45 protein-coding genes (2 of these 45 cut by a window edge) are annotated in these 57,671 nt (G+C 55.8%); 21 read left to right on the forward strand and 24 right to left on the reverse strand.

Features of this window, described 5'->3' with window-relative positions; translation table 11 throughout:
- Positions 1-630, reverse strand: partial view of a serine hydrolase domain-containing protein gene (locus tag J3U88_RS19255; protein WP_207860573.1) — the 5' portion only. It extends 414 nt beyond the left edge of the window; 630 of the gene's 1,044 nt are visible here — the first part of the coding sequence; the start codon lies at positions 628-630; its stop codon lies beyond the left edge, outside the window.
- A gap of 1,156 nt (positions 631-1,786) precedes the next feature.
- Between J3U88_RS19255 and J3U88_RS19260 the strand changes: the two genes are divergently transcribed.
- The gene (locus J3U88_RS19260) at positions 1,787-3,028 is read left to right on the forward strand and encodes a protein kinase domain-containing protein (protein ID WP_207860574.1); all 1,242 of its coding nucleotides are present in this window, start codon (positions 1,787-1,789) and stop codon (positions 3,026-3,028) included.
- A 530-nt stretch (positions 3,029-3,558) separates the two neighbouring features.
- Here the strand turns inward: J3U88_RS19260 and J3U88_RS19265 are convergent.
- The gene (locus J3U88_RS19265) at positions 3,559-5,043 is read right to left on the reverse strand and encodes a leucine-rich repeat domain-containing protein (protein ID WP_207860575.1); all 1,485 of its coding nucleotides are present in this window, start codon (positions 5,041-5,043) and stop codon (positions 3,559-3,561) included.
- Between the two features lie 725 nt (positions 5,044-5,768).
- Between J3U88_RS19265 and J3U88_RS19270 the strand changes: the two genes are divergently transcribed.
- The gene (locus J3U88_RS19270) at positions 5,769-6,623 is read left to right on the forward strand and encodes a formate dehydrogenase accessory sulfurtransferase FdhD (RefSeq protein ID WP_207860576.1); all 855 of its coding nucleotides are present in this window, start codon (positions 5,769-5,771) and stop codon (positions 6,621-6,623) included.
- 37 nt (positions 6,624-6,660) lie between these two features.
- Here J3U88_RS19270 and J3U88_RS19275 read toward each other — a convergent pair whose 3' ends face one another.
- The 6 genes from J3U88_RS19275 to J3U88_RS19300 all read right to left on the reverse strand — a co-directional run bounded on the left by J3U88_RS19275 (position 6,661) and on the right by J3U88_RS19300 (position 15,068).
- On the reverse strand, positions 6,661-8,517 hold the full coding sequence (locus J3U88_RS19275) for a pyridoxal phosphate-dependent decarboxylase family protein (protein ID WP_207860577.1): 1,857 nt from the start codon (positions 8,515-8,517) through the stop codon (positions 6,661-6,663).
- Positions 8,518-8,964: 447 nt separating this feature from the next.
- Positions 8,965-10,056 (reverse strand): alpha/beta hydrolase, encoded by a 1,092-nt coding sequence (locus J3U88_RS19280; RefSeq protein ID WP_207860578.1) that lies wholly within the window; start codon positions 10,054-10,056, stop codon positions 8,965-8,967.
- Positions 10,057-10,318: 262 nt separating this feature from the next.
- Positions 10,319-11,221 (reverse strand): pyruvate, water dikinase regulatory protein, encoded by a 903-nt coding sequence (locus J3U88_RS19285; protein WP_207860579.1) that lies wholly within the window; start codon positions 11,219-11,221, stop codon positions 10,319-10,321.
- A gap of 24 nt (positions 11,222-11,245) precedes the next feature.
- Positions 11,246-13,144 (reverse strand): bifunctional homocysteine S-methyltransferase/methylenetetrahydrofolate reductase, encoded by a 1,899-nt coding sequence (locus J3U88_RS19290; RefSeq protein WP_207860580.1) that lies wholly within the window; start codon positions 13,142-13,144, stop codon positions 11,246-11,248.
- 318 nt (positions 13,145-13,462) lie between these two features.
- A complete protein-coding gene (locus tag J3U88_RS19295; protein WP_207860581.1) occupies positions 13,463-14,008 on the reverse strand; it encodes a hypothetical protein in 546 nt (181 codons plus the stop codon).
- Between the two features lie 151 nt (positions 14,009-14,159).
- The gene (locus J3U88_RS19300) at positions 14,160-15,068 is read right to left on the reverse strand and encodes an NTP transferase domain-containing protein (RefSeq protein WP_207860582.1); all 909 of its coding nucleotides are present in this window, start codon (positions 15,066-15,068) and stop codon (positions 14,160-14,162) included.
- A 578-nt stretch (positions 15,069-15,646) separates the two neighbouring features.
- Between J3U88_RS19300 and J3U88_RS19305 the strand changes: the two genes are divergently transcribed.
- From J3U88_RS19305 to J3U88_RS19370, 14 genes are all read left to right on the forward strand, one after another.
- Positions 15,647-17,473 (forward strand): serine/threonine-protein kinase, encoded by a 1,827-nt coding sequence (locus tag J3U88_RS19305; RefSeq protein ID WP_207860583.1) that lies wholly within the window; start codon positions 15,647-15,649, stop codon positions 17,471-17,473.
- Positions 17,474-17,886: 413 nt separating this feature from the next.
- The gene (locus tag J3U88_RS19310) at positions 17,887-19,053 is read left to right on the forward strand and encodes an NAD(P)/FAD-dependent oxidoreductase (protein ID WP_207860584.1); all 1,167 of its coding nucleotides are present in this window, start codon (positions 17,887-17,889) and stop codon (positions 19,051-19,053) included.
- A gap of 383 nt (positions 19,054-19,436) precedes the next feature.
- Positions 19,437-19,973, forward strand: coding sequence for an oligoribonuclease (orn, locus tag J3U88_RS19315; protein WP_423842067.1), 537 nt, complete (start codon positions 19,437-19,439; stop codon positions 19,971-19,973).
- A gap of 286 nt (positions 19,974-20,259) precedes the next feature.
- Positions 20,260-22,842, forward strand: a complete 2,583-nt coding sequence (locus tag J3U88_RS19320; RefSeq protein WP_207860586.1) for a 1-acyl-sn-glycerol-3-phosphate acyltransferase — start codon at positions 20,260-20,262, stop codon at positions 22,840-22,842.
- Complete coding sequence (locus tag J3U88_RS19325) at positions 22,839-23,858, forward strand: zinc-dependent alcohol dehydrogenase family protein (RefSeq protein ID WP_207860587.1); 1,020 nt, start codon at positions 22,839-22,841, stop codon at positions 23,856-23,858. Before J3U88_RS19320 ends, J3U88_RS19325 begins: the two co-directional genes overlap by 4 nt.
- A 30-nt stretch (positions 23,859-23,888) precedes the next feature.
- On the forward strand, positions 23,889-24,584 hold the full coding sequence (locus J3U88_RS19330) for an SDR family oxidoreductase (protein ID WP_207860588.1): 696 nt from the start codon (positions 23,889-23,891) through the stop codon (positions 24,582-24,584).
- 29 nt (positions 24,585-24,613) lie between these two features.
- Positions 24,614-25,513, forward strand: a complete 900-nt coding sequence (locus tag J3U88_RS19335; protein ID WP_207860589.1) for an NAD(P)-dependent oxidoreductase — start codon at positions 24,614-24,616, stop codon at positions 25,511-25,513.
- Between the two features lie 565 nt (positions 25,514-26,078).
- The gene (mmsA, locus tag J3U88_RS19340) at positions 26,079-27,566 is read left to right on the forward strand and encodes a CoA-acylating methylmalonate-semialdehyde dehydrogenase (RefSeq protein WP_207860590.1); all 1,488 of its coding nucleotides are present in this window, start codon (positions 26,079-26,081) and stop codon (positions 27,564-27,566) included.
- An 18-nt stretch (positions 27,567-27,584) separates the two neighbouring features.
- Positions 27,585-28,832, forward strand: a complete 1,248-nt coding sequence (locus J3U88_RS19345; protein ID WP_207860591.1) for a GTP cyclohydrolase II — start codon at positions 27,585-27,587, stop codon at positions 28,830-28,832.
- Positions 28,825-30,069 carry a DUF1688 family protein gene (locus J3U88_RS19350; RefSeq protein WP_207860592.1) on the forward strand — a complete coding sequence of 415 codons (1,245 nt, stop codon included), beginning with the start codon at positions 28,825-28,827 and terminating at the stop codon, positions 30,067-30,069. The genes J3U88_RS19345 and J3U88_RS19350 overlap by 8 nt, the downstream gene beginning before the upstream one ends.
- Positions 30,070-30,142: 73 nt before the next feature.
- Positions 30,143-30,772, forward strand: a complete 630-nt coding sequence (gene upp, locus J3U88_RS19355) for a uracil phosphoribosyltransferase (RefSeq protein ID WP_207860593.1) — start codon at positions 30,143-30,145, stop codon at positions 30,770-30,772.
- A gap of 9 nt (positions 30,773-30,781) precedes the next feature.
- The gene (gene udk, locus J3U88_RS19360) at positions 30,782-31,396 is read left to right on the forward strand and encodes a uridine kinase (RefSeq protein WP_207860594.1); all 615 of its coding nucleotides are present in this window, start codon (positions 30,782-30,784) and stop codon (positions 31,394-31,396) included.
- Between the two features lie 434 nt (positions 31,397-31,830).
- Positions 31,831-32,241, forward strand: coding sequence for a hypothetical protein (locus tag J3U88_RS19365; RefSeq protein WP_207860595.1), 411 nt, complete (start codon positions 31,831-31,833; stop codon positions 32,239-32,241).
- Between the two features lie 150 nt (positions 32,242-32,391).
- Positions 32,392-33,162, forward strand: a complete 771-nt coding sequence (locus J3U88_RS19370) for an enoyl-CoA hydratase/isomerase family protein (RefSeq protein WP_207860596.1) — start codon at positions 32,392-32,394, stop codon at positions 33,160-33,162.
- 384 nt (positions 33,163-33,546) lie between these two features.
- Here J3U88_RS19370 and J3U88_RS19375 read toward each other — a convergent pair whose 3' ends face one another.
- On the reverse strand, positions 33,547-34,401 hold the full coding sequence (locus tag J3U88_RS19375) for a DUF481 domain-containing protein (protein ID WP_207860597.1): 855 nt from the start codon (positions 34,399-34,401) through the stop codon (positions 33,547-33,549).
- Positions 34,402-35,157: 756 nt separating this feature from the next.
- Here J3U88_RS19375 and J3U88_RS19380 point away from each other — a divergent pair.
- Positions 35,158-36,804 carry a cyclic peptide export ABC transporter gene (locus tag J3U88_RS19380; RefSeq protein WP_207860598.1) on the forward strand — a complete coding sequence of 549 codons (1,647 nt, stop codon included), beginning with the start codon at positions 35,158-35,160 and terminating at the stop codon, positions 36,802-36,804.
- 77 nt (positions 36,805-36,881) lie between these two features.
- On the forward strand, positions 36,882-37,487 hold the full coding sequence (locus J3U88_RS19385) for a YcjF family protein (RefSeq protein WP_207860599.1): 606 nt from the start codon (positions 36,882-36,884) through the stop codon (positions 37,485-37,487).
- 47 nt (positions 37,488-37,534) lie between these two features.
- Here J3U88_RS19385 and J3U88_RS19390 read toward each other — a convergent pair whose 3' ends face one another.
- The 5 genes from J3U88_RS19390 to J3U88_RS19410 all read right to left on the reverse strand — a co-directional run bounded on the left by J3U88_RS19390 (position 37,535) and on the right by J3U88_RS19410 (position 46,462).
- On the reverse strand, positions 37,535-38,884 hold the full coding sequence (locus J3U88_RS19390; protein WP_207860600.1) for a DUF1501 domain-containing protein: 1,350 nt from the start codon (positions 38,882-38,884) through the stop codon (positions 37,535-37,537).
- 11 nt (positions 38,885-38,895) lie between these two features.
- Positions 38,896-40,812 (reverse strand): DUF1549 domain-containing protein, encoded by a 1,917-nt coding sequence (locus J3U88_RS19395; RefSeq protein WP_207860601.1) that lies wholly within the window; start codon positions 40,810-40,812, stop codon positions 38,896-38,898.
- Between the two features lie 476 nt (positions 40,813-41,288).
- Positions 41,289-42,191 (reverse strand): ADP-ribosylglycohydrolase family protein, encoded by a 903-nt coding sequence (locus tag J3U88_RS19400; RefSeq protein ID WP_243436036.1) that lies wholly within the window; start codon positions 42,189-42,191, stop codon positions 41,289-41,291.
- A gap of 108 nt (positions 42,192-42,299) precedes the next feature.
- Positions 42,300-43,469, reverse strand: coding sequence for an MFS transporter (locus tag J3U88_RS19405; protein ID WP_207860603.1), 1,170 nt, complete (start codon positions 43,467-43,469; stop codon positions 42,300-42,302).
- Between the two features lie 272 nt (positions 43,470-43,741).
- Positions 43,742-46,462 (reverse strand): FAD-binding oxidoreductase, encoded by a 2,721-nt coding sequence (locus J3U88_RS19410; protein ID WP_207860604.1) that lies wholly within the window; start codon positions 46,460-46,462, stop codon positions 43,742-43,744.
- A gap of 317 nt (positions 46,463-46,779) precedes the next feature.
- Here J3U88_RS19410 and J3U88_RS19415 point away from each other — a divergent pair, with 317 nt between their 5' ends.
- Positions 46,780-47,361: a hypothetical protein gene (locus tag J3U88_RS19415; protein ID WP_207860605.1), complete on the forward strand. Its 582-nt coding sequence runs from the start codon at positions 46,780-46,782 to the stop codon at positions 47,359-47,361.
- Here the strand turns inward: J3U88_RS19415 and J3U88_RS19420 are convergent.
- The 10 genes from J3U88_RS19420 to J3U88_RS19465 form a co-directional block, all read right to left on the reverse strand.
- Positions 47,324-48,556 carry a beta-ketoacyl-ACP synthase gene (locus tag J3U88_RS19420; protein WP_207860606.1) on the reverse strand — a complete coding sequence of 411 codons (1,233 nt, stop codon included), beginning with the start codon at positions 48,554-48,556 and terminating at the stop codon, positions 47,324-47,326. The genes J3U88_RS19415 and J3U88_RS19420 overlap by 38 nt on opposite strands.
- A complete protein-coding gene (locus J3U88_RS19425; RefSeq protein WP_207860607.1) occupies positions 48,553-49,026 on the reverse strand; it encodes a hotdog family protein in 474 nt (157 codons plus the stop codon). Before J3U88_RS19425 ends, J3U88_RS19420 begins: the two co-directional genes overlap by 4 nt.
- Positions 49,014-49,790, reverse strand: a complete 777-nt coding sequence (locus J3U88_RS19430) for a beta-ketoacyl synthase chain length factor (protein WP_207860608.1) — start codon at positions 49,788-49,790, stop codon at positions 49,014-49,016. Before J3U88_RS19430 ends, J3U88_RS19425 begins: the two co-directional genes overlap by 13 nt.
- Before the next feature lie 297 nt (positions 49,791-50,087).
- A complete protein-coding gene (locus J3U88_RS19435; RefSeq protein ID WP_207860609.1) occupies positions 50,088-51,281 on the reverse strand; it encodes a beta-ketoacyl-ACP synthase in 1,194 nt (397 codons plus the stop codon).
- A 92-nt stretch (positions 51,282-51,373) separates the two neighbouring features.
- Positions 51,374-52,321 carry an LpxL/LpxP family acyltransferase gene (locus J3U88_RS19440; RefSeq protein WP_207860610.1) on the reverse strand — a complete coding sequence of 316 codons (948 nt, stop codon included), beginning with the start codon at positions 52,319-52,321 and terminating at the stop codon, positions 51,374-51,376.
- Positions 52,318-53,049: a glycosyltransferase family 2 protein gene (locus tag J3U88_RS19445; RefSeq protein WP_207860611.1), complete on the reverse strand. Its 732-nt coding sequence runs from the start codon at positions 53,047-53,049 to the stop codon at positions 52,318-52,320. The genes J3U88_RS19440 and J3U88_RS19445 overlap by 4 nt, the downstream gene beginning before the upstream one ends.
- 37 nt (positions 53,050-53,086) lie before the next feature.
- Positions 53,087-53,347, reverse strand: coding sequence for an acyl carrier protein (locus J3U88_RS19450; RefSeq protein ID WP_207860612.1), 261 nt, complete (start codon positions 53,345-53,347; stop codon positions 53,087-53,089).
- Positions 53,347-53,628, reverse strand: a complete 282-nt coding sequence (locus J3U88_RS19455) for a phosphopantetheine-binding protein (protein WP_207860613.1) — start codon at positions 53,626-53,628, stop codon at positions 53,347-53,349. Before J3U88_RS19455 ends, J3U88_RS19450 begins: the two co-directional genes overlap by 1 nt.
- Before the next feature lie 209 nt (positions 53,629-53,837).
- A complete protein-coding gene (locus tag J3U88_RS19460) occupies positions 53,838-54,959 on the reverse strand; it encodes a glycosyltransferase family protein (protein WP_207860614.1) in 1,122 nt (373 codons plus the stop codon).
- Between the two features lie 406 nt (positions 54,960-55,365).
- Positions 55,366-56,157, reverse strand: coding sequence for a class I SAM-dependent methyltransferase (locus tag J3U88_RS19465; protein WP_207860615.1), 792 nt, complete (start codon positions 56,155-56,157; stop codon positions 55,366-55,368).
- Between the two features lie 242 nt (positions 56,158-56,399).
- On the opposite strand from J3U88_RS19465, the gene pyrR reads away from it, so the two are divergent.
- Together pyrR and J3U88_RS19475 are read left to right on the forward strand one after the other, a co-directional pair.
- Entirely contained in the window at positions 56,400-56,948 is a 549-nt protein-coding gene (gene pyrR / locus J3U88_RS19470; RefSeq protein ID WP_207860616.1) for a bifunctional pyr operon transcriptional regulator/uracil phosphoribosyltransferase PyrR, read from the forward strand.
- Between the two features lie 246 nt (positions 56,949-57,194).
- Positions 57,195-57,671: the 5' portion of a transcriptional repressor gene (locus J3U88_RS19475; RefSeq protein WP_207860617.1), read on the forward strand. 6 nt of this gene lie beyond the right edge of the window; only the first 477 of its 483 coding nucleotides appear in the window; the start codon lies at positions 57,195-57,197; its stop codon lies off the right edge, out of view.

The following is a 57,671-nucleotide window of genomic DNA, read 5'->3' on the forward strand; positions in this document are numbered from 1 at the left end:
CCAACCCTGTTCCGCTTCACGATACTCGGTACACTTCATTTCCAAAGTTTCGATGATCTCACGCTGAATAAAGGCCTGTGCTGTCTCACCAGATGCAGCTTCGATTAAACGCAGTACCAAGGCGTCATTGATGGGTGCATATTGATTTACGGTTCCCGGTGGGTGTTCGGGTGGGTTACCCGCATCTAAAGTACCTGTCAATCCTGAGGTTTGTGAAAGCAGATGCTCTAGGGTAATGCCCTCAAACGTTGGCGGCACATCCGTGAGCGTGTCAGTAATCGGCGCCTCGAGGCTGAGTTGCTCGCGATCCACCAGAATCAACGCGGCCTGTGTACGGAAAACCCCGGCCAACTGCTTCATGGGAAACATTAACGGACCTTCTTGATTCTGGGTAGACCACTCCCGTTGGTAAATGATCTTGGCGAATTTGTTTTGCGGGAATCGCGCCACCGCGATGGCCAAATCACCTTTTGGCCCAAGACGTTCTATCCGCGCATCAAGATCCTGGTCTGGTCGGTAATAGAGATTATTGCGACCCTCCCACACGAACAGGACCGTGGAGCCCACTAAGCCGAAAATAAACAAAAAACCAAAAATGTATACGCCGACTTTCTGAAGTGTCTCAACCAAAAGGCCACCCTTCCCTGTTTACCGGCCAAAATGGCGATAGTGCTACCATCGCCGGCAAACCCGTTTTCCATCGTTTTCCCCGCATCACACCGGCCGGCGTCAAAAAACGCCATAGGGTCACGGTATCTTAGCCCGCATTGCTCACAAGGGTTCGCCGCGAGAAGCGAAACATGGTTGAATACGATTTTCGCAACCGAGCATACAGGCCGCCGGTCTTACCATTTAGCACAATAGCTCTAGGTTACGGCCACCTTCACCGGGGCACAAGCACGGTAGGGGTTTAAACCTAAGAGGCGCTGAAGCGCGGGATTTTGGCAAAAGATCTGGAGGGAAATGGTCTGGAAAAAGCGAGCCGGATTGGATGCGGTGAGCCTATTTGCAGACGGTTGTAGCCCAGAGCGTTAGCTAAAATCGCCGAGAATCGCACGTCTTAGGTTATGAGGTATCGCATGTGCTTCATGCATAGAACGCCTAGTGAGAACAGAGGGTGAACAACCCCACACCGAAGCGGTCCGGTGTGAAGCTGCATTCTACCTCAGCCAGGGGTTCAGGTGAACCATCACCCCAATATTTCCCCACCCTTCCAAGAAGAACCTTTTTCGAAAGCTGTTTGCGGCCCAACCTGATCTTCATTTCCCATCCTAGAAGGAATCAAGATTCCAGTTCTGGAAACCCCACGAGATGGTTTCCTAACCCCTTCCCCAAAAAACGAGGCTTTCTTTTCAACCCCCTGCTCGTGCACTTCAAGAACAGGCACCTTATTTACAAACACTTAAACACAAGAAGACAGGACAACCCACCATGTTGGGGCCGAAATTCCCCATGAGGGGTTTTAAGGAAAAGGGCTGTTGGTTTTTGGAATCCTCGATTGATTATTCCGCGGATATGTCGTTTAATCTTAGAAAGATTGATTCCTTTCCCGATTTTCTCGCCAAAATCCGTCGACACCTTTTAACATCGCTTTTCGATGACAGGCTGTCCGGCGTTTGTTCATGACATCCAACTTGGTTTTTTTGTCCCTAACTCGGTCGGAAACACGAAGTTGCAAGCATCGGAACAGGGCTGGAGAACAGGAAGGAACCGATCAGGTCAAACCAATGATGCTGCCGCCCAACATCTGGGACCCATCGTTGGGTTTTTTAACTGCGGGTTTTAAGTGAAAGAACAACTCAGTGGGAAGATATTGGTCGTGGACGACAATCCCGGCAACCTAGATGTTCTCTCGCGACGCCTTAATCGCAAGGGCCTGGAAACGGTTTGCGTGAATAACGGTCGCGATGCCATTGATCACATCTACCATTCGGATTTCGACCTCGTTCTGCGGGACATCATGATGCCTGAAGTCGACGGCCTGGATGTCTTGGTTGAAGCGCGCCGTAAATACTCCAAGAACGAACTGCCGATCATCATGGTGACCTCAAAAAGCGACAGCCAAGACATTGTTGAAGCGCTTGGTCTGGGCGCCAATGACTATATTGTCAAACCCGTTGATTTCCCCGTCGCGCTTGCCCGCATCCGCGCACAGCTCAGCCAAAAAGATGAATTCTCCAGTGCCTCCAGCGCAAAAATTACTTACTCCTTTAATCCCGACGAGAAGTTCCGCCACTACGAAATCCAAGAGAAAATTGGACAAGGCGGCATGGGCGCCGTGTACAAAGCCTACGACACCTTGCTTGACCGCATTGTCGCCCTCAAAGTCGTACTCCCCGGTAATGAATTGACCAGCAACCAAATCGAACGGTTCACCAGGGAAGCTCGCTCCATCGCCAAAATCAAACACCCCAACATTCTTAATGTTTATGAAATTGGCCAAACCCCGCAGAATTATTACGCCATGGACTACATCGAAGGCCGCAACCTCTCCGAATGGTTTGGCGAAGTCGGCCACCAAGATAAGGAGACCGCGCTCATTTGCGCAAAGGTCGCCTCGGCGCTTTATGCAACCCACTGCAAAGGCATCATTCACCGCGACCTCAAACCTTCTAATATCATGGTCGACAGCGAGGACGAACCCCACCTGATGGATTTTGGTTTAGCCAAACTTGAAGGCGAAGAAGAGAAACTGACCCGAACGGGGGACATTCTCGGTACGCCCGAATACATGGCACCCGAACAGGTTGATCCTGGCTACGGCACCATCGACAACCGCAGTGATATCTATTCACTGGGTGTCATACTCTACGAGGCGCTAACCGCGGTCGCCCCCTTCAATGGAACGCCGATTCGGGTGCTCTGGCAAAAACTGAATCAAGAACCCCGTGCACCCCGATTAATCCGGGACACCATCCCCGAGGAACTTGAACAAATCTGTTTAAAAGCCATGGCACGCCAACAAAATGATCGTTTTCAGTCCGCCCTGGAACTATCTGAAGCGCTTCACACGTTAGCCAAAGCCTGAGCGGTAGTTCTTCCTCAAGGATTCAGCGCGGAACCTAACCCGACGCGTACCCCCTCCCCGCGAGGCAAACCTCGACACGACCTTTTCGCGACGGCCGGTCACGGGAGCCCTCCCCACCGCGCGCACCTCGATTCGCGGCAAATTGGGAATTCGGTCATGTCACCGCGGCGGCTGGATACCGTGAAATCGGGGTACCTTTCACTTGTTAGCCCGCATTTCTCACCAGAATTCGTCGCGAGCCCCTGAAATCGCGCTGAGGACACGGGTTACGACCGAGGGCAAACGGGTGTGGGGCCGACCAATCGCGGGGTCGACCAATCGGCGTAACAGCGCTACGTCGAGGCTGTCCCACCGTTGCTTTGCAACGGTGCAACCACGCGACCAAAAAAATCGCAGCTATTTCGACGCCGGAGCAGAACTTCTAGTGAGAAATGCGGGCTAGACATGCAGTTACCGCCCTGTCACACCGAACCACCAAACCAGAAACGGCCGCCCAAAGGCGGCCGTTTCCATTAAGCGCATTTGATTGCTTAGTTGTTACAAGGTGGCAAAGCTCGGTTGGAAAGCATACCGCTAAACTCCAGAACCGTGTGCTCCGGCCAGTTCACAAAACGAACAGGAACCAGGGTCGGCGCGGGACAGTTATCGGTTTGATCTTGGAAACTCAAGAAAACCGGTCCACGAGACTGAATCACACCGACATCTTCAAGACTCTGCTGGGAAACTAAGTGGTTCCCTTCCAGGTGGATGGTATCGCCTTCGCCCACGCTGGGGTTGGCGGCCAAACTGCCGATTTCGCAAATCCGGTTATTGCGCAAGGACAAAAACGACAGATTGGGAAGCGTCGACAAAGCACTCATCCCTTGGATTTGGTTGTCACTCAGATCAAGGTGGGCCAACATGGTTAACCCATCCAGGGGACTCGCATCATCCAGATCGGTTACGGTATTGCCACTCATATTGAGGTACTGAAGCTGGGTCAGACCCGAGAGGGGTCGGACATCGGAAATGAAGTTGCTTGAAAGGTTGAGGTATTGAAGCGAAGTAAAGAACTGAATGCCCGTTAAATCGAAAATCCCATTGTCAGGCGCGGTCGTTGATTCGCGGCAGAAACAGTCCAAACGGGTAAGGCCGTTAACCAGATCCGCGGTGATGGGCTGAGAACCAACCAGACCAAGGGTTTCACGAATGCAGTTCAACAAGCTGGCATCGGGAATGAAACCGGAGAAATCCGACGTCTGAGAGGGACACGATGGATCGTTGGGATCCTCGGCACAATCAACACCGGCATCGGCGGGAAGGATAAAAATGATCACCGTTTGCGTTATATCAGTGGGGCAGGAACCCGTGGTGTTCCCGGTGTTATCGGCGTAACCCGACAGCGTCAGGTCAACCCGGGTAATCGTCGTGGTATCAACGAAGTTTCGCAACGGGCGGATCACTTCAACCTGACCAAGCTGCGAATCCGTATCAATCGTGAAGGCAGAGCTCAGATCACCACCATTTCCCGTTACAACTTGGGCGCTGTCGATCCAGATGGCATTAATACCCGGCATATAAATCGGATCACCAACATCGTTCGGGGGGTTGGCGGCGGCGGAAACAAAGCGCACCTGGTTGGGAGGAATGTGGGGACACCGGGTCACGTCGAAACGAGAAATGTTCACAACGACATCGGTAGGATTACTTGCGCCGGCCTCATTGTAAGCCGTTACTTGAACGGTAATGCTGACCACATCGCGAGTAGGAAGCCCCGTGTCGAGCCAACGAACGGTCAACATTTGGCCCGTGTTGTTAATGTCGAACAGACCCAGTTCGTTGCCACCCGTAATCGCCCAGTTACTGGTTCCGGTGGAGGCATGAAGGGGCGAACCGAAACCGGTTCCCGGCGCAACATCAATCGCGACATTGCGTGTCTGCCCCTCGGCGATCACCGGCACATTGTGACGGATAAATACCTGAATCGATCCGTCGGTAAAACCGTCCTGGTTGTAAGCTCGAAGGTTAAGGGTCACCGAAACTTCTGTCGCGGTGGAACCAGCGGGGAAAAAATCCCTCAAATTGCGGGATATCCGAAGAACGGCCCCGGTCAGATCGAAGTAGCGGTCATTCACACCAATTCCGGGAATGGCAGGGTTAATCTGCTGAAGAACCGTCATACTGTCAACATCACCGACCGTGTGAATCGGCGCACCGATCGCGGTATTGAACGCAAGATTGGTATTAGCAACACGGATCTGGCCCGGAGAAATAACCGGCTGGGCAAAAGCAAGCCCACCTAGTAGAAAAAGACAAAGAACAATCCAAGCTTTACGCATAAACGGCTCCTTCAAAGGCAAAACAGGAAATTCAAATTTTAGGCTTTAAGATGCTCATAAGTTAGCACATCGGCACATCATTTCCAAACTAAATAACAAATTTCACAACCCATCAAACCCAGAACCCCACACAACACATCTCATTAACTCACAAGCGCTTCACAAAAATCCCCCACCACAACCCCGCTTGTTTTACAAGCATCTATCGGCCCATCGCGATATCGTCAAATTCAACCGGGAATCAAGCTTCCGCGCGCCCACCAAACCGCGAAAAGAACCAACCGTCGCACGGGGGCACACCTTGGGCTATGATTCGTTAAGCATCCCGGTTCGGCCTCGCCGAGGCGACCGAAGACGGCTCCCGACGGGTTTCAACTCAAAAACGAACCGCAAAAAAACCAATGCTTTATGTGAGGCACAGGGTGAATTCAACCAACTCAAAACCAACCGGCGTTGTCCCGGTCGTGCTAACCAAAACAACCCCGGAATACAGGGCGTCCGAGAACGACGTGATGGCGGTGGAGGAACCCCTCGATATTCGTATCACGACACAGGACTCGAATGTTGCGGTCACCCACAACGTTGCGGTCACCATGCGTACCCCGGGCCAAGATCTTGAGTTGGCCCTTGGCTTTTTATTTAGCGAAAGCCTGATTACCGGCAAGGCCGACGTCGACTGGGAGCAAACCCGCCGAGCCGCCGACGATGCCGATTGCAATCGCATCACGGTCGCCCTTCAGCCCGAAATTGCCTTTGATCCCGAACACCTCAGTCGCCATGTTTTCACCAGTTCGAGCTGCGGGGTATGCGGGAAAATTAGCAGAGAAAACATTGTTGCCAAATGCCCTCGAGCCACGTCGGAACCGCCCATTTTTTCTGCATCCATTTTTGGCGATCTGCCTCATCGCTTGCGGGAGAACCAGGCGGGGTTCAAGCAGACAGGTGGCCTCCACGCGGCCGCATCCTTTGACAGATCCGGTTCGGTTGGACCGATATATGAAGATGTCGGTCGCCACAACGCGCTAGACAAACTGGTCGGGGATTTTCTGCGTCGCGGGTCCCTTTCCCACACCACCGGGTTGCTCCTAAGCGGTCGCATCTCCTTTGAGCTGGTCCAAAAGGCGGGGTTGGCCGGTTTCAAAGTCATTGCCGCCATAGGCGCACCCAGCAGTTTGGCGGTTGAGCTGGCACGTGATTTAGATATCACGCTGATTGGTTTCCTAAAAACGACATCCATGAATATCTACCACGGCGCGGACCGCATTCGTTCCGCGTAAATCGTCAAAGGTCGGAAAGCTCGCGGGAACCGTGCTGCTACTCGGATTCCGCGGGTGAAGTCCCCTTCTTCTTTTGCTGCATCGGTTTGGCTTTGGACAGCTTAAGCAGCTCAGCTTCAATCAGTTCTTTTAGATAATCGATATAGCGATCAATGTAATTTTTATTTTCCCAGCGATGAAGCAGCCAGGGACTCATCAACGAATGCCGAAACAGGAAGATGTGATCGGCTTGCGACTGGGAATCCGTAACATCAGAAACAAAGGTCTGGGTATCGATCTCAAGGTCGCACAACACTTCATGGGCCAGCTCATCATCAATTTTTCCGTGAACCAGACTGGTATAGGAACCAACAAATTCCTTCATTTGAAGCGGCTCGAAGCGGTTAATCTTCAACCGCTCAAACACACGCCTTCCAAAAAAATTCATCAAAGCCAGTTTATCGTTTCCTTTTACATTAACCGCAAAGCAGATAATATTCGTCTCTGGAAAAAACGGTATTTTTATCAACACTTTCTTATCAAGCTCATTGGCGAGCGTGGTAATTTTTTTATAAAAGTATTCGCATTGTTTAATGGTGACCTTAACGAGCCGTCCAAAATGGTGCTTGTTCAACGGTACCACGCGATGCGTAACATACGCAGCCGCCGCGGCCGCACCGGGTTTGGAACCCTCAAGTATAAATTGCCCCAAGTTGATCAGTTTTTCGACCTGACTTTTATGGCTCCGGTCATCCTTTATGTCGTAAAGGTAACTTGCTTTTTGACTGATAAAATCGATGACCCCCATATTCCGCGCAACAAAGGCCCCGCAAGGATAAGGAAGGTAACCCAACTTGTGGGGATCAACCGTAATACTGTCGGAATCAGCAACAGCCTTAAACGCGTCGTAAATCTCCTGAGAAGGAAAATAGCTCAAGTCTTCATGAACCTCTTCCCGCTCACAAAATTGGTTGGTTTCCTCGCGGCGGAAGAGCGAACACATGTAACCGCCCCAGGCCGCGTCAATATGAAGCCCAAAGTAAAACCCTCGATCATAAGCGTCCTCGCGGATCTCCAACATTTCATCAATTGGATCAATGGTGCTGAATTCGGTTGAGCCAAGGACACCCACGGCTCCCAAAACGGGGATCTGCTCGTTCTCGAAGGTGTCAATGAGTTCTTCAAAATGATCGATGCGAAGGCACATTTTTTTGTCGGTTTTCACCAAAACCAGGTTATTGAGCCCAAGACCCAAAACCTTGAGCGATTTATCCCAAGAATAGTGCGCGGTGATAGGAACAATCACCTTGGGCGGTTTAATTTCGCGGTGTTTGCCAAAAAAGTCGGCGGCACCTAAACCAACCAAGGTTTCGCGGTCAATGATGCCTTTAAACTGTTTCACTTCCTTGGGCTTCATGCCACTGGCCGATATTTGTCGCTTAACCGACGCCAAAAGATCAACGGTATCGGCAATGGAAAAGTTAACCAAGGCCCATTTGCTGTACTCAGACAGTTTGCGTTGTTCGGGTCCAACGGCCTCAAAATCAATCCCCATCACCCCGGCCGCCTCGGCCAAGGCAATCGGGTAAAATTTGACTTCACGGAAGTTCCATATTCCCTCATAGTTGGCGATGGTGCCGCCCGAGGTCAAGTGACCCCAAGCGGTGGTTCCTTTTTCCGGGTCGGTGTTGTACCCGAACATACGCGCCAACTGCCAACCGACTTCTAATTCGCGCGGCACGGTGGCCGGGCCCGCTTCGGCGGCCACATTGTTGGGGTTGTACATCATGGTCATAAATTCAGCGATAACCCCGGGAAGCAACAAATCCGAATTCATGTGCCCGATGTAGCGAGGACTATAAAAAGGGGCGGCATTTTTTAATTCGGCGCTAAGTTCCTGTAATTCCTGACGCATGGCCGCGATAAATTGCAGGTAATGATCGCGGTAAGGCGCCGATGTGGGAACCACGTTGCCGTCGGCCGGATGAAAATTTTTGCGCCAATAGGCATGGTCGCGGAGGAATTCGAGCAAAAATTGCTCAAAGAACTCTTGATTCTCCGCCTTGGGCCCCAAAAAAAAGGGGTGTAAAAAGCCTAGATCTATCATGTCCGACCCAACCACATGTAACTTGAACTTTTTTTGAGGCGATGTTTAAAGCTTAACATGAGTTTAACAGCTCTACCGCACGAGCGGTGCATAAAGCACGGGTGAAAGCCGAAACCACGGCGAACAGAAACGGGGATCGCAAGCCATTTCTCCGAGCGAAACCAAGGCTGAAACAAGCAACCCCAACCGGTGTTTTTCCATCGCAAGGCAGGATCAAGAGGCATCGAAAAACAACTCATTAGGAAGGTACGCGGGTCAGCTTGCCGATTCGACGGTTTCTTCCATGGCGACAGCGTCAAAAGGAGGCTCAGGGGCGTGGGTACTCCAAGCAGGGAACAAAAGGCGCAACGGCAAGTGAACACGCGCACCCCAAAAAGCTTCACTATGAGCATGTTGCTGTGCGACAAAGTAAAACAAATCAGTACCCGGTCGGTAACCCAGTTGAATGAGCGCCTGATACATGGCCCGCGTCTCAGGAAGGCCGTCATTTTGCGTGCCGACATCGAGATAAATTTTAAGCGGAACGTATTTATTGGAGCGAACCACGTCCTGCAGTAGATTGCGGTTGTTCCACCAAAAAGAACTCGACAAGCTGGCAACTTTCGAAAAGACAAAAGGCCAGCGTCGCGCCATGTAAAGTGAAACCAAGCCGCCCAACGAAGCGCCCATTAAACCGGTGTGCCGGGGCTGAGGTAGGGTCCGATAATGGGTGTCAATAAAGGGTTTGATTTCATTAATCAAAAAATCGGCGTATTGGCCGGCGCCACCGCCCGCCCCTACCCCGAGAAAGTTGGGATCGTAGGATGGCGTGTAATCGTTCAGGCGGCCCGCGCCGCGGTTAAACACCCCGACCGCAATCACCTCGTCCATCAACCCCTCACCCAGCATACGGTTAAGCGCCTGATCCACACTCCAGGTTTGACCGCGGAATGCAAACTCGGGATCGAAGAGGTTTTGGCCGTCATGGATGTAAATGACCGGGTAGGCTTTGTCGTAATTCTCCTCATAACTGGGCGGTTTGTAGATGTGAATGGGCGTATCGAAGTGATGAACATGATCGATGGAACCCGCCGTATGAAAAAAGTAGGGGTATACATCAAGGCTTTCACCGGGTCGAATAAAGCCATTCGAGCCATGGGCCCAAACATCATCGTCAAACAAAATTTTAAAGGCAATCGCCCCCGGCTGATCCGTCTCCCAGGTATAGGTCCAAACGTTCCCCTCACCCCAGGCTGCATCAACACCCGATTCCCAATTTAACGGAAAACGATCCCCGCGCACTGTAATGCGGTGATCCCAGCCTGTATTGTAATGAATCCGCAATTCACACCGTTGGGTTCTAGCCAAAGATCCTACCTCACCTTCCCGATGATTCTCACACGCGAAGCCCAACCCGCGTCCTTCCTGGGACCTTTGTGTTGTCGGAAGGACCTTGTCGTCTTGTGACACACCACGTTCAAACGCTCGATACTCGGCCCAATGGAGCCGAACCGGGCCGCGACCGAAGGACCAAGACCCTTTAAACAAGTACATCAGCGTGTTCGACGAAATACCTTAATCTTATCAGAAAGACCTTTGTCGGCACCGCCTAAACCCGCCACGCACCGGCTTAGTTAACACGGCGATCACGCCCAAAGACTTTATCTCGAACCAAGCCGGCTATTTCTTCGATCGAGCGGTTGGTCACATCAATAATCGGCCAACGGCGATGCCTGCGAAAGAACTCATTGGCCTCTTCAAGCTCTTCCAGTACCGATTGAGGGTCAAAGTACTCAGAGCGCCCCACGCCAAACCCGGTCAACCGTTTTTTGCGAATCTCCATGAGCCGTGACGGGTTAATGGTAAGACCGACAATCTTGCGCTGGTGCACATCGTCGAGCTGCGGCGGCGGCCGAACCCCCTTCGCCAGCGGAATGTTGATGACTTTGTGGCCGTAGAGCGACAAATAGATCGACAACGGCGTTTTTCCGGCACGTGATACACCGACCAATACAATATCAGCCTCGTCTAAATCTTCGACCAATAAACCGTCGTCGTGCCGCAAGGTAAATTCAATGGCTTCCATGCGTTTAAAGTATTTGTCGTTAACACCATGGAACAAATCAGGACTTTCCTGGGGCGTTGCGCCCAGAAAGGCGGAAAGTTGGGAAAGCAAGGAGGAAAACAAATCATAGCTGGGCACGTCGTTTTCGGAGAGCCGTTGTTGAAGGTAGTCTTTTGCCTTGTGGTCAACCAAGGTGTAAATCACCATGACGGGATTGGTGCTTTCGGTCGCATTGCGCACGATTTTGTCAATCGCGGCAAAAGTCGTCACCTTGGGATACTTACGGATAAAGATCCCTTCAACATTGGCGAACTGGGTAATCAGCGCGCGTATCATGTTGCCCGCGGTTTCACCGGTTCCATCCGAAACCACGTAAATAAAATGATTTAACCGCTTAATGGGACCCGGCTGATCCCATTTTGCGGGTGATTCTTCGTTGCCTTTATCAAACTCATTTGAGGATGCCAAACCTACCACCTTTCGGGCTTAACCCTAGCGCGAGGGCACCGGTACCGCTTCCGCCGCGGGACGACGGTCTTTCAACATGGCGCGCACACCTTCCACCACCCGCAACGCAAATTTGACGTTCCCCATCGGCGCACTGATTTGGGCACCGGCGATGTAGGGCAAAATTTGCGTGACGTTTTCAAGCGCGATCTGCAAACCGACCTCTTTGGCTTCCTCACTGGAAGCAGTCGCACGCATACGGGCCAGGGTAGATTCGGGGATGCTGATCCCGGGGACCTCGTTATTCATAAACTCGGCATTTTTATAAGAAACCAAAGGCCAAATCCCTGCAATGATGGGAATTTGATGGTGTTTCACCTGTTCGTAAAAGTGCAGGAATTGGGCGGTATCAAAAACGGGTTGCGTAATGGCGAAGTCTGCCCCGGCCTTGACCTTCCAGTGGAAACGATTAATTTCCTCAACCGCGTTTAGCGCGGTCGGGTTGAGGGCCACCCCGGTCGCATAAGCCGTCGGTTTCGACAAATCATTGCCGCCGATATCCCGTCCCAGGTTGAGATGATTAATGATGTTGGTCAAACCAATGGCATCAATGTCAAATACCGCGGTCGCATCGGGATAGTCGCCCAACTTCGGCGGATCGCCGGTTACCGCCAAGATGTTGTGCAGACCCGCGGCAAAACCACCCAGCAGATCGGATTGCATCCCCAGAATATTGCGGTCACGGCAGCAATAATGGAGGATGGTCTCAATGCCGATTTGGTTTTCAACCAAAATCGCCAGAATTTGTGGGGACATTCGGGAGGACGCTCGCGGGCCGTCGGGAATATTCACGGCGTCGATTTCAGCGTCTTTGAGTTTTTGGATTCGCTTGAGCGTTCGCGTGGGATCACACCCCTTGGGCGGCACCACCTCCACGGAGAACACAAACGCACCGGCGGCCAACTTCTCCCCGAGACGACTGCGCTGTGCCAGCGGCAAAACCTCACGCGCTTCCACCTGTTCCATGGGAGCGCCGGGCGCAACAACTTTTTTCTTCACATCCGAGGACATGCTCTGTCCCACGGCGCGTGCGATGGATTTAATGTGTTCCGGGGATGTACCACAGCAGCCACCGATCACCCGAACGCCCAACTTCAAAAAACGCTTGGCATAGGTGGCCATGTATTCCGGTGTGCAGAGGTAAATATTACGGCCGTCGATACTTTTGGGGTTACCCGCGTTGGGCATCGCGCAAACGGGTTTACTGGAATATTTGACCATTTTTTCGAGGGCGTCATAAATCAGACGCGGACCGACGGAACAGTTGAGACCGACCACATCAATGTCGAGCTTTTCCAACTCGGGAACCAGGTAAACGGGATCGGTTCCGTACAAGGTTTGCCCATGGTCGTTGACGGTAAGCAGCGCAATGATGGCTTTGTCACTTACCTCGCGAACACCGGCGACGGCCTCGGAGAGTTCCGCCATTCGCGAAAAGGTTTCCAAGATATAAAGGTCAACGCCTTCTTCTTCCAAAACCTGAGCCTGCTGCCGATAAATGGCGCGGGTTTCCTCAAAGGAAGTCGGCCCATAGGGCTCAATTTTAATCCCGAGCGGACCCATGGAACCCGCCACGTATTTGTTGTCCCCGGCCACTTCACGAGCCAGACGGACCCCCTCACGGTTGATGGATTCCAAATCACCTTCTAGCCCGAAGTGTTTTAAGCGCATGAAATTTGCGCCAAAGGTATTGGTTTCAATCACATCAGAGCCGGCGGCAAGATAGCTCTCGTGAACCTGTTTGACCCATTCGGGGTTGGAAATGTTAACGTAATCAAAACATTGATTAATAAAGACGCCTTTGTCGTAAAGTTCCGTACCGATCCCGCCGTCGAGCAGAATCGGTTTACCGTCGCTTAAAAGCGTCCGAAAATCCTTGCGCATGCTGACCTCATTGGAGAACACGACCCAGGACGGCGGAGCGGGTCGATGACATCCGGTGGGTTAGGGCCGACATTCGAGGGGGGTCAATATCGACGCACCGGCTGAATTACTCAGTGCCCACATCATAACAAACCCCCTTGCCCCGTTTTGGCTTTTTTCACATACCGCGCTCAATTTCGAGAGGCACCGGGGAATTTGCAAGTAACAGCCGTCGGTAAATCAACGCAAGGAAAGCAACCCCAACCTAAATCGGGTAAAAAGGCATAAAAAAAGCGAGCCAAACAGCTCGCTTCACTAATTGTTTACTTCGAGGGGTTGCTAAAAAAAGTGCTTCTTCAGCCAAATGGAAAATTCCGGCTGGAAAACGACATAGCCGACACCTTCGATTTTGCCAATCCCCATCTCGGACTTTGAGTCGTCCATTTTATGGATCATGTTTTTCATGGCAGGGTATTTCAAAGGCCAACCACTGGGGACAATTTCCATCACGCCCCGCAGGGAAAAAATCCCGTCAGGCTGCTGGAGGAAAGTGTTGAAATCCCAGTCCTTGGGCACCTTGCAAACTTTAAGCGCTTCACTTTGGGTAAACCAAATGGAGAAGGTTGGCATTTGCGCCCAAATCCGACTCCCGAATTGCTTCAACCCCATTTCGGCGATCGGATCACCGCCCGATTTCAGCATTTTGTCACGAAGGGCAAGTATTTTACGGTACTTGCCTGTTTTCTGGGGATCTAACTTCTTCATGACATCCGGCAGCGGATACCATCCCTTCTGGGTAAGAAGTTCCTCGGGGTTCCAGGTTTTTTCTACTTTGCGAAACAAGTTGTTTGGATCGGACCACTTGTTGCCACCTGCTACCGACATTCTTGATCTCCCTCCCTGAAAACATTTTTGGAGGATTCTATTCTGGCAGACAGAAAGAACAGTGTCAACCAATCGCCTCGAAAAAAAATCCACCAGAGACGCTCAAAGCAACGATGAAAGTTTTCCTAACAGGACAAAAAAACGAAAAACCTTAAGTCAATCTCCGGCGCTGCATACGTCTCCACTCGTCAAAACGTCGACTAATGGTGTGATAATCGGCCTCATTGTCCACATCGACCGCCGCACCACCGAAATCCGTCTCAACCACTTTAAAACGGGTCCCCAAAATGGATGAGATATAACCCTCGGCGCGGGACAGGGTCACAAAACCAGACAAATACTTCGCGAGCCGCTGATAACCCCAAACTTCACAATGACGTGCCCCTTGCGCGACCAAAAAATAAAAAGGCGCCGTGGGCACCCGCCACAACAACCCCAGCAACACCAGCCACATTTTCGCGATGTTGGCCAACTGCTTCTGATAACGAAGCGCATAGGTTTGCCGAATATAATCAGCCCGCTTCACCGCGGCGGGGCGAACCAAATGCAAATTACTCACGCGGTAACTGCCGCTGTTTAAGCGAAACGTGGCCATCGTCACACCCGGTTGGTCGGCTTGCGGTGCGTACCGCGCCAAAACATGGGCTGACGTGATCCCACCGACATAGTCGTATGCGTCCATATCGCAACGGTCGATGAACTGGTTGAGCTCTTCACAGGTAATAAGGGGTATGTCGGATGGAATCACCATCACCACGCGGTCCGTGACACCGGTCGCGGAAGCCGCCACGGTACCAAGAATGTTTTCCACCAGGTTGCGCCCTTGCTGGTAAAACAACAGGGGTTTTGGATAAGCAGCAACCAAGTGGGTGCCGACTTCTTCTTGCAAGCGATCCTTCGGGCCGACAACCAGCACCCGATCAACGCGGTCAACAGCGCGCAGTTCCTCTAGTATAATATGTAGGATCGAGCGCCCACCGACCTTGAGAAATGCCTTGTTGTCCTCACGCGCCACGCTACGATAATTTTCCCGGTTCCCGGCAAGTACAATGCAATCCATAAACGCGCCCACATCTCCCCTGAAGCAACCACAAGATCAAACGCAGATGGTCGCAAGTGAGGCATCATACCTAAGCCGGCCCAATCCTGGCAACAGACGAGGCAACTTAGGCGGCAGAAGGAAACCCTTATCGCGGTGAACCCGTATGAATCGAGGAAGGGTTTTTACCCACTCGCGAGAAAAAAAGAAAGGTTGTGAGCCGGCTCAACTTTCCAAAAAAACCCGCGGAAGGCGACGGGAGTTTCCGCCGCCAAGGTTAGCCACAAGGTTCAACAAAACACCAAAACCACAGCTATTGCTGCGGTTACAGCGCAGACTCCCGCATATTTCAAACAAGCAGACTGGTGTTTTTTTAAACGTAGCCCGTTTTTTCGCACAAGACACCACCAACCTAAACTCTCTCACGGCAATAAAAAGCCGCCCTTCTCAAGGAAAACCCAACCTTAATCTTTACATCCTTCCGGGGTTTACGTATTATGGTGAGTACTTGTATTTCCAAGTAATGAATACAAGTGGGTCCTAGCGCAAAGCAAGGTGCCGGGGAATGCCCCGGTTATCTTATTGGGAGCATGAGTTTCATGACGGAGCAAACGGAGCATCAGTACGTCCTGATCCGACCACTTGGGGGGAACGGCGAACGCGAGGTATTCCTCGCCAAGGACGCCGACGGTGAAGATGTGGTCCTCAAATTATGGGCCAACGACGGCATGTTCTTCGATGAACTGGCCAAGCATTTCGGTTTAGACGGTTCCCGTTACATCTGCAAACTCCTCCAACATTTACCTCCCGGCTCTATTTCAGCAGACATGATCCAGCTCGACCCAGGGTTAGGTTGGGACGACCAGAAGAAGATGCTTTTCTTCAACAGCTTGCCCCAAAAAGGCGCCTTGGTGCTGGAGCACATAAACGGCCGCGCATTGATCCACGTGCTGGAAGAAACCCCGGACCGTCAAAAGTTCCCTTATTTGCTGGAGCTTTGTCAGGCGTTATTGGAGATCCACGCCTGCGACGAATTTCACGGTGATATCTCGCGAGAAAACGTCATTTTAGACGCCTCGACCGGTCGCGTCCGCGTGCTCGATCTGGGGTTCTTTCACGGTAAAAAAGACACCCCGCTTGAAGAGCTTAGCCCCGAACACAATCCTTACTGGACCCGCAAGGTTGAAAAAGGTAGCGACATTTACATGTTCGCCAAAAACTACCTAGGCACGGTGACCAAACCCTCCACGAAACTTTCAAAACTTTACCGAGCATGTTTGAATCCCGACCCCAAGACGCGCCCCAGCCTTGAAGAGCTGCAGACCAAATTAAGCCAACCGGAATACCAGGTTCAAAGCGAACCCCAAAAGCAATCCGGTTTCTTTGCGCGCGGTCCGCTCCGCTGGGCAACCTTGGCCTACTTCCTGGCCGCCTCCACCGTGGGCATTGCCTTGGTCACGGACACCGAGTTATTCGATCAACGCGAAGCGGCGATGGAAATCGCCCGGACCAACCCCGACCAAGCCATCGACGAATTATTGGAAACGCGCAAAGCGCTCTACAACATTTCCGATTACCAATTGCGGATAAACCGCGAAATGGCCATTGCCCGTGACATTGCATCGACCCGCCGTCAAACAGCCGATTTCCGCGTCAAAAAATTTGCCGACGGCGACTTAGAACAACCCATCGGTGTTTTTGCGTTCCCCGAGGGTGCCGCCATGGTGGGCAAAAACCAAATCTACGAAATCGGCGACTGGGTCGAACACAACGGCCGTCAAGCCTTTATTTCACGAATCACCCCGGTTCAAGTCACCCTGGAATTCGCCGGAAACATCGAACAGATTCTTTTCGAAGCACCTGACTTTTATGTACCCCCAGTCTTGTACGATTACGGGGTCATTCTTTGGGAAAATGACAACAACTTGGCCCGCGTCCTCGACGTATTGCCCAAGTTAAACCGTTCCATCTTTGGTGAAGCACTTCCGCGGGAAGACACCATCTTAAACCAATTGATGCAGCGATCAACGGCTTCAGTTGAAGCCGTTGAGGGAGAAATCGCGGGCGTCTTTTCGGTTTTTGATTTCAATGCTTACGCCAAGCAACTGAAAGACCTACTGGTCTTTCGCCATGAGGGTCCCACCCTCAACGTATCCGTGGCAGCGGAACGTGTTCCGATTCATTTCCGTTACGAAACATTTAGAACTAACGGAAGAAAGCTGGGAGAATTTGCGAGCGACCTTTCCTATTACCTTGGAATTGAGTTTCAGTTCGCGGATGGCTTAGCGGACCGCACCCTGCCTGAAATTGAAACCGCAAATGCTACCTGGCAGGAATTGTGTCAACAGTTGGGTATCGTCTGGGAGAAACGGGCGAGCGATGACCAAACTGTTATTTTCGTTCAAAGCCTCAATAAAGGCGCTTGAAATACAATCTTCCTTCCAGAGCAACGCAGTAACCTACTTACTGCAACACCATCTTTGAGGGAGAATGGAAGATGAAAAGAGTTATTTTTACGCTGATTATTCTGATGGTCGGCGTCACGGTTATGTCTGATTGTACCCAATGCGAAAACGGCTACGAATTTTGGTTGCCGGAGTGGGAGTTCTGTGGCTTTCCAATTGGTCCCTGCAAATAAGTTGTTTTTTGCGATCTATCGCGCCACTTGACGCAAAGATCCCATTGTTTGACCTTCAAGAATAGGCGATAATCCCCGCGATTATCGCCTTATTCTTTTTTAGGGCTTGGGAATCGCTTAATCGTTCGCCACCCGCAACTCGCCCAACAATAGCGGGCAACGAAAACACGAATTCCTCATTTCCATTCTTAGGATGCAACCATGACGCCCATTTGGAACAAACCACCCCATCAAACCGATGTCGTTATCGTCGGTGGCGGCCTGGTCGGCGTGTGCCTGGCCTACCAACTCGCCCGGCGCGAAGTTAACTGCTGCCTGCTGGAACGCCACACGCTGGCGAGCGGCGCCTCCGGCCGCAACGACGGCCAAATCATTTTGGAAACGGCCGATTATTATACGCGGATGCAACGTGTTTACGGGATTAAAGAAGCACTTAACATCCTCCGCTTCAAGCGCTTGGGCCAGACTGGCACCCACCGAATGATGGCTGAGCTCACGGAAAACCATCACCTGGCCTACCATCAACAAGGCAGCTTGACCCTGGCCTACAACGAGGCGGAAGCAGCCCTGATCGAAACCGCCTCGGCCGCCATGATTAAGGACGGCTTCGACATGACCCTCCTTGATCGCGACCAAATCGAAGCAAAGATCCACACACGCCGATTCGCCATGGGCAAGTACGATCCCTACGATGCATCGGTGAACCCGGCCGAAATGACACACGCTATCGCGGCCCAAGCACGCCGCGGGGGCGCGGCGGTATTCGAGAACTGTAGGGTGACCGGAGTGGCATCGGGACGGGTTGATTACGAAGGCGGCTCGGTTGACTGTGAGGTGGTCATCCTCGCCACCAACGCTTATACAGCCGGCTTACTGCCCGAATTCGAATCGCTCGTTTTTCCCATTCGCGGCCAAGTTATGGCCGGCGAACCCAGCGACATCAAAATCGCCCCGTATGCCTGTATCACCAACTTTGGCTACGACTATTGGCACTGGACCCCGGAGGGTCGTTTGATTTTGGGCGGTCGTCGCTTCATCGACGAACACGGGGAAACGGGCACCGACCACCGGATCAACCCCAAGGTTCAGGACGCGCTATGCTCCCTACGGGATGAAATGTACCCCCAATACAGCCACCTCAAGGTTGAACAACAATGGAGCGGCATCATGGGCTTCTCAAAGGACGGCAAACCGCTGATCGGCATGATCGGCGGCGATCCCACGATGTGGTGCGCGGTTGGCTTCACCGGCTACGGCCTCGGCATGTGCTGGTCGGCCGGGGAAGCGGTGGCACAAGTCCTCAACGATGAGCAAAGTGAGTTGACAGAAATCCTGCCAATGTTCGCACCCAACCGCTTTTCTGGATGACACGGACTCCTGTCAAGCCGAGCGAAGGTTGCAATCCGCCGAAACGAGCAAAATCGCGGCATACAGCGGTGCGCGACCCTCGGCATGAGCTCAATCATGCCGACGCCACCCTTTATGTCCGCGATGCGGTTGCTTGAACGTCGTCCCATGCTAGCCCCAGTGATCGCGAATGGCACCGGCGCGTGGAACGGCACACCGATCAGCCCGGGGGGTCAGCGCCCAACCTCAAAGGCACCGGACGATGCGTTCAGTCTCCTTGCACTTTGGTAGCCAAGCACTCCCTCTCCCCGTTTACGAAGGGTTGAATGGCTATCCTCATCACTCCGGTATCGGGTAAACTAGGAAAACGATTAACCAGCAAAGGAATCCTGCTCATGAATGAGATGTCTGATCAACATGCCCGACCGATCAATTGGCTTTGGGTTGATTTGGAGATGACAGGCCTCGATCCCATCGAAAATAAAATCATCGAGTTTGCCGCGGTGGTTACCGACGCCGATTTTAACCACCTAACCCGCTATCATGCGGTGGTCCATCAGCCCCACCACGAGCTGGTAAAAATGGACGAATGGAATCAATCAACCCATCGCAAGAGTGGGCTTTACGACAAAATCCCCAATGGCAAACCCCTGTGTGAAGTAGACACGGAAATCACTGCCTTAATTCAAACGTACTTCAAGGGAGAGCGCCCGGTGCTGTGCGGTAACTCGATTCATCAGGACCGCAAATTCATCGACCGGTACATGCCGGAACTCAGGGAGGCACTTCATTACCGCATGGTGGATGTAAGCTCGTTCAAAGAAGTTTTTCGTCAGTTGTACGGCACGGATTTCAAAAAAGCGGATCTTCATCGCGCGGAAGACGACATCCAGGCGTCCATCAATGAACTGAAGTACTACTTGAGTTTCGTCAAAAGGTAAGCCTTCTCCTGATCGATAGAGGTTGCGTTCCAAAATTCAAGGTTTTGCGGTATGGTGAACTTATCCAGAGCCTTAGCCCGCATTTCTCACCACGATTCGTCGCGAGGAGCTGAAGTCACAGTGTGTATGACGTTTACGACCGGGAAAGGACGCGGGCCCAACAGCACCGCTTCCACTTTCTCCCCACCAAGTAAACGGAATCATCGCCGTGGTTTATGCGCCAAAACCAACGCTTGGTGAGAAAAACGGGTCGGATTTTCGAAATGATTGATTGCGGGGGATCTTGATGCAGGCCAAAAAGTCGGACCAATCAGCCACATGGCTATTCTTTTCAACGTTTTTGGGCATAAACGCCGGCCTGTTTGCGATTCACATAAATTCGCAACCCACCCAGGAACCGCCGTTTCAACCATTCGACGGGTTACTGTTGCCAGGTTTGGTAACCGCACTGGTGTTGCCGCTGGTGGGCATGCTAACGGATAATGCGGTCCCACGTCGCCACCTTTCCTTCGGCCTCGGTCTGGCCCTCCTGGCCTATACCAGCCTGTTAATCGCGATGGACCCCATTCTCCCGCTCTCCTTCCTCTGCGGCTTATTTGCCGTGCTTTTTTTATTGACGGCCTGGTCGCACCAAGCCCTCATCAGCGCCTTTCCCATTGAGAAAAAACTAGATCGCCCCGGAAAGAGTCTGGTTGTCATGGGCTTCTCCATGGTGTTCACGGTGACACCCACGCTAATAATTCAAATGGAGCCCAACTTGTGGGCGTTGTACATCATTGTCGCGTCTGCGCCGGCCTGGACCTGCCTGGTGTTTTATTGGAAGGTCGCACCGGAACCGACACGGGTTGACAACAACACGCTGAGCATGCCGCCCTCGGTCGCTTTTACCGCCTGGCTCCAAATCCCCTTCAAAGATCTACGCCGAAGCCTGACCACCACTTTCTTAGCAACGGCGGCGGCAACCCTGCTGCTCCGACAGATTCTCGAACCGATCTTCGTGGCAATCGCGGCCGACACGGCCCCGACGCTGATGACCCCGGCCCTGCTGGTCCTGGCGGCCATTTGGGGTTGCTACAGCACCCCGCGTCTCAATCGCCATTTCGGCTCTAAACGAAACGGCGCCTTCTCCTTATGGCTGATGATCCTCCTACAGGTCGGCCACCTGATTTCCACACAAACCTTTCTGGAATCGCTCATCCTCGCCGTGCTCACGGTGATCGTGTGCGCCAACCTGTTTGTGGTCTTATTGGGACAAATCGGCCGCTTTTCGCCGGTTGCTTACGCGGGCCAAAGTCTGGGTTTCTTTTACGCGGCGAGTTATGCAGCCATGGTAATCGGCTTGGCTTTTCCCGACGCCTACGGCAGCCCTTCCTTGCATTGGCTGTTCCTCGCGGCGGCAGTTGCCGCCTTGGTCTTCGGTCAAGGGGTCAACCCAAAACGCGGCGTGACCCTGGCCTTCGGTAAGGAGGTAGAACAAGAAGATCCCGATCAGGATTGGGTCCGCTGGGACGAGGAACCCACCGGTTTGGCCCGCCACCATTTTGTCTCGCGTCTGGTGCAGCTTTTGGCACGAACCATTGCCGAAATCTTCTTCGCCAAGGTGCGTTTGGTCGGCACCGAAAACCTGAAAACAACCGGCCCCGCGATCTTGGTGGCCAACCACCCCAACACCTTCTTAGATCCTTTGCTGATCACTGCTTTGTCGCCAGGTCGCCTGCACTATTGGGCCAAGTCTACCCTGTGGCGGGCGCCGATTTTCGGCAGTATCTTAGACCGCCTCGGCGCGATCCCGGTTTATCGCCGCCAGGACTATGGCGAAAACCAGGCAAACCAGAACAATCTGACCTTGGAAATCGCGGCCGACCGCCTGTGCGCGGGTGCCTGGATTTTGATCTTTCCCGAGGGCGTCAGCATGCCGGGCCTGAACCTCAAACCCTTGAAAACCGGTGCCGCGCGCCTGGGCTTCCTAACCTTGGAGCGGGAACAATGGGCCGCGGATTTACCGATTATTCCCATCGGCATCGACTATATGGAACCGGAAATCTTCCGTTCTAACGTAACGATTCGCATTGGTGAACCGGTGCGTTTGGAGGATTACCGCGAGACCTACGAGGCGAACCAGCGCGAAGCCGTTAAAGAGACGACCCAAGCCCTGTCCCACCGTATGATGGACTTGATTCCCCATTTGGAGGCGCCGGAGCTGGCAGCGCTGGTTGACGGTATTCACGATCTTTACGGCGACAAAGTATTACAGGTTCTGGAAACGGACGACGATACCGAGGCGCGAAAAATCATTGCCGATGCGGTCAATCACTATCAAGAGCTGGACCCCGACACGGTGTACCTGTTCCAAAAGCGTTTGGAAGCCTACCACACGGAACGCAAACGCTTGGCGACCCCGGAAAACCACGCGCCGATCCCCTTCAGTGAACTGTTCCAAATTTTACTGAACCTATTCTCTTTCACGAGCTTCGGTTTGGTAAGCAACTGGTTTCCCTACAAAGCAACGGGCCGATTTATCGAATGGTTCGAGCCAGGCCCGGGCTGGACCGCTACCGCAAAACTGGCAGTAGGCACCAGCTTATTTGTGATTTATTACACGGCGGTGGCCGGTGCGGTGGTTGCTTTGACGGGAAAACCCTTCCTGGCGGCCCTGCTGATCGCGGCCATGATTCTCTCCGCCTTCACGGCCCTGGGTGCCATGGACCGCTTCGCCTTCCAGTTCAAGCGGTTTAAAGCACTGTGGCAGGCCTTCTGGACCCAAAACACGAATGATGAACTGGCGGAAATGCAGCTTGTCTTGATTCAAGATCTCGAGCGCTTCCGCGAAGCGTACGCCTTCTATCACGAAACGGAGGAATCCCCATGACACAAGCGGTTGTCTTTGATGCATTCGGCCTGGAAAACCTAAAGTGGACCGGCTACGACAACCCCGCGCTGGGTGACCACGACGTCCGCGTCAAACTGCACGCGGCCTCGCTAAATTACCGCGACCTCCTCATGGTTCAGGGACTTTACAATCCCAAGATGAAACACCCGCTGGTACCTTGTAGCGACGGCGCGGGCGAGGTCGTCGAAGTCGGCGCGGCGGTGACGGACCTGGCGGTGGGCGACCGCGTCTGTTCCACCATGATTCCCGATTGGCCGGGCGGCGAACCAGGCCCCAATCTGCTGCGCACCACCCTCGGCGGCCCCGTCGACGGCATGCTGGCCCACGAACGGGTCTTGCCGCAACAGGCATGGATCAAATTCCCGGAATACCTGAGCTACGAGGAGGCCGCCTGTTTACCGGTCGCCGGATTAACCGCTTGGAGCGCGCTGGTCGAAGACGGACGCCTGCGCGAAAAGCCGGGCGCCAAGGTGGTTTTACTCGGCACGGGCGGGGTCAGCATGGCGGCGCTGGCGATTGCCAAAGCGATGGACGCGGAAGTTGCGATCACCTCCAGTTCGGACAAGAAACTGGCCGATGCGGCCAAGCTGGGCGCGGATCATAGCATCAATTACCGAACCACACCGGATTGGCACAAAGCGGTGCTCCAGGTGTTTCCCCACGGGGCGGACATCGTGATTGAGGTCGGCGGCGAGGGAACCTTTGATCGTTCGGTGAAAGCCTGCAAAGTGGGCGGCTTCATCGCCTTGATCGGGGTTTTGGACAGCCAACGCAAACCCATTAACCTCACCACCTGCATTATGAAAAAACTGAGCTTGCACGGTATTTTGGTCGGCAGCCGCGCCGCGTTTGCCGACTACTGCGCCTTTTTAGACACGCACCGCCTCAAACCAACGATCAGTCGCGTTTTCGACGGCTTCGATCAAGCCCCGGCGGCCTTTGAACTCATGGCACGCGGCGGGCATTTCGGCAAAATCGTGTTGCGTGCCGGATAGCGGCACAACGGGTCAAACAAAGGAGATTCCATGTCTTTTGAAAACAAAAAGGTCGTCGTCACCGGCGGCACGGGCGCGGTCGGCCGCGCGGTCTGCGAAGCCTTCCTCAAGGCGGGCGCCGACGTCTACAGCAGTTTCGTGGTCGACGCCGAGTTGGAGAACTTGTCCCCGGCACTCAGTGAAAGTGACCGCTTTCACACGGAAAAGGTCGACCTCACCGACGAACGCTCGGTCGCGACTTGGTACGCGAACATCGGCCGTCCCGACGTGGTCGCCAACATCGCCGGCGGTTTCTCGATGGGTCCCTTCGCGGAAATCAGCAGCGAGGATTGGCAAAAAATGCAGGCCGTCAACCTGACAACCTGCTTCCTCTCCTGCCGGGAGGCCCTGCGCAAAATGGACCCCAACGGTCACGGTCGCATTATCAATGTCGCGGCCTGGGCCGCGGTGGGTCGCACCGGCGGCATGGCCGCCTACACCACCGCCAAAAGCGGGGTTATCTCCCTCACCGAAGCACTGGCGGAGGAAACCCTGTTGCAAAAAATTACCGTTAACGCGGTGTTGCCGACGATCATGGATACCCCGGCCAACCGCGAAGCCATGCCCGACGCCGACTTTGACGCCTGGGTACCTACGGCCAATGTGGCCGAAACGATTCTGTTCCTGTCGGGCGAAAGCGCGTGGCACATCACCGGCGCGGCCGTTCCCCTTCGCGGCCACCTGTAAACACGACGGACTTTTTTAAAGGAAAACCCATGTCTTTCAAAGAACCAACCATTGCATGGATCGGAACGGGTGTCATGGGCGCACCCATGTGCGGTCATCTCGCCGATTCGGTCGGCGCGGTGCGTGTTTTCAACCGCACCAAAAGCAAAGCCCAACCGCTCTTGGATCAAGGTGCCGTCTGGTGCGAAAGCCCGGCCGAGGCAGCCGCGGGCGCCGACTTGGTCTTTACCATCGTCGGTTTTCCCACCGATGTACGCGCGGTATATTTCGGCAAGCAAGGCATCCTGACCACGCTCAAGCAAGGCGCCGTTTGCGTCGACTTCACCACCACCAGCCCGTCGCTTGCGATGGAAATCGACGAGGCCGCCAAACAACGCGGCGCCGCGGCGGTGGACGCCCCGGTCTCCGGCGGCGACGTCGGCGCCCGCAAGGCACAGCTCTCGATCATGGTCGGCGGCGACGCGGCGGCAGTTGACCGGGTTCATCCCCTGCTACAAAAACTCGGCAAAAACATCGTCCACCAGGGTCCCGCCGGCGCGGGCCAGCACACCAAAATGTGTAACCAGATCGTCATCGCGGGTACCATGATCGGCGTCTGCGAAAGCCTGCTCTACGCGACAAAGGCGGGCCTCGATTTGGAAACCATGTTGTCCTCCATCAGCAAAGGCGCGGCCGGTTGTTGGACCCTTGATAACCTCGCCCCGCGCATCGTCAAACGCAACTTTGAACCCGGTTTCGCCATCGACCATTTCATCAAAGACATGGGCATCGCCCTCGCCGAAGCCGCACGCATGCGCCTGGCATTACCTGGTTTATCCCTGGTTCACCAGTTGTATGTGGCGGCGGCGGCTCAAGGCGAAGGCTCCTCCGGCACCCAAGCGCTCATGCGTGCATTAGAACGCCTGGCGGGCCAAACAGCGGATGCCTGAGCGCACCCATCGACCATTCGAAAACCGACGTCTCGTCAGCAACCCTTCCCGCAAATTTTAGGTCCCAACGCGATAACCCCGGGCCGGGTGGCACCGCCACCCGGCCTTTTTGCGCTTGAACGGACCCATCAGCAGGCCTGCGCGCGAACCCTGCCGATTCTCGAGAAAAACTCGCGCGGCAAGCTGATTGGGCAAGCGATAATATGTGCCATTCCCAGCTCAATCATTCAACGCCTCCCCAAACCCGCCCGCGCACCCAAAAAAAGGCACAACACCAGGATTTCCGAGGTTCCTCCAGCCACGCGAAACAGGCATCCACCGTGCCGCCATGGAACCAAGCCACACTCGGCGCACAGGGTACGAAAACCCTGTCGATGAAGCGCAAAAAAGGCTTCTCCCTTGGCCTGATAGGCAAAAAGTGCCCGAGACACCCAACGAAAACATCAAAAATGTTTGATTCCAACACTTTACCTACAATTCATTAGACACTTAATTTCATTTGGGTATAATGGAATTTTTCTCTAAAGCATGCTTTTCACAATCTATGAGTTAGGGGGGTCACCTGATGAATCACGTGCCACATCCACCAGAACCGATTAATTGCCATAACTTCATTGGCGGTTCCTGGACGGCGGGCAACGGCGCCGCCATCGAGATCACCAGCCCGTATTCGGGCGCGGTTATCGGAAAAACCCACGCATCAACCCGCGCGGACATTGATCAAGCGGTCGCCGGCGCGGTTGAAGGTTTTGCAGCTTGGTCGGCAAAACCGTTAAAAGAGCGCTGCCAAACGATGTTCCGTTTCCGCGAGCTTTTGCTGCGCGACAAACAAAGCATCGCGGCGCGCATCAGCTTGGAAAACGGCAAAACCGTTGGTGAATCCCTCGCCGGCTTGATGAAAGGCATCGAAGTATTGGAGTTTGCCCTGAGCATCCAGAACATGGACCAGGGCGGACGTATGGAAGTCTCGCGCGGCGTCTTTTGCGAATACCGTCGCCAACCCTTGGGCGTCGTGCTCGCGATTAGCCCCTTTAACTTTCCAGCCATGGTCCCGATGTGGATGATTCCCATCGCGCTCACGGTAGGCAACGCCTTTGTGTGGAAGCCCTCGGAAAAAACCCCACTCACGGCGATGTTGATCGCCGACCTGCTCAAGGAAGCGGGTCTGCCCGACGGCGCCATGACCGTGGTTCAAGGCGGCCGGGAAACGGTCGAAGGCCTGTTGGACCACGCGGCCATTAAGGCGGTCGGTTTTGTCGGCTCCACCGCGGTCGCGGAGGCGGTTTACCGTCGCGGTTGCAGTAACGGCAAACGCGTGCTCGCGCTTGGCGGCGCCAAAAACCACATCATACTCCTGCCCGACGCGGATCCTGAGATGGCCGCGGTCGGCATCAGCGATTCCTTCACGGGCTGCGCGGGCCAGCGCTGTATGGCGGCCAGCGTGTTGCTGGCGGTCGGCCAAGTCGACGGCGTGATCGATAAAATCGTCGCACGCGCTGAATCCCAGCAGTTGGGCCAAACCATGGGCGCCGTGATCAGCGCCGAACAAATCGCCTTCCTTTGCGACGCGGTGGACGAGGCCGTCGCCGCGGGCGCGGTGATTCGCGCCGGTCATAACTACCGCGAAACCCAGCCTGTCGACGAACTTTACCGCAACGGGTTCTGGTTCCCGCCGGTCATTTTGGACAACGTCGCACCCGATTCACGCGCGGCCCGCGAGGAACTTTTCGGTCCCATTCTCAGCATCGTGCGTTGCGACACCTTCTCCGAGGCGATGGCGATTGAAAACGCCAATCCCTACGGCAACGCGGCGTCCATTTTCACCAACAACGGCGCCATGGGCGAACGCCTCGCCAAGGAAGCCGCGGCGGGCATGGTCGGCGTCAACATCGGCATTCCGGTACCCCGCGAACCCTTTTCCTTCGGCGGCATCAACCGCTCCAAATTTGGGCACGGCGACATCACCGGCGCCACCAGCCTCGATTTCTGGAGCGATCTCAAAAAAGTCACGGTGAAGTGGCAAATGCAAACCGACCACAACTGGATGAGCTAGCGAGGGGGGAATTTTCGCATGGAACGAACCAGTCACGTGATCCTGACGTCTCACGTCGATCAGATTTACAAAGAAGCACCTGAACTCCAATGGGGCGCCGAAGAAGCCAAGCAACGCGGCCCGGTGATCGCAACCTTCACCAATCCCGAGCACCGCAACGCCATCGGCTCCCATAGCGGCGGCTACGCGGTATACCGCGCACTGTCGATTGCCTCGGGCAACTACCCACAGGCGCACCGACCCGACCTGACCAACACGATGCCGACCGACGAACTTGGCCCGCATCCGTCCTGGCGCGATCCCAACCGCATGATCTCGATTGATCCCTGGGGCGCCCACGTTTTCGACCACTTCCACGACATGATCAAAGCGGGTTTTAACATTCAGCCCACGATTGCAGTGACCAAGGCCCACCTGCGCATCGCCGAGATCGACGACGCCATCGACGCGGGCCGGCTCAAAGTCGACAACAAAATCATCTTGCCCAACCGCGACGTGGTGGTCACCAAAGCCGCCCTGGAACCCGTGTGGTACCTGCCAGGGCTGGCCAAACGCTTCGGCGTCGAGGAAGGCGAGCTGCGCAAAATTTTGTTCCAGGAAACGGGCGGCATGTTCCCCGAGCTGGTCACCCGGCCCGATCTCAAGGTGTTGCTCCCACCTATCGGCAGCACCACGGCTTATGTTTTCGGCGACATGGCGGATTTGGCCGACACGAACAAAAACCTGACCTGTCGCGTTCACGACGAATGCAACGGCTCCGATGTGTTCGGCTCCGACATCTGCACCTGCCGTCCTTACTTGATCCACGGGATTGAAGAAGCCGTGCGCAGCGCCCAAAGCGGCGGCAGTGGCTTGATTGTTTACTACCGCAAGGAAGGCCGCGCCCTGGGCGAGGTTACCAAATTCTTGGTTTACAACGCCCGCAAACGCCAGGTGGGCGGCGACAGCGCCGCCACCTACTTCCACCGCACCGAATGCGTGGCCGGTGTTCAAGACGCGCGTTTTCAGGAGCTGATGCCTGACGTGTTGCATTGGTTTGGCGTCAAACACATCCACCGCCTGGTTTCGATGAGCGACATGAAATACAACGCCATCGTCAACAGCGGTATTAGCGTCGGCGAACGCATTTCCATCCCCGACGACCTCATCCCCGAGGATGCACGCGTCGAAATTGAAGCCAAAAAAGCGGCGGGTTATTTCACCACCGCGGATGTCTTGCAGGGCAACGCCCTCGACGGCGTGAAAGGCAGGCAACTCAGTGAGTAACCCATCATCGCGGGACATCGCGACCAACCAAAGCGACCTCTACGACCACCTGCTCTCACCGACGGCCATTCGCGAACGCACCCAACGCCTGCACCAACTTACCCGGGACGGGGCGGGCCGCTTCATCATTGACGAAAAACAATGGCAAGCCACGGTTGATTTCGTCCTCCAGGTCATCCGCGCGTCTTACCCGGACCTCGACGTCCCGTTCCACTCGCGCTGGGGCCATATCCAGGCGGGCGGCAGCGACCGCCTCGCCTTGCTCAACCGACAACTGGCCGGTCAAGACGCGGTAGAACGCGCCCGTACCAAAATTGATACGGTGGTGGTTTCGGTTCTGCTCGACGCCGGCGCGGGCCCAACCTGGGCCTACCACGAGGAAAACCGCCGCTTTAACCGTTCAGAAGGTCTGGCAGTCGCGGCCTACCACCTTTCCCGCCAAGGCACCTTTAGCAGTAACGCGGCGGCGCAACCCTGGCGCGTCGACGGTGAACGCCTCCAGCGCCTCAGCCGCGCGGAACTGGAAAAGGGCTTTCAGGTGAGCGACACCAACCCGCTCACCGGGGTGGAAGGCCGCCTGGGTTTGCTCAATCAACTGGGCGCGGTTCTGCAACAAAATCGCGACCGTTTTCCCGACGCGCGCCCCGGCAACCTGCTGGACACCTTGCGCGCCCACCACGGCGACGGCTTCAGCGCGACCGACCTGCTGCGCGCGGTACTGGAAGGGTTCGGCCCTATTTGGCCCAGCAGACTCACGCTCAACGGGCAACCGCTGGGTGACGTCTGGCACCACCCCTCGCTGGGCGCGGTGGACAACCCCGACGCGCTGGTTCCCTTCCACAAGTTATCCCAATGGCTGACTTACTCGCTCATCGAACCCATCCGCGAGGCGGGTTTTGCGGTGCCGGGTGTCGAGAATCTGACCGGCTTGGCTGAATACCGCAACGGCGGGTTGTTCGTCGACATGGGCGTGCTGGTCCCGCGCGATGAAAGCGTGGTGCAGCGCCACCACAGCCCGGACTCGGAACTCATCGTCGAATGGCGCGCGCTCACCCTGTGCCTGCTGGACCGCATGGTCACCGACATCCAACAGGCGCTCGGTCTGTCCGCGGAGAACTTCCCGGCGGCCAAGGTCTTGGAAGGCGGCACCTGGCGCGCGGGTCGCATCATCGCGGCGCAAAAACGCGAGGACGCAAGCCCGCCAATCAAACTCGCCAGCGACGGTACGGTTTTTTAACGGCCCTCACCCTGCCCGGCCGATCCCCGCCGGGACACCTTTTCATTCGTAGCCATTTAATTGAGGTTGTTTTATGAAGTCATTTACTGAGATCAACCATCCCTTGGTGCAACACAAATTAAGCGTGTTGCGAAACAAAGAAACCAGTTCGGCGACCTTCCGCAAAACGGTTGAAGAGATGACCGGTTTGCTGGCCTACGAGGTCACCCGCCACCTACAGACCAAAGAGGTCGCGATCACGACCCCGCTGGAAGAAACCACCGGCCCCATGATCGCCGAGGATGTGATCCTTGTCTCCATCATGCGCGCGGGCAACAGCATGCTGGAAGCCTTGCTCAACCTGATGCCGTTCGCACGCGCGGGCCACATCGGTATCTATCGCGACAAATTTATTAAAAATACGGTGGAATACTATTTCCGTCTGCCGCAGAATATCAAGGGCAAGCGCATTCTTTTGGCTGACCCCATTGTGGCGACCGGCGACACGGTCATCGCCTGTCTGGACCGGCTCAAGCAATACGAGGTCGGCCAAATCCATTTGCTGACCATGCTCATCTCGCCCGAGGGTTTGGAGAAAGTGCAGCATTTCCACCCGGACGTCGACGTCCTTAGCGCCTCCAAGGAACGCGGCCTCAACGAAAAAGGTTATTTGTTGCCAGGCATCGGCGACGCCGGAAACCGCTTGTACCATACACTTGAGTAGGATCCCCCCGTGAAACCATCATCCATTTTTATCATCGGCGTGGCCGGTGGCTCCGGCTCCGGCAAGACCACTTTTGCGCACCGGTTATTCGAAGCCCTGGGCACCGAACGCTGTTGTGTGCTGGCGCAGGACGCCTATTACATCGATCAAAGCGCCCGCTTCGACTACGACGGCGGTTCGGTCAATTTCGACCACCCCTCCTCCATTGACTTTGATTTAATGGGCGCCCATTTGGACCGATTGAAACAAGGCAACACGGTGAACGTACCGCGCTATTGTTTCAAAAGCCACATGCGCGAGGCCGAAACAACCCCGATGGTGCCCAAGGCGGTCGTCGTGGTCGACGGCATTTTGGTGCTGTCGCAACCCCAGGTACGCTGTCACTTCGACACCTCGGTCTTCCTTTCGATTCCAGAGGAAAAACGGTTCCAACATCGTTTGCGACGCGATGTGGAGGAACGCGGTCGAACCGTGGAAGGGGTCCACAACCAGTTTTTCACCCAGGTGAAACCGATGCACGACACCTTCGTGGAACCATCCAAGAACCACGCCGAACACCTGATTACCGATTACACGGTATTCGATGTGGTTCTGAGCCGTGTCGCGGCAATGGTCCCCCGATAAAAACGAAACGCAGGGATTGTCCTGGTCAAACCCGTTTCATAAGGCCGAAAAGGAAAACCAGCTCAGGGTTCCCAGAAAATCCGACGAAACGCCGACGCGCCTAGCGGCGCGTTTTTTATTGGAGTCAGCAACCACCAAAGAACCAAACCTGATGGACATCATAGGACCTAGAAAAGAGAACCCCGGCGGGAAGGCCGCGAAAATTGTGCGCCCGCGCACACTTTTCCACATTACGCCACGCAATCATGATTTCTCCACTTTTTGGATGCATGATTGAGTCGGAAAACTTGATCACCTTATGGTGTTCGAGAAATTCCGCGAAGCAACACCGGTTAACGAGCCACACCTACCGGCGCGGAAATTCCAAAAATAACGGAACCCCACTCGTTATACCTGCCAAACATTCATACCTTCACTCAATTTTGAGGTTTTCTATGCTTAACATGATGGCTACTCCTCTAACAATTAAAACCTTTTGTCCCGAAACCCTGCCTTTTCATCCCACGGCTTGGACCGTGACCGTTGTGCGTAACAATGGCTCGCACATGGTTTGCAAAGACGATGAAATCGGTCAAATCTGGATCAAACCGCCGCGCCTAAGAGAACCCAACGGCCGCTTGATCAATCTGGACCCACAACTTTTCAACGGCTGGGTCACGGTTCACGGCTGGACCGGCATTCGCCAAGAAGGCCCCTTTCATGCCACCAACCTGCGCGGCATCATCCGCGACGGCCAAGTCGTCTGCCTCGAGGGCGATTTGGCGCGGGAGGTACGCGACCTCAAGGTGCGTATTGTCGAATCCCAGCGCGGTCGTTTGGCCGCCGCATCCTTGATGGCGGGTTAATTCCTCCCTCAAACAGGCAAACATAACGAACACCTCGTTCCCAAAAAAAGGCGCGAATCAAGCCCGCAAGCATCACCTTCGGGGTTTGGTTGCGCCTTGCTTTGGTTATAATGAAGGCATATTCAAACTTTTACACTACAGGAGTGCCTGATGTCCGTTATCCTCACCCACGAAGGTCCGGTTTCTGTAATCACCATGGATCTACCACCCATGAATCTGCTCAACATTGAAGTGATTGATCAACTGATCCAATGCCACGAAGAGGCGGACCATCATCCCGAAACGCGGGTCATCATCACCCGTTCCGCCGTGACCGAAATGTTCTCCAACGGGTTAAACCCCATGTACGTGTTGAAACGCGATGAAGCCGGTCGCGCCGATGTCTTTCGTGCCATTGGCCGCCTGCTCAACCGCCTCTTCAAGCTGGGCAAACCCCACATCGCGGCCCTGAACGGACCCGCCATGGCGGGCGGCGCGGTTTTGGCGCTCACCGCCGATTTTCGCTACATGGAGCAAGAGCACGGTCGCCTGTGTTTCTCAGAGCCCAAGGTCGGCTTGCCGATTCCCGAACCCATTTCGGCCATCATCGCCTCTTTCTGTACACCGTCCATGGTGCGTGAGGTGGTTTTGTATGGCAAAAATATGGATGCGCAAACCGCGTTGGCCTCGGGCTTGGTCGACGCCGTCGCCCCAGGGGAAGAAGGTTTGCAGGAACTCATCGAACAAGGGGTCGGCCGCCTGGCGCGCCTCTCCCCCGCGGTCCTGCGCGCCACCAAAATCGGCATGCGCCGCCGCCTCTATAAACTGACCGAAACCTTCGAAAACGATTTGGGTGACTTCGCCCAATTCACCCACGCCGATTTCCTCGGTGAGGGCCTGCAAGCCCTGGTCGAACAACGCCACCCCGTCTTCAAACGCTAATTCATGGGCTCAACCGCGAAACACGCCGCGCACACGCCAAACCGCGCTAGCCCGCATTTCTCACAAGGATTCGTCGCGAGATCCCGAAAGCCTTGTGAGTACGAAGATTACGACCGAGAGACGGCAACGGGGTCCGACCTTTCGCGGGGCCGACCTTTCGCGGGGCCGACCATTCGGCGTAGCAGCTGAGGCGAAGGCGGCTCGACCGAGTAAGGCGGCCGGCCGCCCCGCGGAAGGCAAACCCTCGTAATCGCATGGCTTGCCCCGTAGCAGAATTCCTTGTGAGAAATGCAGGCTTGGGAATGGGCATAAAAAAAGCCGCGTAGGAGATCGACCTACGCGGCAAAAGCCCAGGAGCAAAGTCAATTTCCTTCCAAACAGGCTTCAGAAGAAAATCGACAGGGACATGGTAAAGACCGAATCAAGCTTGTCACTTTCGACGCTAATCGGATCAAGCGTTTCGCCCGCGGTATTGGTCAGGGCGACATCAACCAAAGCCGGCTCGTTGTCCCAAAGCAAAAACAAACCGGCTTTGAGGGCGATATGATCGTTGAATTTGTTGGCCAAGTTGGTGTCCAGTAAACCACGCAAGTCATTGCTATCACTACCGTTGCCAATCATTTCTAACTTCTGCTCAAAAGCCGCTTTGGGATTGATTTTAATCGTCCATTCGTAATTCACCACCGGACTGAAAAAATCATCTTTTTCGTTGCCCTCAACGGTCAGATCCTCCATGGTGTAACCCGCCGCGACACCAATCTTAAATACACGTTTGTCGGTTTTCACCAAATAGCGACCGATCCCGGCGTGGGCGCTCACGCGACTGTTGACCCCGGAGAAGCGGTCACGGTACCAATCCGCGTTCGCCTGAAAAAACCAATGCTTCTTTAACAAACGTTCGTAGCCAACCCTGGCGCCATACTTTTCCTCAATCGTCACCGTATCCGAGACCTTGGTGAAATCAATCGAGCCGTCATCTTGCTGCACGGCCGTCTCGGTTTCGGAGGTAATGTCCTTGTGAATGGTGAGCACACCGAAAACAAACTTGTGTTTATCTTTTTCATAACTCAACTTATTTTTCAGGGAAAAGGTATTGGAGATGGTGTTCCCCTCGGAAAATACCAGGGACAAATCCAGGTTATCCTTCCAATACTTTTCTTTTTTCTCCGCTTCTTTTTCCTGCGCGAACAAGCCGGCACTGCACGAAAGCAGCAGCAGCAAAAGCACTTGCTGTTTCAAAACCATCCTCCGAATTTTGTCCAAGCGGGAAATCAATAGGTGTATCGGCAAACAACATCAGGCCTTTAGTCCTGAGCGCACTTTATTGCTGGAAAGATCTTTTACCGCAACAAAGTTCCTTTTCAAGCCGACTTTCCGCCGACCGGCGACTCAGAAACGCGCCCCAATCGCTAGCGATTCCCCTGTTTCCCACTCAAGGTACCTTAGCCCGCATTTCTCACCAGGAGTTCTGCTACGAAGCTCCGTGAAAAATGCGGCTTAGGTCTTCACCGATCCAAGAGGGTTCACCTCGAGAACCACAGTTCGAGGTAACCTTGGGCGGACATTCTATCTCAAGCACCCGAAACATCAACGTGAAGAATCTTAGCCATTTGCAAAGGCGCGGTGCTTTCCCAAGGCTCGGGACACATACAAGCCGATCCCGCGCCAAATCGTATAAAAAGGCGCCCATGGCGATATCGGCCCAGCATCCTAGACGGTTGACGCGCCTGTCGCCTTATCGGCCCGATTTGAGCGGCGAGCGGAAACCTCCGCCGACAGCGTTTCCGCGTGCTTCTCACTTGGGGAAGTCTCACGATTGGGGTAAGATAGTCCCTTCGTGACCTCATGCCTCGGCAAGAAACATTCATGGCCGACCCTATTTGTTCGCAAACCATCAAAACGGGTGCCCGAAGCCCTATTTTCGGCAATGATTATATTCCGTTAGCCCGTGCGACCAAACGGCACCATCCCCGGTTCGAATTTGGAATCACTCATATGAACATCAAAATACTCGATCTGATCCAGCGAGAAACCGATCAACCCGTCAAACACATCCTCCTGATGGCCGCCTTATCAGGAATCGCTAACGCGGGCATCCTCGCCCTGGTTAACACCGCCGCCGACCAAGCCCTCGACCTCGGCGAAGCAAGCGTTCGCCTGTTGGTGATGTTTGTCGCCACCATTTTGCTTTACTTCTTCACCAAAAAAAAAGCCCTGATGGAGTCGTCGATCTTGGTTGAGAAAGTCATCAACAGCGTTCGGTTGCGCATGATCGACAAGTTACGCTTGTCCGATCTGCGTACCCTGGACAACATCGGCGAAAGCAAGTTTTACAACGTGCTCACCGAGGACGCGCGCGCGCTCTCCACCAGCACCCCGATCCTCGTCAACGCATTCCAGTCAGCGATCATGCTGGGTTTCTGTTTGCTCTACCTGGGCCTCCTATCCGTGGTCGCCTTCGGGGTCACGGTCGCGATGGTGGCGGGTGCGGTCATGGTTTACCTAGCCAATGCGGAGCAGGTGCGCGTCAACTTAGAAAACGCCACCCACGAGGAAACTCATTTTTTTGATTTCATGAGCCACATTATCGGGGGATTTAGCGAAAACAAAGTCTACCAAAAGCGCAACGACGCCCTGTTCCATAACTTCCTCAGCCGTTCCCTAAACCGTGCGCTCACCCTCAAGGTCAATGCCCAAAAACTGCTCGTCGGCAACTTCATGTTCGCGCAAGTCTTTTTCTATGTGCTCCTTGCGGTGATTGTGTTCGTGCTGCCCCGCTTTGACCACCTCGACGGCGACATCATTACCAAAACCACCGCCGCCATCCTCTTTATTATCGGCCCTTTGGAAAACATCGTCAGCGCCGCTCCTGTTCTGGCCCGCGCCAATGTCGCCATCAACAACCTGGAAACCATGGAAGCACACATCGACGCCGAAGCAACCAAGGACAAACCCGCAACCCCGCAACAAATCAAGAAGCTGTCCCAATTCCAAACCTTAACCATGAACAAAATCACGTTTTGCTACCGCGATAGGGAAGGCCGGGACGGCTTTCCACTCGGTCCGGTAAACCTGACCATCAACCGAGGCGAAACCCTGTTCATCATCGGCGGAAACGGCAGCGGCAAATCCACGGTCATGCGCCTGCTCACCGGACTTTATTACCCACGTAGCGGTCAAATCCGCTGTGACAACACCGTCATCAACAGTGAAAATTACCAGGCCTTCCGTGAACAATTCTCACTCATCATGTCCGATTTCCACCTTTTCGACCGTTTTTACGGACTTGAGGATGTGGACACGGACCGCGTTCAAGAGTTGATCGATTACATGGAAATGGATGAAATTGTCAGCTACAGCGAAGGCCGTTTCTCCAACATCAACCTTTCGACAGGACAGCGTAAACGCCTGGCGATGATCACCACCTTGCTTGAAAACAAACCCATCTGTGTGTTTGACGAGTGGCCCGCCGACCAGGACCCCACCTTCCGCCGTCGCTTCTATACCGAAATCCTACCCCAACTCAAAGAACAAGGAAAAACGGTGATCGCCATCAGCCATGACGACCACTATTTCCATTGCGCCGACCGCATTTTGAAAATGTTCGAGGGCAACTTTGTGCCCTACGACGGCAAAATGTGACGACCTCTTCTGCAACCACCTCGCGCCCTAAACCGAACAGATCCCCCTTCATCAACTTCATCAATAAGGAGCCACCCATGACGGAACACGTCGAAAACGATGTTCAACCAGAAGAACCCGCCGACAGCACCCAAACCCATCAAGAAGAAACGCAAAACCAGTACATTCCCGATCCGGCTTTTACCGAGGTGACCGCGGAGTTCATCATTCGCAAACACGTCGCCTACGCGGCAGGCTCCGGCTTGATTCCCATTCCCTTGTTCGACATCGCGGCGGTCACCGCTGTTCAGGTTAAGATGGTGCGCGATCTGACCAACCTCTACGGCATTCCCTTTTCGGAGAACCGCTTTAAAACGTTGGTTACGGCACTGATCGGCGGCATCGGCAGCGAGCAGATCGGCCGCCGATTGCTGGGCAGCGTCTTAAAAGCCATCCCCGTCATCGGCCCCATCGCGGGCGGCGCGGCCGTGCCCATCATGTCCGGCGCCACCACCTACGCGGTCGGCCAAGTATTCCGCAAGCACTTTAACGGCGGCGGTACCGTCCTCAACTTTGATCCCAGCAAGGCCAAGGATTACTTCAAAGAGCAATACAACCGCGGTCGCGAAAAGGTCGCCGACATGACCAGCAAAGACACGGACAGCGCACCCGTCGCGGAACCCACGGCTCAAGCGGCCGGCTAAATTAAGGGACGCGACCCTTGCGGTCGCGTCCTTTTCGACCAGGTTTACTACGAAAACAAGGGATCAATGACGTGGGGGGTGCCGGCCCAAGAGTCGCGGCCGACGTAATAGAAGGTCCGGCCCGAGGGGGTGTCCGCCAGAGAACGGCGGTAGTCGATACCGAGCGCGCTAAACACGGTGGCGCTGAGGTCAACCAGCCCAATCGGACGGTCATGGGACCAGCCGTTGTCGATGACGGCCCCGCCTACCGCATCGGTCGCGCCGATGATCCGGCCGCCCTGAACGCCGCCGCCCGCGAAAAGAGCAGAGAACGCGTCGCTGAAATGATCGCGACCCTGCAGGCGGTTTAAGGCACCGGGCGTGCGCCCAAATTCCCCGACAACCACCACCAAGGTTTCGTCGAGCAAGCTTTTGCCGGCCTCGACACCCGGCGTTTCAGACATTTCGTCAAAAAAGGCAGCCAGGGCGCGGTCGAACAACGGCCCCTCGTAGGCGAGGTGACCGTATACTTGGGAATGGCGATCCCAGTCCTGATAGCCGATATGGATAAAACGCGTGCCGGAGTCGGCCGCGAGCAATTGGTAGGCCTGTGCCAACCACTCGCCAATGCCGCGCCCGCTCACGTAGGGTTGACCGTCCTCTTGTTGTGGTAGGTAACGCAATTGCCGTTCGTCATCCAAAGTCAATGCAGCGCGGGCACGTTCATCGAACATCAGCGCCTCGGCCGACGACCACAAATAACGGCTCCCCAAGGGATCGTGACCTTCCTGCTTCAGCGGGTCCAAGGTCCACAACCAGTTCAAACGCGTGCGGATATCCCCGTTGAGGTACGCGTCAAATTCTCGGTCAAAGCGATTCTCGACTTCCAAAAAATAGGCGTTGTGTTGGCGCGGGAACATCCCGGTACCTGGAGGACGCATGCCCATGGCGAAGAAGGTGGGAAGCACGTCGTCGGCACCGCGCTGTCCGGCTAATTCCACGGAAATGAGGGACCCCAGCGAAGGCACCTCGGCCCGCAAGGAAGCCGCTGGATTAAAGCGGTGACCGGTTTCCACGGCGAATTGGGCGCGTTGGTGGTTGCGCTCGACGCCGTACAAGGAGCGCACCAAGGTGAAGTGATCACCGCGCGCGGCAAGATCGGGCATGATCCCCGCGGGCCAAAGCGCCCCGGAGGACAAGCGGCTCTGTCCCATTGCGTTCGGGGTAGCGGGGCCCGGTTTGTAATCAAAGGTATCGACGTGGCTCATGCCGCCGACGGTGTTAATAAACACACAATTGCGCGCGGTTCCCCACAGTTGCGGGTCGCGTTTGTCGAAGCGGGTTTTGCCCGCCAGCAAGGGACGAAGCCCGGCCAAACCCAGCCCGGCCCCAATTTTAAGTGCAGTTCTGCGATCCATGGCGGGCCTCCTCAGTAGTTTATGCGAAATTCGCTGTAGTTGATCAGGGTCCAGTGCAGGGTGTGGGCGACATCGACAAAAGATTGATTCCCTTTAAGCGCCTCAATTTTGCGCATTTCAAGGCGGGTCGGTTCCCGCATGAGAATCGCCAAAAAGGTACGCCGGATTTTCTCTCGATCCGACAAAGCCGTATGGGCCAGGTGGGTTAATTGGCTAATCACCTCACGGTATTCATTCGTGATGTTGCCGTGTTCATCACGCTCCCAAACGATGTAGGTTTGATAGGGCCCGATGCGCCCTTGAATCACGTAATCGTTCATCATCAGAAGGGCTTGCGAGGGTGCCGGGGCGTCAAAGCGCGGCTGATCGTAGCGGTTACCAACACCGAACACGGTGAGGAACTGAGTCAGCATGTAGAACATATGGCCGTGGTAATTGTCGGGAAATTGGTGGGCAAAAACAAAGCTCAGTGGGGTGAAGCTGTCCCCATCACCGGGAACCCGCTCGATACCGGCGGCGCCGACCCGTCGCAGGACATCGGTAGCGACAACAAACTGGTCAAAAACCTCTTCACCGGTCAGCTCGCGAACCACGCGCCGCACATACAAATCGCGGTGTTCCGGCCGCCAATCGCGAACGGTATCGGTGGAAAGCTGGTAGGTTTCGGAAAGGGCGATTAAACGCAGGGTGGCGCGCAGATCGTGACCGCTTTCGATGAAAAAATCGGTCATGGCTTCCATCAGCCGCGGCTGGTTGGCCTGGAGCGTCCAGGGCGACGGCGGCGGTTGATCGGGATCAAGGCGGGCCGGATCCAATTCGTTGTAGGGCGACACAAAAGGAACCGCGGTCATGTGACCCCACAAGCGGTTGACGAAATTGCGCGCAAACATGCGATCCTCGGTGACCATCCTCGCCAAGGCGGCGGCCGGATGTTCCCCGTCACCGGGTTCCTCACCGGTTAAAACAAAACGCGGTGGAATCACACCGCCCTCGCGCGGCGGGCGCATACCGTCCACGGTATCGGCAATGTAGGGCGTATCGAGGCGGTCGGTTAAATCAAAGCCGTGAAGCAGCGGGTTATCGCTGGTGATTTGTTTGGCGGTGAGGAACGCGGCCGTTTCCCAAAAGTTGCGGCGTTTTTGGCGGCTGAGGAATAGGTTGATGTCGTCGAGGTAACCGCTGCCGTCGTGGCATGAAATACAAGCGGTTGAGGTGCCGAGAAACACGTCGGTAATGTGGGTCGCCTCGTTGTCGACACGATCTTGTAAATTGCCGCCGAGGCCGCCCGCGCGCAGCAGGTAATTGGTGGACCACGCGCGGTAGGAGTTGCCGCGCGCCGTGATCAGCTCGGTGGCCATCGTGGCCAGGGAACGGTTCTCCGCGACCGCCTCACGCAAATAAAAGGTGCTAAAGCCAACCGCGCCGCGGGTGTTCTGAACCTTGTAGGTGGTTTCAAAAAGTTCGTTAAACCAATAGGTCCAGCGGTCGACAAAGGCCTCCGAGGCCAACAACTCGTCCACGTAACGGGCGCGTTTGTCCGGGTCCTGGTCCTTCAGAAACGCCAAAATCCGTTTCAGGTTGGGAATACGCCCGGTCAGGTCGAGGCTGACGCGACGCATGAAGTTGAGGTCGTCACAGCGGAAGGTGCGTTCCACGCCCGCCTCCCGTTGGACTTCAAAAAGAACCCTGTCGATCAGGTTGGCGGGTTGGTCCGCGACCGGCAAAGCCATCCCCTGGTAACGGCTCGGGAACAGAAAGGTCGCCTTCGGGACGGTGCCGCGGGTGGTTTTGCCGCGGTCCGCGCGATCACAGCCCGACATGCAGTTTGGGTGGGGATCACCCGCGTAGGCAGGCACGAGCCGGCCGCTTCCGATCAGGAGCGCAAGCAGCAAAAGAACCGTGCTTTTTATAAGATAAAATCGAACCAAAAGATCCTCCATCAACCCCCCTTTTAACAGGGATGGCTCATTTCCGCATTGGACGCGATTCGGCAGATGAGGGTCGAAAATTTCCACAAAGAACAACTACCATCGTAAATTTGACGTACGACGGAATACCTAACATAAAGACTAAGTTCGCGCTCTCCCCTAACCCGCATGACGCGATGTGAAGGGCGCGGCATGGCAGCTTCATGCATATCGCGAGCCGAAAGCTTGAACCGCCGGCTCATCCGGCGGCCCTGGCAAGGTTCAAACCCAATAAATTCAACATATTAATTTTTAACAATTTCTAACCGACGCATTCTCAGTATTTCGCCACGCAAAACGAGTGCAGCGGTTTTCGCACCGCTTGCTGCAGAGACGACTGTATGGTTCCAGATGACTGATTGACCGGCGCACCTGGTGAGCAAGCCGCTTCGGTCAAAACCACGGCTTCCCAAATACAGCGCGGTCAGGCAATGCTGCTATAGGTTGGTTTCATCAAGCGGCGGCAGCGGTTCGCGTCGGGTCAGCCAAATATTGGGAATGCCCGCTATGCCGGTATAGGCCGCGACCACCCCGCCGACAATCGCCGCGTTGGTATCCATGTCACCACCCAAGGCGACGGTGCGCCACAGAGCTTCCTCGTAATCGTCGAGGAAATGGCTGCTCACCCACAATGCAGCAGGCACCGTATCTTGGGCCATCACCCGGCTGCCGTTCCCCAACGCGGTGACCAGGGTTTCCACCGAACTGTCGGCGCTTAATCCCCGGGCTTTTTCCAAGCCACGCCGCACCTCGGATTGGGGCAAACGCGTCGTAACCGCCTCAAGGAAGGCGCCGGGATTGGGTTTCCCTTGACCACGTGCGCGGAAAGCGAACGCGGCGGCCAAGGCAACCGCCACGGCACCCACCTGACCTTCCGGGTGGAAGTGGGTCACCATGGAGGCGCGACGTGCGGCGGCGGCGGCGCCGTCTAAATCGTGCGCCAGAAAAATCCCGATGGGGGCGGCCCGCATGGCGCCGCCGTTGCCCATGGAACCTTCCCCGCCAAAAGCTTCCGAGGCCTCGTCGCGCCAGGGTCGGCCCGCCGCGATGCCACCTAAAATATCGTGGGCACCCCCGCCGTAGCCGCGCGAAGGTTCGGCCCCATAACGACGGGCAAAACGCCGTGCCAAATCGTCGCAGTCGATGGTGTTGAAGGCAAAGAGGTTTTCCACGACGGATAAACCCATCGCGGTATCGTCGGTCCAACGCCAGGGCCCCGCGGGCGGTTCCCCATTGCGAGAAAAAGGGGTGCGAAAAAAAAGTTGGCCGAAGGCGTCACCAACCGACAAACCGTTTAAACAGGCCAAGGTATCGGCTTTCCGTTGTTTGATATCGCGCAAGGGCAACACTCCTTCGAGGGGTTTGACCGGGTGGTCGCCGACAAGCATACCATCGCCGACGCAAAGTGTACACATCACACTATCAATAATGCGAGCGCGATGGGAATGTCAGGAGCCTTGGGTCTCCGGCAGGATCGCATCGGCAGACGGGTCCTCATCACGGGAAGGATTCAACGGATTGATCCAAAGTAGCATGATACTGAGCGCTTGCAGCGGAACCGCGATCAAAAACAGCATTTGCATCGAGCTCATTTCGTGGATCCAGCCGGAGAGGGTATTGCCGATGATGGAGGCGCCGCCGCCCACCACGCTGCTAAACAAACCCTGGAAGGAGGCACGGTCGTGATCGCCGGCAAAGGCGGCCAAGGCCTGCATCGCCGCCGAGTAGTACAAGGCAAAACCAATCCCGTGCAATGCCTGGGTGGCCGCGATTAACCAAGGATCGTCAAAAATCCCAATCAACAGCCAGCGCACCAAATTGGCGCCCAAGGCCATGAACAGAACATGGCGATAGCTCCAGCGCCGAAAGAACCAACCGGCGGTAAAAAAGGCGACAATCTCGGCAATGACCCCAAAGCTCCAGTACCAGCCGATCAGGGTCGGGGCAATATGGACTTCTTCCAGAAACAAACTGAAGCCGTAGTGAAAGGGGGCGAAGGCCAACCAGTGGGCCGACATGGCCGCGATCCAAAGCCAGAAACCGGGCGTCAAGCGTTGCCAAAATTGGGCGCGCGGGTGGCGGCTGTCGGCTTTCTGCTCGGTAGGCAGGGTGATGGTGGAGAGGGCGAACATCACCGTGGTCAGCATCAGGAGCGGGTAAAAACTTTCCAAACCGTAGTGGTCCATCGCCCAACCGCCGAGCACCGCGGCGACAATAAAACCAATGGAACCAACGAGACGCCGCCGGGCAAACAGACGCGGGTCGTTTTTGCTAACCTGCATCGCCAGCGTATCTTGCAATGACACAACCGGTGAACGCGCGGCCCCCATGATCCCGAAAAAAAGCAGGTACAACCAACTGGGCTCGCGGGAGAAATACCACAGCGGCGCGGTCACCAACACCAAGGTCCAGGCACAGAACTTCATCAAACGGTCGGCGGAGAGGAAACGGTCGCTCAAACGCGCCCCGAGAATGGGAATCACCGCGCTGAAAAAATAAAACAGGGACAGGATCATGCCGGTTTCGGTTTTGGTGTAGCCCTGGTGAATCAGGACCGGACTCAAAAAAGGCAGGATCAAACCGAAAAGCAGGAAGTAGGTAAAGTAACTGGCGGACATGTTCCCTCACAAGCCAAACGAGCCTGAAGCGGCCAACCATGCTACACCAGCCCAATCAAAATCTAAATCCTTTGTGTCACGGGTGAGGGCGGTTGCGCTAAAACAAACGGGTGGGCCGGTGCGTCCCGATGGTCACCTCGTTTCGGCCATGCCCAACCAAGCGGGATAGCCACTAACGCATCCAGACCGCGCGCCAGAACCAACCACCACCCTGAGATACGCAAAACCGGCGGGCGGGTCCGCCTTGTACGTGGGAACCGCCCACGGCGCTGTTAAGACGGTAAAGGCACGGTTAGGCTGGTGTGGAAGCGGTCGTCGGGATCCACCTCACCTTTTAACCGTTGCAGGATCGCCCATTCGGCATCGTTGTCGTAGTACTTGGCGCGTACCTCGGGTTTGCTGATGTCGGTATCCTCGAAGGTTCCCCAAAAAACGCGGCGCTCACGGCCGTGGTTGTAGTGCTGGTCGATCAACCGTTGCATGCGCTTCTGCAAACGCATGGCCGCGGCCTTGTGGTTGTGTTTGTAAAACAGGTCAAACACAAAACAAAAGACGGCGTCGCGATGGGGAATCGCGGTCACCTTGCGACCCGGTCCGCGTTGCTGGGCACCGCCGCCGATCACCATCTGGAACACCAACTTCACCCCTTTGGTTTGCGAAACCACCTCGTCCACCAAGGCGGTAAAACCCTGGATGAAATCATCGGTTAAGGCCTCCACGGTCACGTTGATGCGTTTTTTGTAGGGATAACGGAATTCGCGACCGTCCCAGGTGGTCATCGGCCAACGCCGTACGAAATCGTCGGACATATGGGACAATTCCTTGGGACCTTCTTTGGTCAGCAGGCGCTCGATAAAGGTGCGATCCGCCGCCACCTTGTCGGCGATTTTGCGGCGGAAACGCGCCACCTTGGCCGCCTCGGCGCCGGTATGAATACCCGGATCCACAAACTCAACCAACATCACCGGGAAAAAGGGCATGCGCCCGCTGGATTCAACGGTCATCATCCAATCCATCCCCGCCGGCAAGCTACCGTCGGCCACGCCGCGACTCCAGGTTTGTACCTGTTTCATGAGATCACGGTAGGTGCTCGCGCGGTATTTGAGGGTGGCATTGTACCAATTAGAATGCGGGTAGTCGCGATCCCGGAGCGTCTCAAAGGTGTAGTTGGTGACAATGCCGAAAGAGCCGGCGTTGCCGCCCAAAACAGCCCAAAATAGTTTCTCTTCGAGGGACGCGTTGGCAGGATCGAAATCCTGATCCGGGCGCGTCAACTTGAGAAACCGGCCGTCGGCCAACACCATCTCGAACGCAACCACGTGGTCCATCGCCAAACCAAAGCTACGCGCTAGGTGGCCGTAACCACCGGTTTGGGCGTGGCCGCCAATGGCCACCAAGGGGCACTCGCCGTGGGGAATGGTGATCCCGGCAGATTTAAATTCTTGTGCGATGTTGGTGAGGCGCGCGGCGGGGCCGACATTGACGATGTTGCCGTCGATGTCGAGCCGGTTGAAGGCGTCCATGCTCAGCACCATCGTATCCTTGCCGCCGGTCGATTTGGCCGAATACTGGTGGCCGCCACTGCGCGCCACCACCCATTTCCCCTTTTCTTTGGCAAAACGCAGGGCGGCGCGAATGTCGTCGATGTCACGCGGGTAGGCCACCAAAAAAGGCGTGGTCTCCGCGGCGGAATAGGAAGAAGTCGCGTAGGCTTTGGCATGCTTGCGGTAGCCAGGTTGCCCTTTTTGATAGACCTCGCCTTTGAAATCGGGAATACGGCCGCTTCGCGAGGCGGGTCGTGCCCTGGGTGCTAGATCGACCAAGTTGCCGCCAGACCGCAAGGCGGTGCCGGCGACATCCAACAAGCTGCCGATGCCGGGCGTCGGCTTTGGCACGGGTTCAAAGGCATGGCCGGCCACGGTTAAGGCACCCTCGCGATCCCATTGTAAGCGGGCCGCGATGCGCAGGGTCGGGTTGCGTTTACCGCCGTGGTTTTCGTCGAAGGCCAGCGCTTCGTCGACGGCCGACACAAAACCGTCAATCAATGCGGCGTGCCTGTTGCGGTCGGTTTCACGCCGGGACAAACGCCGTGAACGCATGGTTGGGTCCGGGGACGGGCCGGCCCCCTGCTCCAGCGCGGCGACCATCACCTCGGCACCCGCGTCCACGGATTCAACCAATACCTCGTGAACCTCTTCATCAAAGAGGGCCAACGCCTCACGCACGGCCCCCATCACGGCATCGCGGTGGGCCGCCTCGGCACCGCTCAGGGTCACACCAAACAAGGGCAGATCGGCAAGGGCGGTAACGGCGTCGAGAATCAAATCAATACCGGCGGGCAGATTCACCTTGGTGAACAAGTGGTTCGCCACCGCCAAAAAGGCATCACGACCGGGATAAATGCCGGCGAAACGATGCATCCAAAGACTGTCAGCCGATACAGGCTGAAATTGGATCTCGGCGAGCAGCGCCTTGTTTTCGCGAAGAACGCCGGGATGGGCCGCGTCCCCAGCGAAGGCAACGGCTTGACCTTCGGGATTCACGGCCCGAATGTTTTGGGCAAAATCACTCAAACTGCCCAGCGTGCGACACAGGTAACCCGGCACCTCGTTCAACAAGGAAGCGGCGATACTGCGGTCAGGGTCGGCGCCAAGCGGCAAAGCTTTGCCCTGTTTGATCAGCGCCTCGGCCAAATCGCGGCCGGTCGCGGCGGCCTGCGCCACCAACCCACCCGCCTCATCACGAATCGCAGCGAGCGAGCTTAAATCAATAACGGCGTCCACCGGATCACCCTGGGTATCTTGGTCGGCCACCTGGCGACCGCTTCGCACGCGGGTCCTGCGCCCGGTGTTAAAACCCACGGCCTCGGCAACCCCGGCCAAGGATGCGGGGTACCAAACATCATGCGCACCGAACTGTTCGGAAACGGGATTGATAAAATCAAGCGCGGCCGGAATGATCCAGCCATCAAAGGAAGGTGTACGAACGGGCATAACGAAACTCCCTAACGCCGTTGCATCAACCCAAACGCGGAAAGAACGCTGACCGAACGGCACCGTTTTTCATGAGCTAAGACAGCACGATTCTGCCTCAGTATATTTTTTTTCGAGGGGATTTTCATAATATCGCGGATCAATGACTTTTTAAGTAAAAACAATAATTTATTGCTTAGCAAAAACCCTTTGGCGCTTTCCCGAAGGCACACGCCCGTTTTTGCACCAAACAGGGTCGACAGCTTCCTGCACAAGGACCGGCTCTGGTTAAACTAGGAGGTCGCACGCGTTTTGGCGAAATTGAAAGGATGGACCCCATGAAAAAAATGATGATGTTGCCGCCCGCCATTGTGGTTTTGGTCGGCATTTGGCTGGGAATGACCAAACTGCGCGAGGCCGACGGGCCCGGAATCGACCTGGTTGTTATTGGGCAAGGCCTGCCGGGGGCCGAGGTCGGCAACGCGCTCGCGCGGGAACACGGCCTCACATCCGGGGTCATCCTCAACGACCAAGTCCTTCGCGGTACCGGCACGGGTGTGGCATGGCTGCATCTGGATCCCCACGGCAAACTCCAAGGTCAGGGGACACTCAACACGGGTCGCGAACGCGCTGCATGGACCCGCGTCTTGGACCACGCCCCCCAAGACAGCTTGCTGGTGATGTACACGCTGAGTCCATCCAAACCGCCCGAGCCACCGGCGACTTGGATCCCGCGAGCGCCGGGTGCCTGGGCGCAAATCGCCCGCAAAGACGCGCGCACCTGGACGCCGGTCCGCGAGGATCACGCCAAAACCGGCCCGGCCGAACTGGCGACACGGGTGGCGATCACATTGCCGGGAGAGACAGAGGAACAAGCAGAAGCTACACCGGCGGCGGACCAAAAATCAACGACGTATTAACCCCGCCAAAAGCGAAGTTGTTGCTCATCCAATAAGACACGGGCAGCTCGCGCACGTCGGTAAGGTAATCCAATGGGGCACAGGCGGGATCCACCTCGTCTAAATTGAGGTTGGGCGCCTGCCAACCCTCGCGCGCCATGTTAATGCCGAGCCAAGCCTCGAGCGCACCACAGGCACCCAGCGTGTGGCCCATGTAACTTTTGAGCGAGGAAATCGGCACCGGTCGCTGGAACACGGCGTAGGTCGCCCGGGATTCGGCCACATCGCCGACCTCGGTCGCGGTCCCGTGCGCGTTCACGAACGCCACGCGCGCGGGGTCCAATTGCGCGTCGGCGAGGGCGGCGCGCATCACGGCCTGCATGCCGTCCACGGAAGGATTAACCACGTGTAAACCGTCGCAATTCGTTGCCCAACCCACCAGTTCAGCCACAATCGGTGCCGCCCTGGCCCGCGCGTGATCCAGCGATTCCAAGATTAAGGTGCCCGCGCCTTCACCCACCACCAGGCCGTCCCGCGCGCGGTCAAAGGGTCGCGGCGAGGTTTCGGGTTCGCTGTTGCGGGTTGAAGTAGCGTACATAATGTCAAACACGGCGGCACACAACAGGTGCAACTCCTCCGCGCCGCCGGCGATCATCACGTCCTGGCCGCCGTATTTAATGGCTTCATACGCGTAGCCAATGCCTTGGCTGGATGAGGTACAAGCAGAACAGGTGGGAATCAAACGACCGCGCACACCAAAGAATTGCGCCAAGTTAGCGGCCACGGTATGGCTCATGAATTGGATGTATTGGGCGGCGGTCACCCCGGACAAGGTGCGGTTAACGGTAATCTGGCGCGCGTATTGTTCAATCGCGGGCGGCGAACCGGAAGTAGAGCCGTAGGCAATGCCGGCACGGCCGTCACCAAGGATCGAGCTGTCGCTCAAACCCGCGTCGGCCAAGGCCAGTTCGGTGGCGCGCGTGGCCAACAAGGCGACCCGACCCATGGTGCGCACCTTCTTGCGCGAGTAATGGGCGGGTCGCGAAAACCCCTCGACGGCGGCACCCAACCGCGTTTGCAGACCGTCCACCGCGTCCCATTCCGGCATGGGGCGCACACCGTTGCGTTTGGCCAGTAATTGCGCCTTGGCGGTCGCCCAATCCGAGCCGAGGGGCGAAAGCGCGCCCATCCCGGTAACCACAACACGACGACTCATGCACCACTCCCCTCACCCGCGCTTACATAACCCTGCAGGTCGCGCGGTCGAAACACATTTAAATTGCCGCTCATCACTTCGCGGTCGTCGGCGCGATCGTGGATGGTACAGTGGAATTGCAACATCTCTTCATCGCCCCAGATTTTTTCCGCCCGGATCCGCAACCGTTGACCCGGCTCAAAATAAGCCACGGCGACGGTACATTTGGGGGTGCCCAGCAAAAAACCCACATCGGCGTCGCGCCCCTCGCGCCACGCTTCCAAACCACCGTGGGCGGCGACCACTTGGGCCATCCACTCAATGCCGGTCACCGCGGCGATCCGCCCGTTAAAGCAAAAGGGGTTGTCGGGCAAAATGTCCAGTTCGCCCTCGGTCACATCCGCTTCACCACGCACGACCCGACTCAACATCTGCATGGTCGCGCGGTGGGGAATGAACAAGGACACGTCCTGCTCGCTCAACGCAACCATGAACACCCCCCGAAGGAACCGGCTTGGTGTAATTCGCGCTTTTCCGATAGATACCAACTCAGAAATGCAAACAGCGTGGGGGACGGGCACTCCGTCACCGGGCCGAGGGCGGGCATGCTAAACCGCGGGTCGTCCGGGCCGCCGCGACGCCACAACATGGCGACGGCAAAGGGGAACGGGGGGCTTGCCAGCATTTGGTCAAAAGGTGGTAAAGGCATTTCTTCGGCAAACACCATCAACACCCAAGCCTCGGGATCGCGCCGCAACAGGTCCACGGTCTCCAACATGCAACAGGTTAAGGTGTCCTGGTTGGCGCTAATCGTCCGCGACACGCCCTGGTGCTTGCAAACCAAACCGAAATAACCGGAGGCGGTGTGGTGGACCGAATTGCCGAAGGCGGTGGGTGACAGGGCCTCGCCGCCCTCAATATCGTTGAGTAAATTGCGCAGAATATTGATCTCGCTGTTGCGCGAACCGAAAAGCAGGTTGGTGCGCGTTAAATCGACGCCGTATTGGTCCACCAGCGGCAAGCTGGTTTCTAAAACCATTTTGCTCACCAGCGTACAGCGGCGACGCAGCCGGGCGGGCACGGCGGCGGCCTTGGGTTTGGCGCCATCGGCAATCGGCGGTTGCGCGCCGCGCAGAAATGCCTCGAAATCGGCATGCTCGGGATAAGGCTCGGCCCAAGCACGCCAGCCGACCAGTTTCAAGGGATGGGTGGCGGCGGATTCTGAACCAACGGCATGCGATGCGGTTTGTGACATGAACAAAAACTCTCTTTCTGAAAAACTCACCCGCCGATTCTACCTAATTCGGCAGGGACCCGGTTGGATAATCCTCGCGCTCGCAAGGGGTCGCGGCACCGTTAAGAGCGGCAGGGGTTTTAACCTAAGAAGCGCGATAACTCGCGGTAATTTTAGCTAAACCTCTGGGCTACAACGGCCTGTAAAAATGCTCACCGCACCCGGCGGGTGCGGTCGTACGCGACCCCGGTCCGCTTTTTTCAAGCCATTTCGCTCCAGATCTTTAGCCAAAACACCTCGCTTCAGCGCCTCTTAGGTTTAACGGCGTTCGATCAGCACGGAACAATTGTTCCCCCCAAAGGCGAAGGAGTTACTCATCATGCGAACCGGACCGTCAACGGTCAAGCAGTCACCCGGTTGGGTAAGCGGCAGAACCGGCAGTCGCTCATCCACGGCACCGTCCCAAAGATGGGGCGGCAAAGGCACGGCCTCACCCGCCGCGGTAAGGGCCAGATAACAAAAACCGACTTCCATCGCGCCGGCCATGCCCAACCCATGCCCGATTAGGGGTTTGGTGCTGCTACAGGGAATCTGGTCAAACACCCGCGCCACCGCCTTGGATTCCATGGCGTCGTTGAGCGGTGTACCGGTCCCGTGCAAATTAAGGTAATGGACGGCCTCGGGTGCGGTGCCGGCCTGGGCCAACGCCGCGCGCATGGCGGCCTCGGCACCAACCCCCTCGGGGTGGGGCGCCGACATGTGGTACGCGTCGCAGCTCTCGCCCACCCCACGAAGGAACACACCGTGCTCAGGTTGTTCACGGGTCATCACAAACAAGGCGGCACCTTCGCCGATGTTCAAACCGGTGCGGTTGCGGCTCATAGGCAGGCTATGCCCCTCACACAAGCTCGCGAGCGCGTTAAAGCCGTTGAGTGGGATGTGGCACAACACATCCACCCCGCCGGTGATCACGGCGTCGCAAAAGCCGCTCGCCAACAAGCCGGCGGCCGAGGCAAAAACCTTGGCGCTGGAACTACAGGCGGTAGAAACGGTATAAGCGGGCCCGGTCACCCCGGCAAGTTGCGCAATCGCCTTGGAAACACCACCCATTTCGTGTTTGAGGTGAACATCGCAGCCGTCGGGTAACTTGCCGTCCCGGTACCAAAGGGCGAAAGCCTGCTCGGAAGCATCCAAGCCGGCGGTGCTCGAGCCCATCACCACGCCGACACGGTTGGCACCGTAACATGCGCGAACACGTGCCACTTCAGCCTGAATCTGCTGATACGCGCACAAACTTAAACGGTTGTTGCGACAGGTAAAGGCTTCTAATTCCGGCGGGAACCGCGGCAGGTCCTCGTGAACGGCCCCAACCAGCACCTCCGACCCACCCACCTTGAGGGTCAGCGGCGACATGCGGCCTAAATCGCCGGCAAACAACCGCGCCCTTATGTCATGCAGGTTGTCGCCAAGCGCGTTCACCATTCCAACAGCCGTTAAGGCAAAATTCGCCATGTTCCCTCCGATTCATCCGTCGCACGCCGGCACACCGCGGTCGCGGAATCCACCGTCGCCCCGCCACCTTTCGCGGACCACCTAAAAAACCCTTATTTGGATTGAGACCAATAGGAAAAAAAGTTAAACCATTGAAAGGGATATTGGAAACACAACCTTTCCATCCGCCCCGCAAAAGCCTCGATCATGCCCGTCAAGGCTTCGTCCCGTTGTTTTCGGGGCAAGGCGACCCGATCCGTCATGGGCGCCACAAAAACATGGTATCGCCGCCACCCGGTTCGCACCGCTCCACTGAAGAAAACGGGGCATTTGAGCAGGCCCGCCAGAATCCACACATTTTGCGGTAAGTCGGCGGGAACCCCCAAAAACGGCACACGGCTGGTGCGCGGTTTGCTAAACGGCGGCACACGATCAGCCAATACCGCGACAATTTCGCCGCGCGCCAGACGACTCTCCAGGTCAAATACCGTGTCGACATCGTGTTCATCGAGTTCGATCACGTTGATGTCGGCGCCGGGCCCACGGGCATTCAAAACGGCGTTGAGTTTCTGAGCGTGGCCGCGGTACATCACCACGTTCAGCGGCAACGCCTTATCTTGTGACAAAGCGCGCGCGGCGTCAAAGCTACCGATATGGGCGCCAACCAAAAGCACACCGGTTCCGCGCTCACGGGCCTGAAACAGATGTTCCCGCCCCTCCCAAGTGAAGTGAAAACGGTGAATACGATCTTGCCAAAAATACATGCGGTCCAGCACGTTAAAGCCAAACGCCAGATGGTGTCGAAAACTGTTCCACAGGGTCGGGCGCGGCAAATCGGCACAACCCGTCGCCCGTCCGTATTGGTGCAGATGACGCAGGTACTCCAGCGAGGCGCGGCGGGAACGACGCCCCGTGGCAAAAAAATAGGCCATCACAGCAACCAACAAAACGGCGGCGGCGGGGTACCCTATCAGGTTTAGTACCCGAAAGCCGGTGCGCACCCAAAACGCGGATCCACGCTCCTCCTGACGGCTCCAATCCGCCGCGGTCGCCTCGCTCACGAAACGGGCTTCTTGCGGCCCAACAACCTGGGCAGTCGCGGAATCATGCCGAGCACCAACCGGGTATGCATCAGGGTGATACGGATGTTGTCACGCACCATGCGAAAGCTGGACAATCCGCCTTCCGGGTAACGGACCGGACTGTGAATGTTCACCACGGGACAGCCCACCCAATACAGTTTGACGGCAATTTCAGGATCAAAATCCATGCGGTTCCCAATGAGGTAACGGTCGATCACCCCGACCGCGGCTTGCAGCGGATAGACGCGAAAACCAAACAAGGGATCGCGAATCGCCCGCGACATGGTTTGCAACCACACCAACCACACCGATAGTTTGCGACCGTGCAGGCGGGCGGCGGGTACGTCGTCGGAAAAAACAGGGCACCCCAACACCAACGCCTCGGGCTCGGCTTCCGCGGCGGTCAGAAACTTGGGAATATCTTGCGCGCGGTGCTGCCCGTCGGCGTCGATTTGCAGCGCGTGGGTAAAACCTTTACGGTGGGCATGGACCAAACCCGTTTTAACCGCCATGCCTTTACCGCCGTTTTGGGCAAGGTGAACAACCTCGACATCTTCACCCGAGATGGCGTCCAAAACGGTGTGGGTCATCGCATCGCTGCCGTCGTTGACAATCACGATGGGTAGCGAAAAAGCACGCACCTCGGCGACAACGGCTTCGATGGTGTCCTTATTGTTATAAATCGGTATCAGAATACAAGCTTTCATAACGCGGTCTCTCGGCCGTTAATCTGACGCGGGTGGATCAGTGCGAGGTTGCAGGATCGAGGCGCCGTAACACGGTATCTAGGATGTCGTTCACGGTACGAATGGCTTTCATTTCATCTTCGGTCAACTTGATCCCGGTTTCGCTGCTGAGCTTAACGGCCAAATCGATGGCGTCGAGCGAGTCGAGATCAAGCTCTTTGTATAAATGGGTTCGTGGCTGGATGGCCTCGGGGTCGAGTTCAAAGGTTTCCACCAGCACGGCGCGAACTTGCACCAGTAATTCCTCGCGGTTGGCCATTAGGACGCGCCTCCTTCCGCAACTTTGCGGGAGACGAAAGCCGCCAGGCTTGCCACACTTTCAAAATGTTCGCGGTTCGCATCGGGATCTTGGCTTAATTTAATCTTAAACTTCTTCGATACCGCCATCCCCAACTCAAGAGCGTCAATCGAATCCAAACCCAAACCTTCGTCGCTAAAAAGCGGTGCATCGGGTTCCATCTCCTCGGCGGTGATGTCTTCCAACATCAGGGTGTCGATGATTAGTGTTTTAATTGGCTCAATCAACTCGTCGGCGCTCATGTCGCCCTCCCTTCAGAACAGATCACCCATGACCTTCGACCCGCGCGGCAACCGGGTCGTTTTCCGCTTAGCCAGATCGCGGAGACGGTTAGCAGCCCCGCCGACGGCAACCCTCGGGGCGACAAACCCCAAAAGGACTGGATAAGTCATGACGCGATAGCCTAACAGACCGCGAATTCCCTAGGCAATACAAGAAACCCAACCAACGGCTAACCCGCGAACAAATCGGGAATGGGGAGCGCCTCGCGGTCGGCCTCTTTTCGTTTCTCGTGCAAGGTGCGCAGCAATTGGCAATCGTCGGCGAGCAGTTCGTCCAATTTTTGAGTAACCGGTTGACGCTGAACCTCTTTGTAGGATTCCAAGTGATCGCGGAAATCGGGTAAATGGTATAGGAAATTGCCAATCGAGGCTTGGCTCAAATTGCGCATCAGCGAACCGTAACTGAGGCGTTGCAACAGGTAGGCGTTAATTTCTTGTTCAAACTGACCGATGATCGGCAGGGCCAAGTAGGGCTTGTGCAAGAACAAGGATTCGGTGATCAGGCTAAAACCCGCCGTGGCCATGACGGCTTTGCAGTTGGCGAGATCCTGCGCAAAGGTATTGCGATCAAAAGGCTTGTAGGTAATCGGCCCAAATTCACCCACGGTATCACAACCGTAGACCACAAAGCGTTCGCGTTTGAAATGTTTGAGCCCTTCGAGAAAAGCGTCGTAACCTCGGGTCAGGTAAACAAGGATGAAGTTGTCAATTTTTGGAACCAACTCGCGAATGGACTGACGCAGAATGGGCGGAAACAGGAAGGTGCGGTCGTTGACCGGCTTGCCAAAATAAAAGGTGGTGATCAAGCTGACGTCGGGGCGCGGAATCAGCATGCGAACCAGGTTTTCGGCCAAGCGGCGATCCTTGTGAAGGTAATCGGGACAGGGAAATTTCATGTAGCGCAGACCTTGCTGGTTGTCGATGGTGATCAGCGGCAGGTCGCGGGCATTGGCCAGGTAGGCGCTCATCGGTTCGAAATCCGTCATCACGCAATCGGGTTGAAAGCTGTCAAACACCTCGCTCTTCAGCGCTTTCAACCGTTTTTTGGCTTCCGGCAACTTGGCCAAGTTTTCAAAAAACGTCTGCACTTTCTCTACTTGGTTGTGGCGCGAGGAGATGTGCAAACCCGCCGTTTCGAAACAATCATATTGCTTTTGCAGGATGCGGAGGCCGCGGTCATAGGTGACCACTTTGATCTCGTGACCCTTTCGTTTGAGGTGTTCTAGTACGAAATCGGAGCGAACCGCATGACCAGAGCCTTCGCCGGAAACACCGTAAACAATACGCGCCATAGCAAACCATCCTTCGCGTTAGCCGTAACATGACCGGATCGCCGAGGTGCAGCGATCCCCTTCTGTGAAATAGGGGGAAAACGTTAAGCTCATCGGATCATCAGGAGCGATTGATTACCTTTTCAGAAAAGATTCCCCGGGGAGGACGGTGGTTTGCGCCTTTCACCCGAAAGTACCGCCGGCAAAAACCCGCGGCGTCTCGCTGCGCCGATCCCAAAAGAACAGCCTGGGTCTTTGTGGTTAACGGTTTGGCGCAAAATCAATGAAACACGGTGAGACACCATCCGCGACGCGTGACAAACAGCGCATCAGCCGCTTCACGCCGGATAGGAAACCAAAACGCCGAAGTTTGGTGCGCTTTATCGGAGGGGGGAAACCTCCGCGAAGTTAAGGCGCTTTTATGAAGTTAAGGCGCTTTAAGCGGGCCCGAATCCCCTGGGTCCCGACCGGAAGCGCTCGCCCGACGCAAGACGAAACAATATTGTTTCGGTAAAAAGTGGAAGCGGGTAATGGGGTAAAGCGGATCCAATTCAAAACCGGCGGCGGTGAATTGCTGCTTGATGGCGTTGAGGTTAATCGGCCGCGTAAAACCGTTGGTGGGATCGGTGATGTGTTTGGAATCAATAATCACCAGCCGCGACTGATCGTGCATGACCGCTTTAAGCCGCTGCAAAAACGGGCCTTTATCGTCAATTTCCCCGAACACTTGGACAACCCAGATCTGGTCCACCTGTTGCTCGAAACCGAGTCGGTCGGCGTCGGCCAACACCAGCGATACGCGGTCCGCCAGGTCAGGATCCAAATTGGCGGCCAAGGTATCCAAGGCCGCCTGACTGATATCGGTGGCAATCACACGGCCGCTTTCCCCAACCCGATCAGCCAAACGCTTGGTGAAGTAGCCCTCACCCGCGCCGATATCGGCGACCACCAGTCCCTCGAACGGCTTAAGTTGTTCCAACAAGCGTTGCGGCTTTTGCCAAAAGTCCCGTAAATCATCATCAACCCCGGCGGCTAACTCGGCGTTGTAAAGCGGTCGGAACCGTTCACCCTGGCGTTCGCTACCGGGAAACGGGGTGGGCAGCGGCAGGGGTCGCGCCAAATAAGCAAACACCAAGGCGGACCATACCAACCCGACGGCCGGAATCAACCAAGCGGCCCGGGGGCGACCCGCACGAGGGGTGGGTTGGGAAGGCGACATAAAACCTCATCGGACCATCTGAATAAACCGGATTCATTGGAGCACACCGCGACGATTGCCGGCAAGGGCGAAGCGGAACAGCGCCGGTGAGACGGACCGTTCTCGAATGGCTCAATCACCCGACCGTACCGGTGCATACCAACCGCTGTACGCATTTCCTGGTTGCCCCAAAGAGAACGAGCTTCTATGGTTAGAGAAGCTTTTCATTTTCCGACCCGAAGCGGGTTTTCCAGAGGATCAACGTGTCACTAAAGCTTCACGAAACCTATTGCAACCGCGAGACCTTACTGGCCATTCTGGACGAGATGGCGGCCAAAATCGCCGTGGACGGCTGGAGCCCTCAAAACACGGCGCTCATCGGGGTGCAGTCGGGTGGTGCACCGATTGCGCGCTACCTGGCCGAACGCCTCGAGGTCCATTGGGGTACCCGTCCCATGCTCGGGTACGTCGACATTCACCTGTACCGCGACGACATGGTCGACACCCATGGTGAACCTTTTATCCGCGACGGCGAAATCCCTTTTTCGATTCAAAACCGCAACTTGATTTTGGTCGACGACGTGATCTTTACCGGAAGAACGGCACGTGCCGCCCTCGCCGCCATCCTTGACAAGGGCCGACCCCAGGTCATTCGCCTCGCCGTGGTGGTGGACCGCGGTTTCCGAGAATTACCGATTGCGCCCGACTATGTCGGCTGTACCGTGGAAACCCGGCGGGAACAGGCCGTCCGCGTGCGCACCAAACAAGACGGAAAAGAAGCGAGCGGCATCTACATTTACGAACAAACCTAAATAAAACCAAGGCGCTTGAACAAAGTGAGACCGGCTTGCACCGCCCCCGGACGGCCAAATGTGTTCCGCTATCCTCGGCGACAGAAAGCCATGTACAAACCTGGCTTTTTCACTGCAAGATAAGGTAAGATTTGGGGGCGAAACCCGTGGGCCGACGACGTTGTTATCTCGATCCTTTGCCGGATCGGCACATCGTGCATGACACCGGTTTTGCGCGCCACCATCCATGCTGCGAAGGAAGGACTTGTGCCGGATAACTTGAAACCCGAAACCCGCGAAGTAGATATCAGCGAATTAGAGGAGCAGTTCAAGAGTTTTCTTTACGCCCACAACGGTAAAGTCACCAACGAACGCCTCGCGCTGCTGCGGGCCATTTACGAAAACGACGGCCACTATTCCGTGGATGAACTGCTGGATCTGATGCGCAACCAATCACAGCGCATCTCGCGCGCCACCGTGTACCGCACCCTCGATTTGCTGGTCCAAAGCGGCTTGGTTAAAAAACTCACCATCGAGGGTCAGGAAACCCGTTATGAAAGCGCGATGACCCAGGGCCACCACGACCACATCATCTGTGTCGATTGTCACAAAATTCTGGAATTTTACGACGACGAACTCGAAAACCTCCAAGACGACATCCTCGAACAGCATCACTTTAAAATGGTGCGCCACGTCCACCAATTGTACGGTCGCTGTACCCAAGTCGATTGCCCCGGCAAAAAA

Origin of the sequence: Acanthopleuribacter pedis (genome assembly GCF_017377855.1) — a bacterium.
GTDB lineage: Bacteria > Acidobacteriota > Holophagae > Acanthopleuribacterales > Acanthopleuribacteraceae > Acanthopleuribacter > Acanthopleuribacter pedis.

Coding starts and splice junctions, on each gene's coding strand:
- J3U88_RS19275 (WP_207860577.1), bottom strand. CDS start 8,517: ATGCGTCAGGAATTACAGGAACTTAGCGCCGAATTAAAAAATGCCGCC.
- J3U88_RS19290 (WP_207860580.1), bottom strand. CDS start 13,144: ATGCGCAAGGATTTTCGGACGCTTTTAAGCGACGGTAAACCGATTCTG.
- J3U88_RS19295 (WP_207860581.1), bottom strand. CDS start 14,008: ATGTCGGTAGCAGGTGGCAACAAGTGGTCCGATCCAAACAACTTGTTT.
- J3U88_RS19300 (WP_207860582.1), bottom strand. CDS start 15,068: ATGGATTGCATTGTACTTGCCGGGAACCGGGAAAATTATCGTAGCGTG.
- J3U88_RS19305 (WP_207860583.1), top strand. CDS start 15,647: ATGACGGAGCAAACGGAGCATCAGTACGTCCTGATCCGACCACTTGGG.
- J3U88_RS19310 (WP_207860584.1), top strand. CDS start 17,887: ATGACGCCCATTTGGAACAAACCACCCCATCAAACCGATGTCGTTATC.
- orn (WP_423842067.1), top strand. CDS start 19,437: ATGTCTGATCAACATGCCCGACCGATCAATTGGCTTTGGGTTGATTTG.
- J3U88_RS19320 (WP_207860586.1), top strand. CDS start 20,260: ATGCAGGCCAAAAAGTCGGACCAATCAGCCACATGGCTATTCTTTTCA.
- J3U88_RS19325 (WP_207860587.1), top strand. CDS start 22,839: ATGACACAAGCGGTTGTCTTTGATGCATTCGGCCTGGAAAACCTAAAG.
- J3U88_RS19330 (WP_207860588.1), top strand. CDS start 23,889: ATGTCTTTTGAAAACAAAAAGGTCGTCGTCACCGGCGGCACGGGCGCG.
- J3U88_RS19335 (WP_207860589.1), top strand. CDS start 24,614: ATGTCTTTCAAAGAACCAACCATTGCATGGATCGGAACGGGTGTCATG.
- mmsA (WP_207860590.1), top strand. CDS start 26,079: ATGAATCACGTGCCACATCCACCAGAACCGATTAATTGCCATAACTTC.
- J3U88_RS19345 (WP_207860591.1), top strand. CDS start 27,585: ATGGAACGAACCAGTCACGTGATCCTGACGTCTCACGTCGATCAGATT.
- upp (WP_207860593.1), top strand. CDS start 30,143: ATGAAGTCATTTACTGAGATCAACCATCCCTTGGTGCAACACAAATTA.
- J3U88_RS19365 (WP_207860595.1), top strand. CDS start 31,831: ATGCTTAACATGATGGCTACTCCTCTAACAATTAAAACCTTTTGTCCC.
- J3U88_RS19370 (WP_207860596.1), top strand. CDS start 32,392: ATGTCCGTTATCCTCACCCACGAAGGTCCGGTTTCTGTAATCACCATG.
- J3U88_RS19380 (WP_207860598.1), top strand. CDS start 35,158: ATGAACATCAAAATACTCGATCTGATCCAGCGAGAAACCGATCAACCC.
- J3U88_RS19385 (WP_207860599.1), top strand. CDS start 36,882: ATGACGGAACACGTCGAAAACGATGTTCAACCAGAAGAACCCGCCGAC.
- J3U88_RS19390 (WP_207860600.1), bottom strand. CDS start 38,884: ATGGATCGCAGAACTGCACTTAAAATTGGGGCCGGGCTGGGTTTGGCC.
- J3U88_RS19405 (WP_207860603.1), bottom strand. CDS start 43,469: ATGTCCGCCAGTTACTTTACCTACTTCCTGCTTTTCGGTTTGATCCTG.
- J3U88_RS19410 (WP_207860604.1), bottom strand. CDS start 46,462: ATGCCCGTTCGTACACCTTCCTTTGATGGCTGGATCATTCCGGCCGCG.
- J3U88_RS19415 (WP_207860605.1), top strand. CDS start 46,780: ATGAAAAAAATGATGATGTTGCCGCCCGCCATTGTGGTTTTGGTCGGC.
- J3U88_RS19420 (WP_207860606.1), bottom strand. CDS start 48,556: ATGAGTCGTCGTGTTGTGGTTACCGGGATGGGCGCGCTTTCGCCCCTC.
- J3U88_RS19425 (WP_207860607.1), bottom strand. CDS start 49,026: ATGGTTGCGTTGAGCGAGCAGGACGTGTCCTTGTTCATTCCCCACCGC.
- J3U88_RS19430 (WP_207860608.1), bottom strand. CDS start 49,790: ATGTCACAAACCGCATCGCATGCCGTTGGTTCAGAATCCGCCGCCACC.
- J3U88_RS19435 (WP_207860609.1), bottom strand. CDS start 51,281: ATGGCGAATTTTGCCTTAACGGCTGTTGGAATGGTGAACGCGCTTGGC.
- J3U88_RS19445 (WP_207860611.1), bottom strand. CDS start 53,049: ATGAAAGCTTGTATTCTGATACCGATTTATAACAATAAGGACACCATC.
- J3U88_RS19450 (WP_207860612.1), bottom strand. CDS start 53,347: ATGGCCAACCGCGAGGAATTACTGGTGCAAGTTCGCGCCGTGCTGGTG.
- J3U88_RS19455 (WP_207860613.1), bottom strand. CDS start 53,628: ATGAGCGCCGACGAGTTGATTGAGCCAATTAAAACACTAATCATCGAC.
- J3U88_RS19460 (WP_207860614.1), bottom strand. CDS start 54,959: ATGGCGCGTATTGTTTACGGTGTTTCCGGCGAAGGCTCTGGTCATGCG.
- J3U88_RS19465 (WP_207860615.1), bottom strand. CDS start 56,157: ATGTCGCCTTCCCAACCCACCCCTCGTGCGGGTCGCCCCCGGGCCGCT.